At 60.5% G+C, this 42,727-nt stretch carries 31 protein-coding genes and 1 pseudogene; 15 read left to right on the top strand and 17 right to left on the bottom strand.

The window, feature by feature from the left end; genetic code table 11:
- From RMR13_RS15390 to RMR13_RS08875, 6 genes and pseudogenes are all read left to right on the top strand, one after another.
- Positions 1–133 (top strand): annotated as a pseudogene (locus tag RMR13_RS15390) (IS5/IS1182 family transposase); the annotation flags it as partial.
- A gap of 130 nt (positions 134–263) precedes the next feature.
- Positions 264–1,958 (top strand): hydantoinase/oxoprolinase family protein, encoded by a 1,695-nt coding sequence (locus tag RMR13_RS08895; RefSeq protein WP_310600286.1) that lies wholly within the window; start codon positions 264–266, stop codon positions 1,956–1,958.
- Positions 1,959–2,000: 42 nt separating this feature from the next.
- Positions 2,001–3,311, top strand: coding sequence for a histone deacetylase (locus tag RMR13_RS08890; protein WP_310600285.1), 1,311 nt, complete (start codon positions 2,001–2,003; stop codon positions 3,309–3,311).
- Between the two features lie 93 nt (positions 3,312–3,404).
- Entirely contained in the window at positions 3,405–4,964 is a 1,560-nt protein-coding gene (locus tag RMR13_RS08885; RefSeq protein ID WP_310600284.1) for a GGDEF domain-containing protein, read from the top strand.
- Positions 4,965–5,128: 164 nt separating this feature from the next.
- On the top strand, positions 5,129–8,032 hold the full coding sequence (locus RMR13_RS08880; RefSeq protein ID WP_310600283.1) for a DUF2339 domain-containing protein: 2,904 nt from the start codon (positions 5,129–5,131) through the stop codon (positions 8,030–8,032).
- Positions 8,029–9,438 carry a DUF3999 family protein gene (locus tag RMR13_RS08875; protein ID WP_310600282.1) on the top strand — a complete coding sequence of 470 codons (1,410 nt, stop codon included), beginning with the start codon at positions 8,029–8,031 and terminating at the stop codon, positions 9,436–9,438. Before RMR13_RS08880 ends, RMR13_RS08875 begins: the two co-directional genes overlap by 4 nt.
- A 28-nt stretch (positions 9,439–9,466) precedes the next feature.
- Here the strand turns inward: RMR13_RS08875 and RMR13_RS08870 are convergent, their stop codons facing one another.
- The 3 genes from RMR13_RS08870 to RMR13_RS08860 form a co-directional block, all read right to left on the bottom strand.
- A complete protein-coding gene (locus RMR13_RS08870; protein ID WP_310600281.1) occupies positions 9,467–12,217 on the bottom strand; it encodes a PAS domain S-box protein in 2,751 nt (916 codons plus the stop codon).
- Between the two features lie 69 nt (positions 12,218–12,286).
- Positions 12,287–14,212: a methyl-accepting chemotaxis protein gene (locus RMR13_RS08865; RefSeq protein ID WP_310600289.1), complete on the bottom strand. Its 1,926-nt coding sequence runs from the start codon at positions 14,210–14,212 to the stop codon at positions 12,287–12,289.
- Between the two features lie 202 nt (positions 14,213–14,414).
- Positions 14,415–17,297, bottom strand: coding sequence for an EAL domain-containing protein (locus tag RMR13_RS08860; RefSeq protein ID WP_310600280.1), 2,883 nt, complete (start codon positions 17,295–17,297; stop codon positions 14,415–14,417).
- A 1,338-nt stretch (positions 17,298–18,635) separates the two neighbouring features.
- On the opposite strand from RMR13_RS08860, the gene RMR13_RS08855 reads away from it, so the two are divergent.
- Positions 18,636–19,967: a methyl-accepting chemotaxis protein gene (locus tag RMR13_RS08855; protein WP_310600279.1), complete on the top strand. Its 1,332-nt coding sequence runs from the start codon at positions 18,636–18,638 to the stop codon at positions 19,965–19,967.
- Positions 19,968–20,363: 396 nt separating this feature from the next.
- On the opposite strand, the gene RMR13_RS08850 is transcribed toward RMR13_RS08855, so the two are convergent.
- The 11 genes from RMR13_RS08850 to RMR13_RS08800 all read right to left on the bottom strand — a co-directional run bounded on the left by RMR13_RS08850 (position 20,364) and on the right by RMR13_RS08800 (position 29,197).
- Positions 20,364–21,227 carry a glycerophosphodiester phosphodiesterase family protein gene (locus tag RMR13_RS08850; protein WP_310600288.1) on the bottom strand — a complete coding sequence of 288 codons (864 nt, stop codon included), beginning with the start codon at positions 21,225–21,227 and terminating at the stop codon, positions 20,364–20,366.
- A gap of 16 nt (positions 21,228–21,243) precedes the next feature.
- Positions 21,244–21,948 carry a hypothetical protein gene (locus RMR13_RS08845; protein WP_310600278.1) on the bottom strand — a complete coding sequence of 235 codons (705 nt, stop codon included), beginning with the start codon at positions 21,946–21,948 and terminating at the stop codon, positions 21,244–21,246.
- A 2-nt stretch (positions 21,949–21,950) separates the two neighbouring features.
- Positions 21,951–22,847, bottom strand: a complete 897-nt coding sequence (locus tag RMR13_RS08840; protein ID WP_310600277.1) for a TPM domain-containing protein — start codon at positions 22,845–22,847, stop codon at positions 21,951–21,953.
- Positions 22,848–22,852: 5 nt separating this feature from the next.
- On the bottom strand, positions 22,853–23,446 hold the full coding sequence (locus tag RMR13_RS08835) for a LemA family protein (protein WP_310600276.1): 594 nt from the start codon (positions 23,444–23,446) through the stop codon (positions 22,853–22,855).
- Between the two features lie 36 nt (positions 23,447–23,482).
- The gene (locus RMR13_RS08830) at positions 23,483–24,115 is read right to left on the bottom strand and encodes an HAD family hydrolase (RefSeq protein WP_310600275.1); all 633 of its coding nucleotides are present in this window, start codon (positions 24,113–24,115) and stop codon (positions 23,483–23,485) included.
- Positions 24,112–25,179 carry a lipopolysaccharide heptosyltransferase II gene (gene waaF, locus RMR13_RS08825; RefSeq protein ID WP_310600274.1) on the bottom strand — a complete coding sequence of 356 codons (1,068 nt, stop codon included), beginning with the start codon at positions 25,177–25,179 and terminating at the stop codon, positions 24,112–24,114. The genes RMR13_RS08830 and waaF overlap by 4 nt, the downstream gene beginning before the upstream one ends.
- A complete protein-coding gene (locus RMR13_RS08820; RefSeq protein ID WP_310600273.1) occupies positions 25,176–26,948 on the bottom strand; it encodes a YcaO-like family protein in 1,773 nt (590 codons plus the stop codon). The genes waaF and RMR13_RS08820 overlap by 4 nt, the downstream gene beginning before the upstream one ends.
- A 53-nt stretch (positions 26,949–27,001) precedes the next feature.
- On the bottom strand, positions 27,002–27,514 hold the full coding sequence (gene tsaE / locus RMR13_RS08815; RefSeq protein WP_310600272.1) for a tRNA (adenosine(37)-N6)-threonylcarbamoyltransferase complex ATPase subunit type 1 TsaE: 513 nt from the start codon (positions 27,512–27,514) through the stop codon (positions 27,002–27,004).
- 201 nt (positions 27,515–27,715) lie between these two features.
- Positions 27,716–28,183 (bottom strand): 23S rRNA (pseudouridine(1915)-N(3))-methyltransferase RlmH, encoded by a 468-nt coding sequence (locus RMR13_RS08810; RefSeq protein ID WP_310600271.1) that lies wholly within the window; start codon positions 28,181–28,183, stop codon positions 27,716–27,718.
- Positions 28,180–28,614 (bottom strand): YkgJ family cysteine cluster protein, encoded by a 435-nt coding sequence (locus RMR13_RS08805; protein ID WP_310600270.1) that lies wholly within the window; start codon positions 28,612–28,614, stop codon positions 28,180–28,182. The genes RMR13_RS08810 and RMR13_RS08805 overlap by 4 nt, the downstream gene beginning before the upstream one ends.
- Before the next feature lie 73 nt (positions 28,615–28,687).
- On the bottom strand, positions 28,688–29,197 hold the full coding sequence (locus RMR13_RS08800) for a YqgE/AlgH family protein (RefSeq protein ID WP_310600287.1): 510 nt from the start codon (positions 29,195–29,197) through the stop codon (positions 28,688–28,690).
- A 223-nt stretch (positions 29,198–29,420) separates the two neighbouring features.
- Between RMR13_RS08800 and RMR13_RS08795 the strand changes: the two genes are divergently transcribed.
- On the top strand, positions 29,421–29,624 hold the full coding sequence (locus RMR13_RS08795) for a hypothetical protein (protein ID WP_310600269.1): 204 nt from the start codon (positions 29,421–29,423) through the stop codon (positions 29,622–29,624).
- Between the two features lie 24 nt (positions 29,625–29,648).
- Here RMR13_RS08795 and RMR13_RS08790 read toward each other — a convergent pair whose 3' ends face one another.
- Positions 29,649–31,511, bottom strand: coding sequence for an ATP-binding protein (locus tag RMR13_RS08790; protein WP_310600268.1), 1,863 nt, complete (start codon positions 31,509–31,511; stop codon positions 29,649–29,651).
- A gap of 326 nt (positions 31,512–31,837) precedes the next feature.
- Between RMR13_RS08790 and RMR13_RS08785 the strand changes: the two genes are divergently transcribed.
- Entirely contained in the window at positions 31,838–32,299 is a 462-nt protein-coding gene (locus RMR13_RS08785) for a periplasmic heavy metal sensor (protein WP_310600267.1), read from the top strand.
- A 149-nt stretch (positions 32,300–32,448) separates the two neighbouring features.
- On the opposite strand, the gene priA is transcribed toward RMR13_RS08785, so the two are convergent.
- Both priA and galU read right to left on the bottom strand, forming a co-directional pair.
- Positions 32,449–34,752, bottom strand: coding sequence for a primosomal protein N' (gene priA / locus RMR13_RS08780; RefSeq protein ID WP_310600266.1), 2,304 nt, complete (start codon positions 34,750–34,752; stop codon positions 32,449–32,451).
- Positions 34,753–34,789: 37 nt separating this feature from the next.
- A complete protein-coding gene (gene galU, locus RMR13_RS08775) occupies positions 34,790–35,668 on the bottom strand; it encodes a UTP--glucose-1-phosphate uridylyltransferase GalU (RefSeq protein WP_310600265.1) in 879 nt (292 codons plus the stop codon).
- A 132-nt stretch (positions 35,669–35,800) separates the two neighbouring features.
- Here galU and hrpA point away from each other — a divergent pair, with 132 nt between their 5' ends.
- The 6 genes from hrpA to RMR13_RS08745 all read left to right on the top strand — a co-directional run.
- Complete coding sequence (gene hrpA, locus RMR13_RS08770) at positions 35,801–39,547, top strand: ATP-dependent RNA helicase HrpA (RefSeq protein ID WP_310600264.1); 3,747 nt, start codon at positions 35,801–35,803, stop codon at positions 39,545–39,547.
- A gap of 150 nt (positions 39,548–39,697) precedes the next feature.
- On the top strand, positions 39,698–39,982 hold the full coding sequence (locus RMR13_RS08765; RefSeq protein ID WP_310600263.1) for a hypothetical protein: 285 nt from the start codon (positions 39,698–39,700) through the stop codon (positions 39,980–39,982).
- A 55-nt stretch (positions 39,983–40,037) separates the two neighbouring features.
- Positions 40,038–40,979 carry a DUF882 domain-containing protein gene (locus RMR13_RS08760; protein WP_310600262.1) on the top strand — a complete coding sequence of 314 codons (942 nt, stop codon included), beginning with the start codon at positions 40,038–40,040 and terminating at the stop codon, positions 40,977–40,979.
- Positions 40,980–41,029: 50 nt separating this feature from the next.
- Complete coding sequence (locus tag RMR13_RS08755) at positions 41,030–41,758, top strand: Mut7-C RNAse domain-containing protein (RefSeq protein WP_310600261.1); 729 nt, start codon at positions 41,030–41,032, stop codon at positions 41,756–41,758.
- The gene (gene cobO / locus RMR13_RS08750) at positions 41,724–42,329 is read left to right on the top strand and encodes a cob(I)yrinic acid a,c-diamide adenosyltransferase (RefSeq protein WP_310600260.1); all 606 of its coding nucleotides are present in this window, start codon (positions 41,724–41,726) and stop codon (positions 42,327–42,329) included. Before RMR13_RS08755 ends, cobO begins: the two co-directional genes overlap by 35 nt.
- 94 nt (positions 42,330–42,423) lie before the next feature.
- Positions 42,424–42,727 (top strand): transposase (locus RMR13_RS08745; protein ID WP_310600259.1); only part of this gene is annotated, 304 nt, incomplete at its 3' end.

The raw sequence follows: 42,727 nt of genomic DNA, 5'->3' as shown, positions 1-42,727 counted from the left end.
GGCGCATTCATGGTTCAATCGATTTCGCAAATTGATACCACGATACGAGAAGACGGACCTCTCGTACATTGCACTCAACACCTTGGCGGCCGCTATGATTGTCTTGAACAAAATCATGGCTATTTATAGATAAGCACTAAGATTGATACGATTGACGCCTCGATGATTGCATCGCCGTTTCAAGGCGATCGGCCAATCGGTCGACAGGCCGGGGGATTCACCCAACCTGATCGCGGCTTTTTTCATCCAAGCAAGGAGTTGCCATGCGCATAGGAATCGACATCGGCGGCACCCACACCGACGGGGTGCTCATCGACGGCAACCGGCTGGTGGCTGCGGCCAAGGTCCCAACCCATCACGACAACCTGCTGGAATCGATCAGCCGGGTTCTGCAGGCGGTCCTCGCCGGCCAGGATCCGGTCCGGGTGCAGACCCTCAACCTGAGCACCACCCTGACCACCAACGCCATCGTCACCGGCCAAACCGAACCGGTGGGCATGCTGGTGTCGGCCGGGCCGGGCATCGCCCCGACTCACTACCGCATCGGTGACCATTACCACCTCGTGTACGGCAGCCTCGACCATCTGGGCACCGAAACCTCGGCGCTGGACGAACAGGACCTGGAAGAAGCCGTTGCCGCCTGCCGCGACGAAGGGGTGAAATGCTTTGGCGTGGCCTCCAAGTTCTCGCCGCGTAATCCGGCCCATGAAAATCTGATGGTCGAGGCCCTGGCCGGCCACGCGGACTTCATTTCCTGCGGCCATCTGCTTTCCGGCCAGCTCAACTTCGGCCGCCGGATCCATACCCTGTACTACAACTCCGCGGTCTGGCGCACCTTCCGCGCCTTTGCCTCCGCCCTGACCGCCAGCCTCAAGGGGTTCCAACTCCAGGTCGAGGTCAACATCCTCAAGGCCGACGGCGGCACCATGCCGCTGGCCCGAGCCCTGGAAATGCCGGTTCAATCGATTTTCTCCGGTCCCGCGGCCTCGGTCATGGGCATCCTCGCCACCACCCGGACGGAACAGGATCTGATCGTGCTCGACATCGGCGGCACCACCACCGATATCGCCGTCTTTGCCGGTGGCCAGCCATTGCTGGAGCGGGAAGGCATTGCCATCGAGGAACGTCCGACCCTGGTACGCGCCATCCGGGTAGAGTCGATCGGCATCGGCGGCGATTCCCTCATCCAGGTCGCCGAGGGACAGGTCACTGTCGGCCCGCAGCGGATCGGGCCCTGCATGGCGACCGGCGGTCCGGTTCCGAGCCTGATGGACGCATTCAATGTCGCGGGCATGGCCGCTTTCGGCGATGTCGACCGCTCCCGCCAGGGGCTGGCTGCCCTGGCAGCCGAGCATCGACTGGCACCGGAACCGTTGGCCCAGGCCGCGATCGAGGCGGCGCTCGACACCCTGGCCACGAAAATCAAGGCCCTGGTCCGGGAGATCAACACCAAGCCGGTCTACACCATCCACGAAATCCTGACCGATCGCGAGATCGTCCCGGACCGGCTGATCGCCATCGGCGGACCGGCAGCGGTATTCAAGCAGTTGCTGGCCGACCGTCTGGGCCTGGAAGTGAGCGTGCCGCCGCTGTACGAGGTGGCCAACGCCATTGGCGCGGCCCTGACCCGGACCACCAGCCACCTCACCCTGACCGCCGATACCGCCCGCGGCCGCCTGTCCGTGCCGATGCTCGGCATCTTTCGGCCGATCGCCCGGGGATACGGCCTGCAAGAGGCCACCGCCGAAGCCCAAAAGCTGCTGGCCGCCGATCTGGACCAGGCCGGCGTGGGCATGCCGGCCGACGAGATCCAGATCACCCAGGCCGACGCCTTCAACATGGTGGATGGCGGCTACACCAGCGGCAAGAACATCCGAGTCGAGGTCCAGGTGCGGCCGGCCGTGGTCGGGCGGCTGGAAGAAGGCGACGCGGCCATCCGGATCGCCGGCCCGGCCTGAATTCGTCCTTGCCTCGCATTTCCCTAGCACACAGGTCACTCCATGCTGAAAGCCACCACGCCACTTGGCGTTATCTTCTTCCCGGCCTTTGACTGGGCCATCTCGCCCACCCACCCCGAACGGGAGGAACGGCTACTCTACACTCAGGACCAATTCCGGGAAGAAGGCCTGTTCGATATCGAGGGTATCAGCGAGCACCGTCCCTTGCTCGCCACCGATCAGGACATCATGCGCGCCCATTTCTGCTTTCCGTCCGTGGAGGCGGTCTGCACCGAGTCGCACCGCATTTCAGCCGGCGGCGCCATCCAGGCCGCCCGGCTGGTCCTCGAACGCGAAACCCGGTGCGCCTTCGCCCTGGTCCGCCCGCCCGGCCACCACGCCATGAAGGTGGTGCACGGCAACCGGGGTTTTTGCAACATCAACATCGAGGCGGTGATGATCGAGTGGATTCGCGAGCACTACGGCCGCAAGCGGATCGCCATCGTCGACACCGACTGCCACCACGGCGACGGCACCCAGGACGTCTATTGGCACGATCCGGACATACTGTTCATCTCCCTCCACCAGGACGGCCGCACCCTCTATCCCGGCTCCGGCTTTCCCTACGAAAACGGCGGCCCCCGCGCCCTGGGCAAGACCGTCAACCTGCCCCTGCCGCCGCGCACCTCGGACGACGGCTACCTCTATGCCATCGAGCAGGTGGTGCTGCCGATCCTGGCCGATTTCAAGCCGGACCTGATCATCAATTCGGCCGGGCAAGACAACCATTATTCCGACCCGATCACCAACATGCAGTTTTCGGCCCTCGGATACGCCCGGCTCAACGAACTGCTCAAACCGGACATCGCGGTGCTGGAAGGCGGCTATTCGATCAAGGGCGCCCTGCCCTACGTCAACCTGGGCATCTGCCTGGCCATGGCCGGCTGCGACTACTCGAGGATCCGCGAACCGGATTACAACCGCGCCGCCCTGCGCGAATCGCCCGAGATCATGGAAACCATCAAGCAGACCTGCGCCTACGTGCTGGACAGCTACTTCCATCCTCCCATGGGCGATTTCGAAAAACAGGGCGAGTATTTCATCCGCGAACGCAAGATTTATTACGATACCGACGGCATTCTGGAAAAGCAGCGGGAAGAATTGAAAGACTGCGGCCAGTGCCGCGGCCTGCGGCTGATCAAAACCGGTTCCAGCCACCTTCTGCCCTGCCTTGGGGTCGAATTGCCCATCGACTGCTGTCCGGCCTGCGAGCGCGAAGGGCACGAAGCCTTTGCCCGCTCCGGCAAGGAATTCCTGGTCTCCCAGTTGCTCGACCAGAAAAACAAGCAATTCCGCTATCTCGCCAAAAAGTGAAGCACGACGGATCGTGTCGCCCATTGCTGTGTGCCATTTTTCGCTCCATTGGCGACAACGCCATAAACCCGATTGAACGCTGAATTATCCACCATGTCGAAACCCCAGGACGAAGCCCTTCACCACATTCTCACCTCGGCCCAACTGCCGACCCTGCCGACCATGGCGATCCGGCTGTTGGAGCTGACCAGCCAGGAAGACGTCGCCCTGGCCGACATTGTCGACTGTATCGCCCAGGACATGGCGCTTTCCGCCAAGATCCTCAAGGTCGCCAATTCCTCCTTCTATAGCTTCCAGCAACAGATCACCACGGTCGGCCAGGCCGTGACCCTGCTCGGCATCAATGCGGTGCGGAGCCTGGTGCTGAACTTCACCTTTCTCTCCCTCGGCAAACAGGCCGAAAACAGCCTGTTCAACCTCGAGATGTTCTGGGAACGTTCCCTGGTGGGCGCCACCGCGGCCAAAATGCTTGCCACCCATGTCCCCGAGGTCGATCCCGACACCCTGTTCACCATCGGCCTGCTCCAGAACATCGGCCAGTTGATTTTCGCCCTCACCATGCCGGTCCGCTACAACACCGTCCTCGAACAACTGGCGGTCGGCGGTCGGGATGTCGGTGAGGCGGAACTGGAGGAGGAGGTGCTGGCCCTGTCCCACACCGACCTGGGAGCAGAGGTGGCCAAGGCATGGGGCCTGCCGTCCGCCATCATGGCGGCAATCCGCCACCACCATGCCCCTGAGACCTATGCCGGCGGCGATCCGCATGAGCAGAAGATCATCAACATCGTCTTCTTGTCCGATCTGGTCACCAGGATCTTCTACGCCTACGACCCGCAACGGCATTATCAGCGGCTCCAGGACCAGGCCGACCGGCTGTTCGGACTGGACGATCCGGCGCTCAAGAATTTTCTCGCCATCATCCACAGCGAGATCGCCCGCTCGGCCCATTTTCTCGAAGTGCCCATCAACTCGGTGCGGCCGGTTCCGGAAATCATCCAGGAAGCTAACATCCGGCTCAGCATGCTCCAGCACAGCTACGAGGAGATGCACCGGGAATTGATCCGGGCCAAGCAGGAACTGGAGGTCATCCGCAAGCAACTGATCGAGAAAAACCTGCTGTTGGAGCGGCTGGTCAATATCGACGGGCTCACCGAAATCTACAACCACAGATACTTCCAGACCTTTCTCAGCTCGGAAATTAACCGGGCCATGAGCAAGCACGGTTCCCTGTCGATCATCCTGGCCGATATCGATTATTTCAAGCAATTCAACGACGACTACGGCCATCAAACCGGCGATTTCATTCTCAAGGAATTATGCGTGGTGGCCAAGAAGGCCATCCGCCAATACGATCTGATGGCCCGTTACGGTGGCGAGGAGTTTGTTTTCGTCCTGCCGGAAACCTCGCGCGACACGGCCATGATCGTGGCGAACCGTCTCTGCCATGCCATCGCCGATAACGATTTTAACGACGGATATCGGCATTTCCGGGTCACGGTCAGTCTGGGGGTGGCCAGTGCCGCGCCGGTGAGCACCGGATTCGACCAGAACGAATTCATAGCCCAGGCCGATCGAGCCCTGTACAAAGCCAAGCATTTGGGCAGGAACCAAGCGGTGCTGTACCAACTCGTTTCGGATGCCCCTGCTCCATGACCGTCAGGACGGCTCAAGCAGATTGGCCGCTTGCGCCTGCAGGTTGCGGGCGTGGGCTCCGCCACCCGTCGTAACCAAACCGGCTTTTTGGCCGTTTCCTCCGCCTCCGACCAGCGGCAGCCTTTGATCGCCCCTTTCTTCCAAACCGCCTTATGCTTTCAACAATGCGAATTGTATTGATCCTCGCGGCTGTTTTTTTAGTCACCTATGGCATCGGTTTCCCCTACCGCGGCTATGTACCCGGATTGCTGGCCGGCCTGGTGACCTATCTCCTGATCGAGGTGGCTGTCCTGCGCGGCCGAATCGGCAAGTTGGAAGCCTCGATCGCCCAGTCCGCCTTGCGGGAGACGACAAGACGAACACCCCCTGCGCCGCGCCCGGAGATGGCCTGCGACCTGAAAGGAGAAGAAAAGAGGGCGCAGGTAGCCGAGCCCCTGGAAATCCCCGCGCATCTCACCCAACCCACGAGTACGGCGCCGGTGTCGACCAAGGCCGGGACGACCTTGTCGTCCGATACGGCCCGCCAAGCCGCGCAGGACTCCCGCCGGGAAACAAACCGGGCGGGCTTGCCACCGCAGCCGGACGCGACCTATGACCTGGAAGAGATGGAATGGCTCGAACAGACGCTTGATCCGCCGAAACCCCCCGTGCAGCCCATGGTTGCGCCCCAGAGGCCGGCTGCGACCGCTCCCGCCCGTACTGCCGGTGCCGCCCCAGAGCCTCCACCCCAGGCCGCCAGCCCGTTCCCCGAGCTGTTCGCCCAGCTGTGGCGCTGGTTGACCGGCGGCAATCCGATTCTCAAGGCCGGGATCGTGGTACTGTTTTTCGGCGTCGCCTTTCTCCTGAGTTACGCGGCCCAGCGCAACATGTTCCCCATCGAACTGCGGCTGGCCGGCGTGGCCGCCGGCGCCCTTGCCCTGCTACTGCTCGGCTGGCGGCTCCGGCAACGGCATACCCTCTATGGCCTGAGCCTGGAGGGTGCAGGCATCGGCATCCTCTACCTGGTGGTCTTTGCCGCGGCCAAGCTCTACCATCTGCTGCCCCTGCCGCTGGCCCTGGCGGTGATGATCGGCCTGGTCGGCTTGTCCTGCGCCTTGGCCATCCTCCAGGATGCCAGGGGACTGGCCGTGGCCGGTTCGGTGGGCGGTTTTCTCGCCCCGGTGCTGATGTCGTCCGGCGGAGGTAGCCATGTGCTTTTATTTTCGTACTACGCGCTCCTCAACAGCGGCATTCTGGCCATCGCCTGGTACAGGTCCTGGCGGGAGCTGAACCTCACCGGCTTTGTCTTCACCTTCGGCATTGCCGGCCTTTGGGGCGCCTCATCCTATACCCCTGTCCATTTCGCCACCACCGAACCCTTTCTCGTCCTGTTTTTTGCGATGTACTGCCTGATCTCGGTGCTGTTCGCCCATCGCCAGCCCCTGCACCTGCGCGGCTACATCGACGGGCCTCTGGTCTTTGGCCTGCCGGTTGTGGCCGGAGGCTTCCAGGCTGCCCTGGTCGCCGATTTCCGTTATGGTCTCGCGTTCAGTGCCCTGGCACTGGGCGGCTGGTACATCGGCCTGGCGCGGTTGCTGTGGAACCGGGTAGGCCAGGGGATGCGGCTGCTGACCGAGGCCTTTCTCGCTCTGGGCATTGTCTTTGCCAGCCTCGCCATCCCGTTCGGGTTCGATCCCCATTGGACCAGCGCGGCCTGGGCCATCGAGGGTGCGGCCATGGTTTGGGTCGGAATCCGGCAAAACCGCGTCTCGGCCCGGATATTCGGGATGCTGCTCCAGCTCGGGGCGGCAATCTCCTTTGCCACGTCATCGCCGATCGACGCCACGGCCATGCTTTTTGCCAACCGGTTTTTTCTCGGCTGCGGCCTGATCGCTACCGCCGCCCTGCTTTCCGCCGATTGGCTGGAGCAAGACCAGGACAACCGACCCGAGAACGACTGGGAATCCTTCTTGTCCTGGATTCTGCTGGTTTGGGGAGTGATCTGGTGGTACGGGGGCGGTATCGCCGACTTGGCGCGCCATGTGCATGGCCAGGATTTCTTTGCCGGCCTGCTCCTGTTTACCGTGGTCTCCACCGCGGGATTCGCTGCGGTGGCCCATTGGTGCGGACGGCAGCGGCTGGTGTTCGCGCTTCTGCTCCTGTTGCCGTGCATGTTGCTGGTCTGGGGCTTCCAGTTTCTGGACAACGACCACATCCCGCTGTTGAGCGGTGGGAGCTTGCTAGCCTGGCCGCTGGCCATGGTGCTCCAGTATGGCCTGCTCTTTCGCTTTGAGGATGAACTGCCCGAAAAAATTCTTTTCGCCTGGCACCGGCTGACCCTGTGGCTACTGCTTGCCGCCGTGACCCTCGAAATCGCACGGCGCGTCGACCAACTGCCCGGTCTGGCCGGGACCTGGGAACTGGCATGCTGGGGAGCCGTTCCGGCGGTGCTGCTGATCCTGCTCGAATGGCGGGGAGACCGCCTGGCCTGGCCGGTGGAACGCTTTGCCCCAATCTACCACGGCACCGGCACCGACGTGCCGCTGGCGGTTTTGCTGCTATGGACCGTGATCTCCCTGGCCGCCAACGGCAATCCGGCTCCTTTGCCTTATCTGCCTCTGTGCAATCCGCTGGAGCTGGCCGAAGCGGCGGTCCTGTTGCTGGCCGGTTACCGGATCGTCCGTAAGTCTCCGGCTCGGCATGCGCCGGGGCTGCCGCTTTACCTGGTGGTGATCCTGACGTTTTTGTGGCTGAACACGATGGTTGGCCGCAGCATCCATGTTTTTGCCGAGGTGCCCTACCGACCCGGTGCCTTGTTCGCCTCCTCGATCATGCAAGCAGCCCTGGCCGCGCTATGGTCGACGATCGCCCTGGCCCTGACCGTTTGGAGCGCCCGCAACAACCACCGGCAAGTCTGGCTGGCCGGGGCCGGACTGCTTGGCCTGACCGTGGTCAAGCTCTTTTTCGTCGATCTCGCCGGAACCGGCGCCATCGGCCGCATCGTTTCCTTTTTAGTGGTGGGCATGCTGATGATGGCCATCGGCTTCTTCGCCCCTTTGCCCCCGAAAAACGAGGATTCAACGCCATGACCCGCCTCGCGTTCGCCTGCCTATGGCTTGTTGCCCTTGTTGCAGTGGCGTGTCCGACACCGGCCGCCGCCTCGCTCGCCCCCGGCGACTTTGCCTCCGGCTTGGCCCTGCCCGAGGCCGACGGCACCGGCATTCAGGTGTTCGAAGTTCCTTCCGTCGTTTACGAAAAGGCCGTGCGCCCGGACCTGGCTGACGTGCGGGTATTCAACGCTTCCGGCGAAGCGGTGCCCCATGTCATCCGCGCGGTGGCCCAAAGCCGCGAGGAGATTCGCCAGCCCGTTCCGTTTTTCCCCCTGCCCGGTAAACAATCGCAGCAACCCGGCGATCTTTCGCTGCGAGTGGCTCTGCAAGCGGACGGCAAAGTGCTCTCGGTGGATGCCGGCTCCCACGCCCCATCGACTCAGACGAGTTCCTATCTACTCGATGCCACCCGATGGCAGGCGGCCGGTCCTTTCACCGATCCTTTGGCACTCGAACTGCACTGGCGCAGTCCGGCCTCCGGCCTGATGACCGTCTCCCTGATGCACAGCAACGATCTGGTGCATTGGCAGCCTCTGGTCGACCGGGCGGTACTGGCCGACCTCAGCTATCAGGGCAGCCAGGTGCTTGCCCGCCGCATCTCGCTTCCCAACCGGGTGCTGTCGTATATTCGTCTGGATTGCATCGATTGCCGGGAGCCCTTGCTCCTGGATGAGGTCGTTGCCCTGGCCGGACAGCCCGTTACCAACGAGCCCTGGCAATGGACGCGATTGTCGGCCGGACAGATCTCGGCAGACAAAGGCCAACGCTTGATCGCCTATCGCCTGGGGACCAAGGTGGGGGTGAGTGCGGTACAGTTGCGTTTTCCCAAGGCCAATTCCCTGCTCCGGGCCGTGATCGATGCCCGGGAGCAGGATAGCGGGATCTGGCGGCAGATCGTCCGCTCCGACTTTTACCGCCTTGACTTGGAAGGCACGCCGCTGGTCAATCCGGTGGCCACCTTCCCTCCGGTTTCAGCTGCGGAATGGCGCATCCGGGTCGTTGCCGATCATGCCGGCCTGGAAAACAACAATTCCTTGCCGGAGCTCGAACTCGGCTGGCAACGGCAGGAGATCCTTTTCCTCGGTCGCGGCCAGGCCCCGTACCTCCTGGCCTTTGGCAGCGCCAAGGCCGCCGCCGAAACCGTTTCCGGCCAGGACAACTTGGTGCTGGCTGCAGTGCGGGACACCGGCAGCGAATCCCACATCCGCCGGATCAAAACGGGCGCGCCGATCGCTCTCGCCGGCGACCAGGCCCTGCAGCAACCGAAACTTGCCGCTGTTTCCTGGCAGAAAATCGTGCTGTGGCTGGTTTTGGTCGCCGCCGTGGCCCTGCTGGCCGCCATGGCCCGGAAACTCTTAAGGGAACTGCACGCAAAAACCGATTAAACGTTGGTAACGGCCGACGGCGCATCCCTCATGCCGCCAGCGCTTTCCGAATCGCCTTTGCCAGCTCATCGGTGGCAAAAGGCTTTTCCAGAAACCCTGAGCCCTTGTCCAGCGCGTACTGCTGCGTGATCTCATGGGCCGCGTAGCCCGACACATACAGCACCTTGGCAGCCGGACAGATGAGCCGAACCTCCCTGGCCAGCTCGCAGCCGTTCATTTCCGGCATGACGAAATCGGTAATCAGAAGCCGGATCTCCTGGGCATGTCGTCGGGCCATTTGCAAGGCCTGCTTCGGAGAAGCGGCGGTCAGCACGGTATACCCCAGATATTCCAGCATGATTTGGTTGAGTCTCAAAATGGTTTTGTCGTCCTCCACCACCAGAACCGTTTCCTTGTGGCCAGGCCGCCGCGGCTTTTGCTCCGGCTCCACCGTGGCGGCCGCCTGTTCCGGTCGGCCTTCGGCCCGCGGCAGATAGAGACGAAAAGTCGTCCCCTTGCCCGGCTCGCTGTACACATTGATAAAGCCGTTGTTTTGCCTGACGATCCCGTACACGGTGGACAGGCCGAGACCGGTTCCTTCGCCCACGGCCTTGGTGGTGAAGAACGGTTCGAAAATCTTGTCGAGCATGTCCTTTTCCATGCCGCAACCATCGTCGCCGACCACCAGCATCACGAAGTCGCCGGGAAGAAAGCCGGCGTGCTCGCTGCAGTAGACGGCGTTGAAGGTTGCCTGGCCGGTTTCGATGACGATCTTCCCCCCCTGGCCCTTCATGGCGTCGCGGGCATTGACGCACAGGTTCACCAGCACCTGATTCACCTGCGACGGGTCCATGAACACCGGCCACAAATCCTTTCCAGGCAGCCACTGTAGACTGATGTGCTCCCCGATGAGCCGCTGCAGCATTTTCAACATCCCGTCCATGGTCTCGTTCAGGCCGAGTATTTGGGGAGCGATGGCCTGCTTGCGGGCAAAGGTGAGCAACTGCCGGATAATCGCCGCCGAGCGCTTGGCCGCGATAACGATTTCCCTGAGATTGGCACGCACCGAATCCGATGGCGCCGCTTTCCGGGAAGCCAATTCGGCATAGCCGAGGATCACGCTGAGCATATTGTTGAAATCGTGGGCAATACCGCCTGCCAACTGACCCACGGATTCCATTTTCTGCGATTGGTTCAACTGCTCGCGCAGCCGTTCCCGTTCCTCCTGGGCCAGCCTGCGTTCGGTAATGTCGCGCACCACCGCCGACATGCCCTCCGACGCGCCCTCGCTGTCGCCGATAAGGAAGGTGCGCAGTTCGACGGGAAAGATCGTCCCGTCCTTGCGGCGGTATTCCTTTTCGTAGAGGGCCGAGCACCCCTGGTGGACGAGCTGTTTTTTGATATGCTCGTTTTCAAAATCCAGCCACTGCGGCGGGGTGATGTCGACCACGTTCAGACGTTTGAGTTCGTCGATCGAGTAGCCCAGCATGTTGCTGTAGGCCTCGTTGCATTCCCGGATGTAGCCGCCCGAATCAATGACCACGAAGGCATCCATCATGCTGCGAAACAGGGTCCGGTAGCGGCGCTCGCTGGCCAGCAGGGCCTTCTCGACCTTTTTTTGTTCGACAAGACGCCAGATGTCCTCGGCAATCTGCACGATGCTGTCGAGGTCTCCATCCTTGTACGATTCCGGTTTGCCGCCCGCGCCGAGAACCGCCACCACCTTGTTGTTCCGAAGTACCGGTGCCAGAATGTGGCAACCGTCCCCCAACTGCTGCCGGTAAATCTCAGGTACCGGTCCTTGCTCCGGCGCGAATCGATTGCCGACGGTCGGCCGGTCGTAGCGCAGAAAATCCGGCCAGTGTTCCTCGGAATCGCTGATTATTTCAAATTCCGCCTGGGGCACGGCACGCTCCCCAATATTTTTTTGCTGGGAAATAATGCGCCTTATGGCCAGTGTCTTCCGTTCCGAACCCGCACTCTGGAGAAAAACGAACGAACTGGTCGTCAACAACACCGTTTCGTGCAGAGCCTTGAGCAACAGTTCATCCAAACTGTGCGTTTCGGCATATTTTCGCAGATGCAGCCGGGTATCGACCAGCCGCTGGCGCAATTGGGCCTCGGTGCTCCGCAAGTTTTTTTTGGCCGTCCTCTGTTGCGATTGCCAGACAAAGGTAATCAGGCCGCCACCACCCATGGTCAGGATGACGAATGCCAGCATGAGCAAGGCGGCGCGGAAGCGCCAGAGCGAAAAAATTTCGGCGGCATCGTCCTTGACGATCACGACGCAATTGGTACCGGGAACTGGCCGGATGACCGCCAGCGATTCAACGCCGCGGTCGTCCGCCCCCTCGATCATCCCGACCCGGCCGGCAGCGGCCATGGCCGCCAAAGAACCGGACGCGGCCTGGGCTGACGGCTGCGCCTGTTCCTGGCCGTCGCCGCTTTCCCGCCGCATCAGCAACACTTCCATGGTCCGGGTCGGCCTGGTCCAGGAAGTGGAGGTGGAGATGGCAAGCGAATCCATGAAGTCCGCTTCCATCTCGTCGGCATATTCACCCCCGAAACCTTCGGGATCGCCCCCCGGCCGGTAGGCTTGCGCGGCCAGGAAGTGGTCCGTCTGAACATTTTCGGCCAGCAGAATCGCATCGGGCCGGGTGGCGGCCTGCCATTGCGCCAACCGCTTCACCGCGACATGGGCCACGGCGTCCAACTGCCGCCCCGCCCGAACCTTGGCGGCCTGCCGTTCCGCCTGATAGAACCCCCAGCCGCCACCCACTAACGCCACCAGCGCAAACATGATCAACGCCGTCCGCCAGAGGGGAACCGTATCGTGTGTCCACCTCGCCATCATCTATTCGTCGCTCCTCTATATCTTGAATCCTTCGACGATTTCCTTCAAGGTCGCGGCCAGCCGTTGCAAGTCGGCCGAGCTGTTTCGGACAATCTGGCTACCCGTGGATATTTCGCTGGAAGCCGTGTTAACCGTCACAATATCCCTGGTAATCGTCGCCGCCACCGTGGAACTTTGGCTGACGTTTTCGTTGACTTCGCTCATACCCAGCGAAGCCTGGGCGATATTGTTGGCAATTTCCTGGGTAGCCGCGTTCTGTTCGGCCACCGACGATGAGATTATCGCCACGATTTCGTTGATGCTGTGGATAACCTGAGAGATCTGATTGATTTCCTCGACCGTGGTGCCGGTGGTCGACTGCATCTCCCCGATCTGGTTTTTGATATCCAGAGTGGCGGAGGCGGTTTGCTTGGCCAACTCTTTGATTTCGTTGGCAACCACGGCAAACCCTTTGCCGGCATCGCCAGCCCGGGCGGCCTCGATGGTGGCATTGAGCGCCAGCAGATTGGTTTGTTCGGAAATTTCGGTAATGGCCTCGGTGACTTTGCCGATCGCCTGGGCGGCCTTGCCCAACTCCGCCATCTTGGCCGATGTCGAGTTGGCCTGTTCCACGGCCGCCAGGGAGATGGCATGCGCTTTCTGGGCGTTGTTGGCAATTTCGCCGATGGTTGCCGTCATCTCCTCGGCGGCGCTCGCCACCATGGAGGTGTTGGTGGTCGACTGTTCCATGGCAGCGGCCACATTGTTGAGATTGACGGTCATTTCCTCGGCGGCGGCGGCCACGTTATCGGCACGCCGGGAGGTATCCTCGGAGTTGCCGGAAAGATCGCCCGACACCTTGGCCAGATCGTTGGCAGAGGTATCGATGGAGTTGGTGTTTTCGGCAATCCTCTTGACGATACCCTGGAGCTTTTCGATGAACAGGTTGAACCAATGCGCCAGCTCGCCAATCTCATCCTTGGAGTTGACCCGGAGCCGCATGGTCAAGTCCCCTTCCCCCTGGGCAATGTCGGTCAACCCGGCCACCGCTCGCTTCAACGGCACGGTGATGCTGCGGGAGAACAAGAGCACGCTGCCACAAACCAGCAGCACCGCGACCAGGGTGACCATGGCGATGGAATTGCGGATGGAATGGGTCGATGCCAAAAACTCGGCCTCATCCTGGGTCACGGCGATGCTCCAATGCTTGACGGGAACCGAGGCATATCCCGCGATTTTCGGCACGCCCTTGAACACATAATCCTGCGCACCCCGCCCGCCGGCCAGCATTTCCTTGGTAATGGCCTCCATGCCGGCCATGGTTTTGAGATCCAGCTTCATCTCCAAATCCTGATTGGGATGGGCGACGATCAGGCCGTTGCGGTCGCACATGAAGGCGTAGCCGGTGGAGCCCACCTTGACCGTGGAAACGTGGCCAAGCAGCGGCTGAGCCTTGAGCGAAAGGCCGAAAACCCCGAGGAATTGGCCGGAATAGGAAAGAATGGGGGCACAGAGGACATAAATGACGTCACCGGTCACCTTGGAGGGCGCGATGTCGCCAACCACCGCCTTGCCGCTGACCTTCGCTTCCTGAAAATAGCCCATGTCCGCCAAGTTGACCCCTTTGTATTCCTCGCCGCTCGCCAGCTCGCCGGTGTACATGTAGCCCTTGTCGTCGGTGACGAAGATGCCGAGATAGCTGTTGTCCAGCTGCTTGAATTTATCTTTCATCTGCTGCCGCAGGGTTGCGATGTCCGCAGTCGCGCCGTTGACCCCCAATTCCTTCACCTTTTGCCCGATCAGGCGGACATTGGTGTCGACCGCATGGGCGGCAGCGGTTTTTGCCTGGGCGTCGAGCGTGGAGCCGATGGCCATGGCCAATTTTTCCGCCTGGGACGCCGCATTGTCACGGGCGATGTCGGAAAGAGCGGTGGAAGATTTGGAAACCGCCAAGATCCCCACCACCACGAGCGGAATCGCAACCGCTAAGCACCCACCGGCAATCAGTCGAAAACCTATTGATCGAATGTTCATTGTTCCTCCGTGTTCATGTGTGAATCATTACAAACTTCGCCAGTACGAGTCTTCTCTATCTCTTCGTTCCCTTTTGCCCATTCGTCGCGCAGCCCCGAAATCTCGACTGTCGCGTCACGTCCCGGGAAGCTTAACGCAAACGGCCGGCCTCGCGTTTTCCCACGACCGCATTGATGTCGAGGAACGCGATAAAGTCATCGATTGCCAGCGGCTTGCTGTATATAAATCCTTGGATTTGCTCACAGTGGTAGCGCTTGAGCCATTCGACCTGCGCCTCGGTTTCGACGCCTTCTGCCACCACGCTGATGCCCAGATTGTGCGCCATGAGCATGATTGTTTCCACCAACTGGGCATCGCTGGCGTCATCCGGCAGATCGCGAATGAAGGAACGGTCAATCTTCAGAGTTCGAACCGGGAATTGCTTGAGGTAGGAAAGCGAGGAATAACCGGTGCCGAAATCGTCGATGGCGACGGCGATACCAAGCTGTACCAGCCTGTCGAGGGTCGTCATCGTATTCGCCAGGTTGGTCATGATGGTGGTTTCGGTGATTTCCAGTTCAAGCCGCGACCCGGCAATATTGTATTTCGCCAACAGGTTGGCGATCTGCTCCACCAGATTTTCCTGGGTAAATTGCAGGGGTGACAAATTGACCGCGATCGTCAGGTCCGGATAGCCGCGATACTCAAGCGTGCAGAGAACCTGGCAGACATATTCCAAAATCTGTTCCCCCAGCGGCACGATCAGGTTGGTTTCTTCCGCCAGGGAAATGAATTCGCTGAGGTTGACATCACTGTTGTCCTTGTTCAGACACCGCACCAGAGCCTCGGCACCGACGACAGTGTTGGTAACGGGATCGAACTTCGGCTGGAAGAACACGGTGAATTCACTGTCAAACACGGCCTGACGAAGTTGGATTTCCAACTGCTGCCGCATTGAGATGCGTTCGCTCATCTCGGAGGTGAACAGGCAGTAGTTGTTTTTCCCTTTGGCCTTGGCATGATACATGGCGATATCGGCATGTTTGGTCAGGGTGCCGGCATCACCACCATCAGAGGGATAAAAGGCCACGCCGATGCTGGCCGTGATGTAGAGTTCGTTATCGGCCACGCTGAACGGCTCGTCAAAGCAATGCAACAGCCTCTCGACCATCTCGATCAGCAGCGATTCCGTGGTGATCGCCGTTACCAGAATAAGGAACTCGTCTCCGCCTTGACGGGCCACGGTATCCTCCTCCCTCAGTGTCGCCACCAGTCGCTTGGCCACCTGCAGCAGCAGCATGTCGCCGTATTCGTGTCCCAGCGTGTCATTGATGTTCTTGAAATTGTCGAGATCGAGCAAAATGACTGCCAATGGGTTGCCCCGCCGCTTGACATGGGCGATGGAAACCTTGATTCGGTCAAGGGCCAAACAGCGGTTGGGCAGTCCGGTGAGGACATCATGATAGGCCTGATGAACGATTCGCTCCTCTTGATGTTTCAACGCGCTGATATCGTGAAAAAGTCCCACATAATGAGTGAGCGTGCGCTCAGAGTCGTTGATCGCGCTGATACTCAGAGTTTGAGGATAGATCTCGCCGGATTTGCGTCGATTCCAAATCTCTCCGGACCAGCGGCCGTTCTCCTGCAACGCACGCCAGAGGCGCTCGTAAAACTCCCTTCCATGCCGGCCCGATTGCAGCATCCGGCAATTGCAGCCTCGCATCTCGTCAGCGGTATAGCCGGTGATTTCGGTAACGGCGCGATTGACGGCCAGGATATTGCCGGAAGAGTCGGTGATGACGATGCCTTCCAGGGCGGATTCGACTGCTTGCTGATAAATGAGCAGTTGTTGTTCGGCTTGTGCCTGCTCGTTAGATTCGATGTGGGCGATTTGGGGCGACCGGTGGAATAGGTCAACGTAGGCGTTGACGTGCAGCCCCAGGAGACCGATTTCACCGGGAGCCCTTTCGTCGGCGCGGCCCCCGTAGTCGCCTTCGATGGCGCGCTGCATCTGCCCGGCCAGGCGGATAAGTGGGCCGGTAATCATTGAACCGAAAAACAAAACGAGCAATACCGTAACTCCCAGCGCGCCAACAACGATCAGGCCGATGATCTGTCCCAGATTGGCCAGTGGGGCGAAAATTTCATCTTCGTAAATTGTTGACGCGACGATCCATTGCAGGTCGGGGATATAATCGAAGGAGATGATTTTTTGTTTGAGCTCGCCGCCTTCCTTGTCCTGCCATTCATAACCAAACGTCCCTTTTTTCATCATGAGTATGCGATGAAACACCGACTTGACCGAGGTGTTGTCATGCAAAAATACATTGCCCTGCAGCCAAGGGTGCAGAAGCAAATCCCCCTCGGTATTGACCACGAAGGTATAGCCCATCTGGCCGAAATGGTACGATTTCAGCCCTCGACGGAGATCGTTGGTCAAAAAACTCATGTCCCGGCGATCACATGACACCGTAACGATCCAATCCCATGGGGCGAAATACAACATATACAGGGCCTTGGGACGAGCTTGATCATCGTCGGGATTCTGCCACTCGTATTCGAGGTATCCGTTTTTGCTGAACATCTGCTGCTGGATAATTCGATGTTCCGACAGATCGGCATGCCGAAGGGCCGGATTGGAGTGCACAAGCGCGATCCCCTGGCTCGACAACGCATAGACAGAGCCATTGGCGCCAACGGGTTGCCTCAGGAGTAGCTCCTCGCCTCTGAATCGCGCCTCGGCGGCATCCATCTGTCCTGATCGCACCTGCCGATCCAGTCCTTCCAGTTGAGCAATATTTGCTTTGACGAGTGTACGCAGATGATTGTGTACGGCCATATCGACGTTATATTCCACCGCATTCTTGATTGAGGTGGTGGTGATGGTCAGCCGCTCCACAGTGGTGTGTCGCACCTTTTCGTAAACGACGGCATAGATACCCATGCCGGAGACGATCAGGATCACGGCGATAGCCGCGGAAAAAGAAGCAGCCATATGATACTTGATGGAAAGACGCCGGGGCAGGATGGACATAGGCGAACCTCCTACCGCCACCTGGCGAGAATAGAGGCGGCAGTGCCAGCCAACGGTCGGCGGTATTTCGGGCCAAGTGCTCCTAAAGATGAGCAGGCAGCGACAACAGGGGCAATGGACAGCCGCTGTTCGCAAGACGGCCCGCCGTGGTCAACGATAGCAAAATCACCTGTGGACCAGACAGACGCCAACGAACACGCTGAAACAGTTCTCTTGCAGGGAATAACAACAAAGGAGATTGCGCCACAGCCAAGAATTCCACCAAAAACAACATACCTGCCCTCTGCCCCTTCGAATTGCCCCTGCCACTCTTTTTTCATGTCCCTCTCCCACTTGAACTTCCCTGCCCTGTACTGCTGGAGCAGAATCGACCTCTTCTAGCTAGTAAAAAGTATATAGCCACGCCGGAAAAAAGATAATAAAAATTACTCATTCATAAAAATACCGATATACACCGAGATAAATATAAAAATTACAGCAAATTACAGTATGGAAAAATTGAGAAAAAGAGGAGGTTGAACCATTTTTTTCCTCAAAACATCTTGGCCAACGAAAGAGAAAACTGCAGCGCGTCACCGGAGCAGTTTTCGACACCTCGCCATCTCGTTTTACAACCCATCCATTCGGACGTGGCTTTGCCACCATCACGCTACCGCCACCATTGTTCCGTTCACTTCTGGCTGACCGCATCGATGTTTTACGCAGAAAAGAGATACCCAAAAGGCCTAGGTCCTCTTTCACCCCGCCCCTTGCATGCAATAGAAAAGGAGTTAGGCGGACGGCTCCCAGAATCTTTCTCGTTGCCCAGTTCTTCGGTTCGCCTGTCTCATCATTGCCGTGAACACTCATTTGTAACAGTAACGCCGACCAACAGATCAATATGCTGAATTCATTGAAAATAAAATTTCATTCTCCCGCTTGACATAATTACTTTTTTGTAGTTTAAGTAGTTATTTTTAACTATTGAAAAATAAAAATCGTCCAGTCCTCCTCAGCGGCCATCGACCTTGCGGTAATAAAAACGCTTGAGCAGCACAGGCTCAAAAAACACCATGCGTCTCAAGGCCGAACATGCTCCCTCAGTTTCACAGGGTTGCCCTCAATCAACATGCAATTTGACCACGACGTGCGGCTGAACGCCGAATCGATTGACCGACAGCTCTTCGACAGCGCGGCGGAAGAGATCTTCCCGACCACCCCTGCTGATGATCGTCGGATTCCGCCCTCAATCGACAGTTATTTCATTCTGATTTTCAATCACTTGCAGAGGATAGACATATGTTGAGCATGCTACGCTTGGTCGGGAAAAAAAGTCTGGCCACAGGCACCCCAGCCGTTATGCACGATCTTGCCGACCAACGAAATCTGGGCCGGTTCTCCAGCCAGCCGACGGCCGCGCTCAAGCGGGTGTTCACCCGGTTGAATGCCTTGATGCTCGATCGCAGGAGCAGTATCGAAACAGCCGCCATGGCACCGGTCGCCCATACCATCGCCGATCAGGCCGCGCAGTGTTCGGAGGATCTCTTCGCCGGTGTCGACCGAAATCAGCGTACCCGCCGTTACCTGGCCGGTGGTCACTCCGTCTCGTCAGGAAGCGCCGGCCATGCCTGTCATCATTCTGCCACAGTTATTGACGAAATCGGCCGGAGCGGTGTGCTCACCGACCACGCTCTGCAGCGGATGCACGCCATGGAACAGGACATCGACCGGTTGACCGGGACCATGGCCCAGCTGGACCATCAGTCGCGGACCATTGATTCGATCATCGAAAACATTTCCGACATTGCCGTTCATACCGGCCTGCTCTCCCTCAATGCATCCATCGAGTCGGCAAGGGCTGGAGCACAGGGTGCCGGTTTCGGGATCATCGCCCAGGAAATCCGTCACCTCTCCCGGGAAACCTCCATGGAGGCCATGGAAGTCAAGGATTCGCTCCTGGAGGTCAGCGAGTTGATCCGGGAAACCATCGATGCGGTGGAACAGGTGCAGGAAGGAGTCGCATTGGGTGTGCAGGGCAGCCACGAGGCTTCTGCTCTACGGCAGGTTGACCATCAGAATCACCAGCAATTCCACGCTCAACTGGAATCGGTGATCAACTCGGTGGGCAATCAATTGCAGGCGGTGGGTCGGCTTGCCGACGATCTGACCAAGCTCGCCAATATCGGCAAGGATGGAAAGAGCGACCGCAACGACCTGGCGGAGCTGGCGGAAAACATCAAAACCCTGACCGAGCAACAGCTGTTGGCCACGGGCCTGTTCATTCTGCCCCAGTATCGCCAGGTCGAGGAGGCGGTGACCACGGTGGCCAAGGATCCGGATCTGTTCGCGCCCACCGGTCGCACCGACAAGGCCCTGCAGCAGCATCTGCAGCGGCTGCCCTACTTCGAGCTGATGTATGTAACCGATACCGAGGGTGTGCAGATCTCGAGCAGCATTCATCGCCAGGGCATGGCCACGGTGTGCAATCCGGCATCTAAAGGCAGGGACTGGAGCCACAAGGAGTGGTTCCGCAACGTTCGGGACAAGCAAAGATCCTACATTTCCGACATGTACAAATCGGAAGCCACCGACACCTTCTGCCTCACCATCTCGGTTCCGGTGTACTGCAACGGCGACTGGGCCGGCGTTCTGGGCGCGGATATCAGCTTCGCGGACCTGTTCGCCATCTAGCTTCATTCCGTTCTCTTTTTCCGACAAGGCTGCGCCATGGCGCGGCCTTTTTCATTTCTGAGCGCCACTCAAATTCAGCCGATTTCATCCTGGACGGTATTCAGCTGAAATTTCTTGAGATTTCTCCCCACTGCGTTCGTCGAAACGATAAACTGAGGACGTCGAAACAAGGATAACGCTGGCCGCATTGTCTCTCGAACGCAGAGAGAGATCTTGTTTGATCAATCGGCTTTTCGGAGCGTGAAGAACACCGCCACGACCGGCGAAGGTGCCTGGCTGAAGTTCGATGGGAATCAGTTTTTCATTTGTCCTGTCGTCTGGGAAACGCATTCCCAACGGCAAGCAACCGAAAACGATTTGGGGCGCGGATTGAGCGGGCGGCCTGTCTTTCCCCGCCTACTCCAAATGGGAAGCGGCTTGTTTTTCCGGCAGGAAATCGGTGAAGATGCCGGTTACGCCCACTCCGAACAGCTGCCGCTGCCGGACCGGATCGTTGACCGTGAAGACATTGACATGGATTCCGGCCGATCTTGCGGCCCGGAGAATGGCAGTATCGACAAGCGTATCCGCAAGGTGGTAGGCACAGGCCCCCAAAGCACGGAGATAGCCGATCGGGTCGGGTGGATATTCCTCCTCCTGCAGGACGGCAAGAGCGATTGTCGGCGCAAGGCTGCGGCAGAGGCGGAGCATGGGGTGGTTGAAGGAAGAAAGGAGGACAAGGGCATCGGCCCGCGCAGCGGCCACCTCGCGGACCACCGTAATCGCCAGCCGCTCGTTGGCCAGGGGCTGCTCCATGTCCTTCAGTTCGATGTTCAGCGGCATCCGGTGCGAGACGGCCCATGCCAGGATTTCCCGCAAGGTGGGTATCCGCTGGGGCAGGGAGGCGAGCACCTGTCCACGGTCGGCGATGCCGCTGGCAAGGGTGCCAAAAGGGTCGTGCCGCAGAAACCACGACCCCGCATCAAGCCGGCGCAATTGGTCGAGCCGCCAATCGACGACGGCCAGACCGATCAGTCCCAATTCGGCGGCCACCAGGTCGGCGTCGGTGGTTCTGGTCAGCACATGATCGTGGTAGACCACGGCCACCCCGTCCTTGCTGAGCCGGACATCGAGCTCGATCATGCCGCAGCGGCCCAGGCTGTCCGCAAACGCGGCCGGGGTGTTTTCCGGAAAGCAGGCACGGTGGCCGCGATGGGCCACCAGAAGCGGGCCTGGGGCGAATCGATCGAAAAAACAGGAAAGCCGCTGGTCTTGTCCCATCACCGATGGCTACCGTTCAGGCCGAGGGCGGCTCTTCCGCCGGCGGGGCGCAATGGGCCAGGACGCCATCCTCATCGGCAATCAGCAGATTGTCCAATTCGTTGCGGTCATCGGTCGCGGGCGGGAAATGGATGTGGAGCATGACGCCGACTTTTTCGATGGTCGCACACAGGGTTTCGCCGGCACGGCCTTCCTTGATTCCGGTCACCAAGGTGTCGATCAGTCCTTGCCAGACATGCGGGCCGATCCGCTCGTTGATCCCCCGGTCGCCCAAAATCCAGACCCGGCGCTCCAAGACAGAGATATAGATCAGCACCCCGGTCGCATCCTTGGTGGCATGCAACCCTTCCCCGTAGAAACGGTTCAAGGCGGCCCGCTTCACCTCCTCCTCGGCCCGCCGCTCGCCGATAAACAATCGCAGCAGGCATGGCAGGCGCAGCAGCAGCCGGGCCAAGGGAAAAAGCAGCAGCAGAAAGGTGAGAAAGAGCCAGAGCAGCTGATCGTGCCACCACAACAGGGAACCGGTGGCCAGAGCGGCGATCAGGGCCGTCGGCACCGACAGCCAGGCCGCGCCGGTCAAAGCCGCCTCGGGGTAGGAATGGCTGGCCGAAACCACCATAGGCACGATCTCGCCGGTGGTGCACCGCTCCATATCCGCGACCATCCCGGCAACGCGCTGCTGCTCGTCTTTGCTCAGAAACCGTTGAGCCAACATCCGCATGGTCACCATCCTCCCGAAGCGCCTCCCCCGCCAAAACCGCCGCCACCACCACTGAAAGAACCGCCGCCACCGAAGGAGCCACCTCCGAAACCGCCACCACCGCCTATGAATCCGCCCGGATAGGAGCCACGCCTTCCGCCTCCTGCGGTCAGCAGGCTGGCCAGCAGGGCGCCCAGCATTCCGAGCGGCACCAGCGCCAGCAGGATCAGCCAGCCGAAGAGCCCGGCAAACAAGGTTGCCGCCAGGGCGGGCGCAAACACCCCGCCCAGGCCGATTGCCAGCGGCTTGACCCGGCGAAAAAGCTTGCCGATCAGGATCAAGCCGAACATCAGCACGATGAAATAAGGCCCATAGTCCTGGTCGCGGCGCTGCCGCTCCAGACCGCCCTTGCCCGCGTATTCGCCCTTGACGGCGGCCACCATGGCCGATACCCCGTCGATCACGCCCTGATCAAAGGCACCCCGCTTGAAGGCGGGTACGATTTTCTCCCGGATGATCCGCCCGGCCACCAAATCGGTCAACTTGCCTTCCAGGCCATAGCCCGCCTCGATGCGGATCTTGCGGTCGGCCACGGCCACCAGGAGCAAAGCGCCGTTATCCAAGCCCTTTTGGCCTATTTTCCAGGTCTCGGCCACCTTGAGCGAGTACTGCTCCAGCGACTCTCCTTCCAGGCTGGGGACGGTCAGCACCACGATCTGGGTCGACTCGCTACGCGCCAGTTCCGCCAGCGACCGGTCGAGCAGATCGATCGTTGCCCTGGAAAGCACATGGGCGGTGTCGTTGACCCTGCCGGTCAGCGGCGGAACTTCAAGGGCCCAGGCCGGAACGGTCAAGCCGTCCAGCAACAGCACGAGCAGCCAAAGGGCCAAAAACGGACCATGCAAACGAAAGGCGGCCATTTCGTTCACTTGGTCCGAAAGTCGACCTTGGGCACTTCGCGCGCCTCTTGGGTGGCCTTGAAATACTCCTTGCGCTCCAAATGGAGCAGCAGGCTGTTGGTCAGGCTCTCGGGAAAGGCCCGGATGGAGCTGTTGAAGGTCTCGACCGCCTGATTGTAGCGCTGGCGAGCCACGTTGATCCGGTTCTCCGTGCCTTCGAGCTGGTTCTGCAAATCAAGGAAATTCTGGTTGGCCTTGAGGTCCGGATACCGTTCCGCCACCACCATCAGCCGGGACAGGGCAGAGCCCAGCTCGCCCTGGGTCTGCTGCAGTTGCTGCATGGCCGTGGCGTTGCCCAGATCGTTGGTGGACAGATGCACGGCCGTGGCCTTGGCGCGGGCATTGATCACCGCCTCCAGGGTTTCCTTTTCATGGCCGGCATACCCCTTGACAGTTTCCACCAGATTGGGAATCAGATCGGCGCGCCGCTGCAGGTTGGCCTCGATATCGCCCCAGGCCTTGAACACCGCCTCCTCCTTGCCCTGCAAGGAGTTGTAGCCGCACCCGGATACCAGCAGCAGCACGATGAGGGCCGTCAGTTGTCGCAGTCGCGTTTTCATGTCGTCTCCTTGAACAAAATCAAAAGGTTGTCCGGTTCATTGGGCCAATGCTTCGCGCCGTCGCTCTTGCTCGAGAATCCATTGCACCGCCGCGACGAGATCCTCGGACACATGGGCGGGCTGCACCGCCTGGTTCGGGCCGATGTAGCACAGATCGCCCCGGCCGTAGCCGGTCAACACCAGCAACGAGGTTGCCCCGGCCGCGGCACCGCAGCGCAAGTCCGACCAACGGTCGCCAACCATGTAGGAACGGGCGAGATCAAGCCCCATGTCGCGGGCCGCCTGTTCGAGCAGCCCGGTCTTGGGTTTGCGGCAAGAACAGGCTTGGCGGTAGCGCTCTTCCTTGGCCTCGGGGTGGTGCGGGCACACGTACAAGCCGTCGATCCGGGCGCTGTCCAGGGCAAGGAGCCGGACCATCTCGGCGTGGACCGCGTCGAGCAAGGCGGCGGGAAAATAGCCCCGGGCTAGCCCGGACTGGTTGGTCACCACCACCACCGGCAGGCCGTGCCGATTGAGGAGCCGGATGGCCTCGCCGACCTTGGGCAGCAGGTGAAAGCGGCTTAAATGGTTGATGTATCCCATCTGCTCGTTGATGGTACCGTCCCGGTCGAGAAAAACCGCAGGCCGCAGCGGGGCACGTTCGTTTTGTTCCTGGCCGTGACCGCTCATCGCGTCTCCTTAAGAATGCGCAGGACGGCCTGCCCGACCTCGTCGCTGTCGATCAGTTTCATGCAGCGGAAATGCTTTTCCGGGCAATGGCTTTTTTTACAGGGACTGCAGGGCAGCGGCTTGCGGATGATCACCGCGTTATCCGAAAAGGGACCGGTGGCGACATGGTCGGTGGAACCGAAAATGGCCACCAGCGGCGTGTGCAGGGCCGCGGCCACGTGCATCAAACCGGAATCGTTGGTGACAAAGACATCGCATTCCCCGATCAGGGCCATGGCTTCGATCAGGCTGGTGGCACCGGTGAGGTCGATCATCCGCGAAGCAGCCTCGGGCCCGGCAAAGTTTTTGACGGCCACGGCGGTATCACGGTCGGCCATGCTGCCGAAAAGCAGAATGCGGCAGTCGGTATGGCGGCACAGCATGCGGGCCAGTTCGGCGAATTTGTCCGTGGGCCAGCGCTTGGCCGGGCCAAAGGCGGCACCGGGATTGAAGCCGATCACCGGCGCATCGTCCGGATGGGGGCCGATCAGTTCGCCGAGCCGGCGCTTGGCCGCATCGACCTGATCGCCGGGGATGAACAGTTCCAGCTCGTTGATTGCGGTTTTAAGCCCCAGCCCGCGCATGATCCGCTGGTAATAATTAACCTCATGTTTTTTGTTCAACTCGTTGATTTTTTGGACCCCATGGGTCAGGAGCAAGCCCCGGCCATCGGTGGTATAGCCGCCCCGCACCGGAATGCCGGCCAGCACCGCGAGCAGAGCCGCCTCAAAGGCGTTCTGCAGCAGGATGGCGCAGTCGAATTGCTCCTGGCGCAGTTCGCCGGCCAGCCGCCACATCCCGGCCAGCCCCTTGTGGCGCCCTTTTTTCTCATACATGATCAGCCGGTCCACCCGGGGGCTGTAGCGGAACACATCGCTCACCCAGGGGTGCACCAGCAGCACGATTTCACTCTCGGGAAAATTCTCCCGGATGGTGCGGACCGCCGGCGTGGTCATGACCGCATCGCCGATCCAATTGGTCGACCGAACCAGAATTTTCTGCGGATGCTGCGGCCAGGGTTTCACGGCATCCTGCCTCCGGCATCCGTTCCCCTTTCGGCCAGCAGCCCGGCCAGCCGCTCGACCGCAAACCCGATGGCCGCATCCTGGGACAGGGCGATTTCATAGTTGGCGATGGCCGCTTCTCGTTCGCCCAGCCGTTCCAGATTGAGCGCCAGGTTGGCATAGTCGATGGCCGAGACCGGATTGAGTTCCACTGCCCGGCGGAAATGCCCGACCGCCTCGCCGTGGCGGCCGATCTTGTAGCAACAAACCCCCAGGGTGTTGTAGATGTCCGGCCGCTCCTCGTCGTATTCCAATCCCTGAGTAAGCACTTCGATCGCCTCTTCGTACCGGGCCAGGTCGCGCAGGCACGAGCCTTGGTAGGAACACAGGTAGGGCAGGTCTTCCGTTGCCGGTTCCAGGGTGAGGGCCTGGCCGAAGCAGGTCAAGGCCTCGTCGGCCCTTCCCTGTTCGTAGAGATGGCGCCCCCGGTAGAAGTGCAGGTAGTAGGCACCGGGAAGCACCCGTTGCATATCGGCCAGCTTGGCGTCCAGCGCCTCGCCCGCCAACAGGTCGGCCGCCAGTTTGGCCGCGAACAGGGCGGCGTTGCCGCCCATGGCCCGTTCGCGGAAATGGGCGCCCGGAATGATGGTGTAGACTGCCGGGATGCCCAATTCCGGATGGGTGGTGTCGATCACCAGCACTTCCAGTTCTTGCCGTTTGAGCGCGGCCACGCAGTTGTTCACCTCTTGGAAGATGTCCGTGGCTTGCAGGTCGGCCATCTCATCCAGGCGAACGGTGCGGTCGCCGTGAATCACGTAGTCGACCTCGTCCAGGCTGAGCGGCTTGGGCAGGCCGCTGGCTACATAGTTGGAGCCGCTGTTGAAATCGCCGGCCAGCTGCGCCACCTCGGTGAGGGCGCGAATCAGGGCCTTGGTGGCGTCGGGGGTGGTGCCGGCGGTGTAGACGATCTCGCTCAATTGGGGAAAGGTGGACGGGTCCCAGGCCAGAGCGCCGACGGTGGGGATGCCGGTATCGAGCGAAAAATCGCGCAGGTGAACCTCGATGCCATTGTGATTGAACTTGGCCAGTAACGTCTTGGCCACCGGATCGACGATCGAGGCGGGATCGATGGCCGGGGTGACGATCCGGTCGCGGGTAATCAGGGCGCAGACATGGCGTTCCACCACCTCGCTGATGCCCTGGAGCACCGCCTCTTCATAGGTGTTGCCCGCGGACGGCCCGTTGAATTCGTTGATAGCGTAAAACCAGGAAAACGGCACCAACAGCGGGGTTTGGTCGCCCAGGCGCAGCGCCCATGTCCAGCGCAACGGCAGGCCGGCCAGCAGTTGTCGCAGCAACGCGGGCGGCAGGGCGGTGTCATGGACCGATTGCAACAGGGCCTCGATCGGCAGGACCGGGTATCCCGAAGCTTCCATGGCGGCATAGTCGCCGTAGAGAAAGTTGTCTTCGTCGCGGAGGAAGCTGAAAAAACTGAACCGTTCCCCTAGTTCCATGCAGGCGCTGGCCCGCGACTGCTCCGGGGTCGACCCCTTGCCCATCTGCTTCTTGTTGCCGATGATCCGCAGTGCATCCTCGCCGCACATCGAAAAATAAACCGGGATGTCGAGGCGGCCGTTGTCGATGCGGCGGATTTCCTTGAGCACGTCCAGGCGGGTGGCGCGCAGCCGCTCCTGGAAACGGGCCACGGTTTCCTCGGGCGTGCAGGCCTTGTCCTGGTCGTAGGTATAGTGTTTCGGGCAAGGCCCCAACGTGACGATTTTTTTCTTCATAGTTCCTGTTTCATGCCGGTCGAACGCCGGGAAAATTCTTGTTCCGCCTGCTGCTACCGCATGCCCTCCCCCGGCGTATCCGTCTCCGGAGGACATGCGCTACATCGTGTCAAGTGTGCGGCCAGGCGCTTCAGCCGTTGTTGCCACGAACTCCCCCGCGGCACGAGGAGCAGGCGTCTTGCCGCGGGCGGATTTTGTTCGATCAGGATCTCCAACCGCTCTTCCGGGGCAAGCCCGCCCAGCTGGTCCGGCCATTCGACCACGCACACGGCCGAGCGTTCGAAAAAATCGGCCAATCCGGCCGCCTCGACATCCTCTTCATTGTCAAGCCGGTACAGATCCATGTGCACCACCGGCAGGCGGCCGGTGTATTCATGCACCAGGGCAAAAGACGGGCTGGACACGTATTGGTCGTCGCCGATCTCCAGGGCCCTGGCAAGCGCCTGGGTCAAAGTGGTTTTGCCCGCACCCAGGCCCCCGGACAGCAGGAGCACATCGCCGGCAACCAGCAGCTCGGCCAGGGCAGCGGCGAGAGGAGTTAGGTCTTCGGCACAGGCGCAGGTCATTGCCAGCGTCCCGGCTTGATCCTGCACTTGTCGATGCGGTCTGTCGTTTTGGAGCATTTCGATGGTTTTATCCGCTGTTGTCTCGGAAAGCGCCCCGGCTTGCACTCCCGGGCCGGGCTTGCCGCCGCTGAAGAGGCCGGGAGCCTCGGACAACGCCTTGCCGCATCAGTGATATCTCGGGAACAGGCCGGATCGCAACGATTATTTGTGATATTTCTGCCCGGCCTTGATGGTGCAGGCCCTGTACAACTGTTCCAGCAGGATCAGCCGGGTCATTTCGTGGGTGAAGGTCAAACGGGAAAGCGACATGACCACGTTCGCCCTGGCCAGCACCGAACGGTGCAATCCCAGATGGCCGCCGATCAGAAAGCAGACGGTACCGATGCCCCGCTCTTCCCATTGGGTCAACAGGCCGGCCAGTTCATGGGAATCGGGCGAGATGCCGCCGGGATCGAGTGCCACGCACAGGCCGGCGGCGGCGGCCTGCTCCAACAGGGGCGCCGCTTCGGCGGCCTTGATCGCTTCGTCCGGCTCCCGGCGTCCATACCGCTCCCTGAGCACCGGCAGGGCCACCGGGACAAAGTGGCTGAGCCGATTGGTATAGTCGCGGATGCCGGCATCGAGGTACGGCTCCCTGGTTTTACCGACCAGGGGAATGAGCAACCTCATGCCGCAAACTTGCCGGCATCGCCCTGGGCGAGCAAGGCACGGAATATCCGACAAAACTCCTCGTATTCCATCCCTTGTACAAACCCGGGGCAGGAGGTGGTGATTGTCCGGAAGTTCGCCTCTTCGGCCAGCATGCTCGGATGGAGCGGCCACTGCCGGCATCGCCAGGGACGTCCTTGATGGACCGTGCATCCCTGTTCCGGATGATAGAAAATGCAGTGCCCGTCACGGATTTGCATTTGCACCACCGAGCCGGTGATCCGCCAATATTTCGCGGCCACCTCCTCGCGGCTCATGCGGAGCGCCGCGACCATCCGATCCTGGTCGTGCTGGTCGAGCGACACCGTGGTCTCGCCCTGGCAGCAAAAACCACAACGGGCACAGGCGAAAATATCGCTTACTTGGTATGATGGTTGTGATTCGTCGTTCATGGCAAAAAAAAATCGCCGGTCCACAGGGGCCGGCGCTGGTATTGTCAAGTGGGGCCGAAGGGACGTGGCCGTTTTACGCAGAGCCGATAACATCACCGAACGCAGCGATGTCTATACCGTATACCTTGGCTGATTTGCGCCATTTTTCTCCATCTGGCGTGTGAAAAAGGATATCGATGTCGCCGGGGACGGTCAACCAGCTGTTATCCATCAACTCGCCTTCCAACTGGCCGGCGCCCCAGCCGGCATATCCCAGCATGAAGAGAAAATGCTGCGGCCCCTGCCCGAGGGAAATATCCTCGAGCAAACGGGAATCCCGGCTCAGATAGATGCCGGGTTTCACTTCGACGGCATAGCGGTCCGGGGTTTCGGTGGTATAGAGGATGAACCCGGCATCGACATCCACCGGCCCGCCGATGTACACGGGAGGCAGGGGACCCTCGGGAATATTCAGGTTGGAACCGTGGAGGACATCGAACAGGGTGATTTCCGGGTTGGGATTGTTGATCACCAAGCCCATGGCTCCCTCTTCATTGTGCGCACAGATATATATCACCTGCTCCTGAAACCGGGGATCAGGCATCTGTGGCGTGGAAATGAGAAAGTTGCCCGTCAAACTCTCCATGGCTACCGTATTGTTTCCTGTTTTAGTAGTCTAGTGTACCATCTTGTTTCAGCGACGGTCAAGACTCGCTCCCGGCGCGCCGGCGGAACCCAATCGCTGGTGCCACTTTGTTGCCGGTTAGCTACAATGTAACAGTACAATCACCAACAAGCAACCGCTATCAAGGAAAAACAGGAGAGATATGAGCGCCCAATCACCTGTGCAGACCAAGTCGGACAAACTGAAAAAAGCATTGATCTGGATGGGGGAAACGCTTCGGGATCATCCGGAAAAACAGCGGCAGGCCGTGGTGCGGGAGGCGGCATTCCGTTTTGACCTGACCCCGGCCGAATGCGAATTTCTCGATCAGCAGTTCAGCGCCCCCGAAGCCGGCTCGCCGTCCTGACCCGCCGCCGCATCCACCCTGCCATCACCTTTCGTGCCGATAGGCGGGAAGGGTGATGGTCACCGAGGTTCCCCGGCCGGGTTCGCTCTCCAGCTCGATGGTGCCGTCGTGCTCGGCAATGATTTTCTGCGATATTGCCAGGCCGATACCGGTACCCTTCTGCTTGGTCGTGAAGTAGGGAAAAAAGACCTGCGCCATCAGATCGGGGGCGATACCGACTCCGGTGTCCCGAATCCTTGCTTCCACCGACTGGCCATCGACACCGTTGGCAAGCGTCACCGACAGGACTCCCCCCTGCTCCATGGCCTGCAAGCCGTTGAGCAGCACATTCATGATCACCTGCTGCAACCGGTCGGCATCGCCCAGCACCGGCAACAGTTCCGCTTGCTCATCCAGAAATGCCACCACACCGTTTTCCGCGGCCTCCGCCTTGATCAATTCCAGACCGCGCCGCATCAACCGGGTCAAATCCACCCGCCCCAAATGCAAGGCCGCCGGACGGGTAAAGCTGAGCATTTCGGTGATGGTTCGATTCATTCTCTCGGTTTCATGAATCAGCAGATCGGCGGTATCCTGTTCCTTGCTGCCGGCCGCGAACTTGTTTTTCAGCAGCAGCGCCAACCCCTTGATGGAACTCAAGGGGTTGCGCACTTCATGGGCAACGCCGCCCGCCATCCTTCCCACCGCCGCCAAACGTTCGCTTTCCCGCATCCGCTGTTCCAGCGACTTGATTTCAGTCACGTCGGAAACCAGCAAGACGTTTCCCATGTACAGCTGTTCGCTGTCGATGATGGTCAACGGATGGCAAAGCAACTCGCAGCGCCGCCCGCCGACAACCAGCCGCACCCCATATTCGGCCGATTCCTCCTGCCGATCGCCAACCAGCTCCTCCGAAGAGAAAAAAGCGGCCAGTTGTTCGGGCAGGATGCCCCGCGGCCGCCTGCCGACCGTATCGGCCTGATCGAGACCGGTCAGCCGGGTCATGGCCTTGTTCCAGGTGGTGATTCGGCCGGTGGTATCCGTGGCGATGACGCCGACCGGCAGCTTGGCGATCAACAGCGAGGTAAAGGCCTGCATGTCTTCCAAGGTCTTCTGGGAGACCCGATACCCTTGCACCGCCAGCAGGGAAAACCAACCGCCGAACCCGACCAGCAGCATGGCAAGGGAAAGCATGAAAATCTGCATTCGCAACCGCCCGAGGGTGCGGTCAAACTCCTTCATGTCCAGACCGACGACGACATAATACTGTTCGCCCAGGGACAGCCCTTCGGGAAACATGCGCAACGGCGGCCGCTGGTTGTCGGGATCGCGAAACTTCTGGCCCATGAATTCTTTGTGGTGCTCGAACATCGGCCGGGTAAGCATCGGCGCCATGGCGGGAAACGCCGGCGGAAAATGCCGGACCGTTGTGAAAACACGTCCAAAATCGGGAATGTTCTCGATGCGGTAAAACAATCGCGGATGGTCCTCGGTCTCGACTTCTTCTTTGTCGGCAACAAGATAAGATGCGGTGGAACCAATTTGGGCATGGTCGCTGTGCGCGATGACCTTGCCCTTGGCATTAATCAAGGCGATGAAACTGAGTTCCGGATCCTCGACAAGGTGGTCGATGACCCGCTGAATATGAACGTACCATGGTTCATTGTTCCAGAAATCTTTTCTGAGATCGGTAAAGTACGATGCCCTCGACCCGGAATGGATCACCCGCATCAAGGTTGCCGCCTTCTGCAGCATGGAGTTGGTCATCAGTCGTTCTTCCAACCGAAGGTTATGGAAGGCAAAGGTGACCACAATCATGAGCAACAAGCCGGCGGCGGCAGCGAGCAGCCACGGCGAGGAGGCCAAGGACGATTGCGAGTTGAAACGTTGCCAAAATCCCGTCTTCATGCGCCGTTCTTTTGCAAGGTCCGCACCAGGGATAAAAAGGCGCGACAGGCGGCTGCACTCATTTATCTCGGCCTGCCCAGATTTTATCTGCGGGTCCTCTTGTTCTGAATACATTTTACCCACGACGGACCTCGACATCTGGATAGGATGGATACAGCCACCCGGACGGTAACCCGGATGGATCGTTGGGTGGCAAGAGACGAATCGGCATAAAAAAATCCGCTATTTCAACAAACAAAAAAATAACTACACTGTCTGGCATGATTGTCGCTTTGTAACGGTAAATTCTGTACCACTCAACCTCACATCTCAGGAGTTGAATGACCATGGCAATGACCACTTCCAAGAAAAAACTGATGCTGGCCGCAATTCTCACCAGTGGTTTGACCTTGGCAATCAGCCAAGCCGGGCTTGCCGAGTCCCCCAAGCATGTTTCCACGGACAAACAGAGCGAGGCAGTTCCTCAGGCTCAAATGAGCTTAGACATGCGGAAAGCGCATGATAAATTTCTAGACGACACGATTGCAATCAGAAAAGAGTTGGCCGAAAAACGCGCGGTCATGCGGGCCTTGATGAAGGCCGGCACCCCGGACACGGTCAAGGCCTCGCAGGTGGCCGGCGAACTCTTCGAATTGCGTGAAAAGCTGCGAGCCAAGGCCCGGGAAGCTGGCCTGTCCTTGCCGATGGGCATGGGTAGAGGCATGGGCATGGGCGACGATGATTTTGGCTGCCAGGGCATGATGGGCCACGGCATAATGGAAAAACACTACCGCTCGCACAACTACTGAATCGACGACATGACAGCATAACGAGGTTGTACTCCCCTCCCTCCTCCCCCCTCAGCCCTCCTCAGTCCTCCTCCCCTGATGCCCCGGCGGTTCTCCCTCCTTGCCGCCGGGGCATCCCCCCCTGCCCTTCTTTCGATCCGGCTTTTTTCTCACATCATGTTTTCCGGATCCACGTCGAACCCCAGGGTCACGTCGTGGGGGCAAAGCTGTTTCCGTTCCGTCGACACCGCCTCGCAGAGTGCGTGCAGGACCGCGGGCGAATTGCTTTTGATCAGCAATTGCCACCGAACCTTGTCCTTCAATTTGCCAAGCGGCGACGGAGTCGGTCCCAGGATGTCGCTTCTGCTTGCCTGAGAATGACTGCGGAGAAAGCGTCCGACCCGGCTTGCCGCCTGTTCCACCCGCTCTTCTTTCCTGCCGCTGAACCGGACGATCACCAGCCGGGAGAACGGCGGGTATGCCAAAGGCCGGCGCACCGCGATCTCCTGCTCGTAAAAGCCCCGATAATCGTGCCGCCGGGCCAGGGCGATGCTGTAATGGTGCGGTTGATAGGTCTGGATGATCACCCGGCCGGGATCGCTGCCCCGTCCCGCCCGGCCGGTCACCTGGGAAAGCAGGGCGAAGGTGCGTTCCGAGGCCTTGTAATCGGGCATGCCTAGCCCGGTATCGGCCCAAACCACTCCCACCAGGGTGATCCGGGGAAAATGCAGCCCCTTGGCAATCATCTGGGTACCGACCAGGATATCGACCTGGCCCGAGCGCACCGCCTTGAGCGTGGCCTGATAATGCTTGCGATTGCCGGTGGTGTCGCTGTCCAGCCGGGCCACCCGGGCCTCGGGAAAGAGTTGCCGAACCTCCTCCTCGATCCGTTCGGAGCCGATCCCGCCACCGCTGATCCGGGCGGAGCCGCAGGCCGGGCACAGGGTGGCTGGATGCTGCCTGAAACCGCAGTAATGACAGAGTAAGGTGTGCTGTCCCCGGTGCAGGGTCATGGAAACCAGACAATGCCTGCATTGCAGGATGGCACCGCAGTCGCGGCAGGCCATGTAGGAGGAAAAACCGCGCCGGTTGACGAAAAGCAGGCTCTGCCGCCCCTGTTCCAGGGTGTCGGCCAAGGCGCTGATCAGCTGGTCGGAAAAGGCAAGCTCGGGTCGGGAACGCCTGGTCGCGGCCAAATCGACAATCTCGACCGTTGGCAGGGGTTGTTCGGCCACTCGCTTGCGCATGGTCAGCAGCGTGTACTTTCCCTGCATGCAGTGGTGATAGCTGACCATCGAGGGCGTGGCCGAGCCGAGCACCACCGGGCAGCCCGCCATCTGCGCCCGCAAGACCGCCAGATCGCGGCCGTTGTAGCGCAAACCGTCTTCCTGTTTGTACGCCGGTTCGTGTTCCTCGTCGACAATGATGATGCCGAGACGTTCCAGAGGGGCGAAAACCGCCGACCGCGCCCCCAGCACCACCTGGGCTTCCCCGGACAGGACATTTTGCCATTGGTCGAACCGTTCGCCGTCGCCGAGACCACTGTGCAGCAGTGCCAGCCGGGAACCGAACCGGGCGTGAAAATGGGCCTCCAACTGGCTGGCCAGGGCGATTTCCGGCACCAGCACCAGAGCGGTTTTGTGCGCCTCCAGGACGTGCTGGACGGCACGGAGATAAACCTCGGTCTTGCCGCAGCCGGTCACCCCGAACAAAAGAAAGGGGGAAAAGGACTGCGCATCGATGGCAGGCAGCAGGCCATCCAGCACCTGCCGTTGTTCGGTTGTCAGGTGCTCGGGCGGCGTTTGCGGTTCCGTCGGCTCGCCAAAAGGATCGCGGAACACCCGTTGGTCGGATTGTTCGAGGACGCCCAGTGCCTGCAAACGTTTCAGCATGGGGCCGGCACTGGGATAGCGCGCCAGCAACTGAGTCCGGGGCACCGGCTGATAGTTCGAGCGGATCAAATCTTCGCAAAAAAAAGACAGGGCCTTTCGATCCGACTTTTTCAGGGAAACTTGGATCGATGCATCGACAACATCAACCAATTCATCAACCCCGACCCCTTGCCGCACCTTGATCAAGGGCGCCATCAACGGACCCGGCAGCATTATCGGCCGCGTCTTGGCCTTGAGCTGGCGGTTGCCGCGGGAAGTGGGAGCCAGCGGCAGGCCGGTGCGCAGCACCTCACCGATGGGATGCAGGTAGTAGTTAGCTATCCAGCGATAGAAACCGATGAGGTCGGGCGGGAAAAGCGGGGTTTCGGCCAGCACCTCGGCGATCGGCTTGATCACAAAGGACTGTTCCCCCGCAGGCAGCGGCTCGGCGGGCCCCAAGACGTAGCCGATGGCAAGGCGTCCGCCCAGAGGCACCCGAACGCAACAGCCCGTCGGGATTTTTTTTGTTTCCGTTCTCCCGACGGGCTGGCGATAGGTCAGCGTGGTGGCCAGCGGTGCGTCGACCGCGACTTCGTACAGCACATCCACCGGACACACCAAGGCATAAAACAATGAAAAATCAGCTCATTTCGGAACAAACCTTACGTAAATACTCACGAAAAGGCTTTCCCAAACTGTTGTGGCTCACGGCAAAATCGACGATCGCCTTGAGGTAGCCGAGTTTATCGCCGGCATCGTAGCGCTTGCCGTTGAATTCGTAGGCATACATGCCACGCTTGTTGGCAAGGGCCAACAGCGCGTCGGTCAATTGGATTTCGCCGCCGTGACCGGGAGTGGTTTTTTCGAGGTATTCGAATATTTCCGGCATCAGCAGGTAGCGGCCGATGATGGCCATGTCCGAATTGCAGGTACCGGGCGCCGGCTTTTCCACCATGCGGTCGATCTTGAAGGTCCGCTCGTGCTCGGTCGCCGCGCCCTCGACAATACCGTACTGGTGGGTTTCCTCCATGGGCACGCGCTGCACGGCCACGATCGATTCGCCCACTTGCTCGTACAGCTGGATCATCTGCTTGCAGCAGGCCACCTTGCTCATCACCAGGTCGTCGCCCAACAGCACCATGAACGGCTCGTCGCCGACGACATTGCGCGCCATCCAGATCGCATGGCCCAGGCCGAGCGGCTCCTTCTGACGCACCGAGATGATGTCGATCAGGTTGGAGATGTTGGTCAACTCCTCCCGCATCTGGACCTTGTTGCGGTCGCGCAGCACGGTGTCCAGTTGGAAGTCGTAGTCGAAATGGTTCTCGATCGCCGACTTGCCGGCGCTGGTGACCAGAATGATCTCCTCGATGCCCGAAGCCACCGCCTCCTCGACGATGTACTGGATGGTGGGCCGGTCGACAATGGTGAGCATTTCCTTGGGGATGGCCTTGGTGGCCGGCAAAAACCGCGTTCCCAATCCCGCCACCGGAATGACGGCCTTTCTGATCGCTTTCATGTGCCCTCGCGTGCGATAAGATGATTTCGGATGTGTTGGCCGCGAAATTCAAGTATAGAGGCCTGAACCGGCGGCAGATTGTCGATTGTACCCCGAACGTTGCGGCATCCTCAAGAAAATTTCCATAATTTCATGCAGCTTTCTTATCCCCCCGAACTGCCGGTCAGCGAACGGCGGGACGCCCTTGTTGCCGCCATCCGCGACCACCGGGTGCTGATTGTGGTCGGCGACACCGGCAGCGGCAAAACCACCCAATTACCCAAAATGTGCATCGAGGCGGGCCGGGGTGCGAACGGCATGATCGGCTGCACCCAGCCACGCCGCATCGCCGCCCTGTCCGTGGCCGACCGGGTGGCGGAGGAGGTCGGGGCCCCGGACAAGGTCGGGGTCAAGATCCGCTTTCACGACCGCACCACCGAGGCGACCCTGATCAAGTTCATGACCGACGGGGTACTGCTGGCCGAAACCCGACAAGATCCGCACCTGCGGCAATACGATACCTTGATTGTCGACGAGGCCCACGAGCGCAGCCTCAATATCGATTTCCTGCTCGGCTATCTCAAGAACCTGCTGCCGACCCGGCCCGATCTCCACCTGATCATCAGCTCGGCCACCATCGATGTCGAACACTTCAGCCGCCATTTCGACAACGCGCCGATCATTTCGGTCTCGGGCCGCACCCACCCGATTACCACCCTGTACCGCGAGGCGGCCGACGAGGACGAACCCGACCAATCCTACGTCGATCAGGCCATTGCCGCGGTCGAGGAGCTGGCCCGGCAGCCGCTCGGGGGCGACATTCTGGTGTTCATGCCCACCGAGCGCGACATCGCCGACACCCTCGACGGCCTGCAGCGCCTGGCCGATACCCACCTGCTGCTGCCGCTGTTCGGCCGCCTGCCCGCCGCCGACCAGCGCCGGGTCTTCCATCCCTCCGGCCGGCGCAAGGTCATTGTCGCCACCAACGTGGCCGAAACCTCGCTGACCGTTCCGGGCATCGGTTTCGTGGTCGATACCGGCCTGGCCAGGATTTCCCGCTACAATCCCCGGACCGGCACCACCAGCCTCAAGGTGGGCCGCATTTCCCGCGCCAGTTGCGAGCAGCGGCGCGGACGCTGCGGCCGGACCGGACCGGGCACCTGCATCCGCCTGTACAGCGAGGAGGATTTCAACAGCCGCGAGCCCTACACCCTGCCGGAAATCCGGCGGGCCAACCTGGCGGAGGTCATCCTGCAGATGATCGACCTAAAGCTGGGCGATCCGGCCCGTTTTCCGTTCCTCAACCCGCCGCCCGACACGGCCATCCGCGAAGGATACCGGCTGCTCAGGGAACTGGGGGCCATCACCGGAGAAAACCGGCTCACCGTCAACGGCCGCCTGATGGCCGGCCTGCCGCTCGATCCGCGCATCTCCCGGATCATCATCGAATCCATGGCCCTGGGCGCCAGCCGCGAGATCACCATCCTGGCCGCGGCACTCTCGATCCAGGACCCGCGCGTGCGCCCGCCGGACAAGGAGCACAAGGCCGACGAGGTGCATCGCCAATTTGTCGACAAGTCCTCGGATTTTCTTACCCTGCTCAATATCTGGCGCGCCTTTTTCGTGCCCGGCGGGGAATTGCCGTCGAAATCGCGGCTCGCCCGCTTCTGCAAGAGCAATTTCCTTTCCTGGCAGCGGATGCGCGAGTGGATCGACGTACACGAGCAGATCAACCGGCTGCTCCGGACGCAAAAAAGATGGAAAGCCGACCCGGCCGCCGAGCCGGCCGGCTACGATGCCGTCCACATGGCCCTGGCCAGCGGTTTTTTGCGCAATATCTGCCTGAAAAAGGAAAAAAATACCTATCTTGCCGCCGGCAATCGGGAGGTGATCCTCTTTCCCGGATCCGGCCTCTACCACAAGGGGCCGCAATGGGCGGTGGCGGCCGAGTTCGTCGAGACCACCCAGCTGTTCGCCCGCACCGCGGCTGCCATCGAGGTCGACTGGCTGGAACGGCTGGGCGGCCCGCTGTGCAAGCGCTCCTGGGCCGAGCCGCACTGGGAGAAACGCAGCGGCAAGGTACTGGCCCTGGAGCGGGTCAGCCTGTTCGGACTGCCCATCGTTGCCGGCCGCAAGGTCGAGTACGGCCGCATCAACGACAAAACCATGCGGGAGGCCCGGGACATCTTCATCCGCTCGGCCCTGGTCGACAACCAGTTGGGCGGCCGGTATCCCTTTCTCGAGCACAACACGGCCCTGGTGGCCCGGTTCGAGGAGATGGAGGAACGGTTCCGTCGCCGCGACATCGTGGTCGATCCGGAGGTTCTCTATCAATTTTACGACGCCCGCCTGGGCAAGGTGTACGACCGCTTTACCTTGAACCGCCTGCTGAGGGGCAAGAAAAACGATTCGTTTTTACGCATGGCCGAAGAGGATATCTGCCTGGCCGTGCCCGATGCCGAGGAATTGTACCGGTTCCCGGCCACGCTCCGGGCCGGCGAATTCGAGCTGGAGTTGAGCTATCTTTTCGCCCCCGGCGACGATGCGGACGGGGTCACGGTCCGCCTGCCCCGCCAGCTCCTGCCCCACCTCAATCCCCAGGTCTTCGAGTGGCTGGTGCCCGGCCTGCTGCCGGAAAAACTGCTGCTGCTGTGCCGCCGGCTGCCCAAGCAGATCCGTCGCCGATTGGTGCCCCTGCCCGACGCGGTCGACCGGATCATGGACGGATTATCCCTGTACAAGGGCTCCCTTTATCAAGAGCTGGAACGAGTCATCCTGCGGATCCACCAGACGACCGTGCCGCGCGGCGACTGGCAGGCCGACACCCTGCCCCCCCATCTGCGGATGCGATTTCTCGTGATCGACGACCAGGGAAACGCTCTTACCACCGGACGATCGTTTGCCGGGCTGCACGAGGCCTTGCGGACCGAAACGGTTCGCCGTGACAGCGCCGCCACCCCTGCCCTGCCACCGGCTCGGGAGATCACCCAGGACGATCTCGACTCCTTTCCCCGCAAGCTGGCCCTGGCCGATCCGGATGGCCGAACCGCCGGACTCGTGTTCGCGGCCCTGTTTCCCGACCTCCAACACCAGACCGTGAGCCTCCGCTACCTGGACGACGAATCCCAGGCCAAAAGGCAGAACAGGCTGGGCATGCATGCCCTGTACGCCCGCCACTTCGCCAAGGAAATAACCGCGCTCCGCAAGTTGTGCAAGGAGGCGGTCTCCAACCATTCCGCCTCCTGGCTCAGCCTGGGCCGCACCGGCTCGGCGGCCGAGCTGCGATCCGATCTCGAGGCCTTTCTGCTTGACCACCTCTTTGCCACCGAAACCGGCGGAGTGCCCACTCTCGCCCATTTCTCGGAGACAGTGCATCGGGTCGGCGAGCAGGGGCTGCTCCGCACCGCGGGTGCGATGCTCGCCTCGATCGTCGAAATGCTGCGGCAACGACGGGCGGTGAGCGCCCGCATCATGGCCTGGGCCACCCGGGCACAGGCGGCCAAAAGCTATCAGGAAAAACGGTACGACGACTATATCGCGGCCTTGGAACAGATCGTGCCGGCCGACTTTCTTCGTCGCTGGCAGGCCGGCAGCCTGCGCCACAAACTCCGTTACCTCCAAGCGCTGGCCCTGCGGGTCGAACGGGCGGAACACGCACCGGCCAAGGACGACAAAAAGGCCGAACGGCTGCGAGCGCCCGAGGCCAGGTTGGCCCAGATGGCCCGGTTCAACAATTCCACCCCGATTTGCCTGGCCTGCCAGGAGGCGTACCGGGAGTTGCTGGAGGAGTTCCGGGTGTCACTTTTTGCCCCGGAACTGGGGACGGCCCAACCGGTTTCCGAGCAGCGGCTGCTGCATAAATGGCAGGAAGTCGAAAGCGTCTGCCGACAGGTCGAGTGACCGTCTTCCGCTTTCATGGAACGCTGCCGGCAATATTCGGAAAAATACCCCCGTAAACAGTCGGTAACCTCACCTTGCCAGTTGCTTTTTTTTCCCCCATGCCCTACTTTCCCTGCACGGAACCAATCGGCCAACAAAAATGGTGAAAACATGGCACAGACGACCGGGAACCCCATCCTTACCATCGACTACGCCACCATCAGCGAATTGGCGGCGTTTCGGGAGCAATACGACCGGCTGAGCGGAGAAATCCAGCAGGCCAGGGTGCAGTTGGACAACAGTCCGCCCCTGGAACCCGGTTCGCCGGATGCCGAACGGCGGGACGAATGGCGCTCCTGGCTGCAACTGCAAATCAAGAGCAGGCTGCGGGCTCGCGACGACTTGGTCGCCGCCATCCGCGCCCGCAACATCGCGGTCGAACATCTGCCCGAATAAGCACCGAAACCAAACAGCCCTTTCCTTCACATTCAAGTTGAACCGGCGCAGCGCTATGCACATTTTTTCCCGTTTTTTCCAATCGGCATGCATCTTTGTCTCCTGTACCCTCCTGCTTGCCGGTTCCCTGCATGCCGCTGCCCAGCAGCCGGACCGCTTTTTTCTCATGGGCAGCGGCTCCCTGCATCTGAAGAATCTGCGCAACAACCGCGAGGCCCAGGTCAACCTGCTCAACAAGGACGGCTCGTTCAACGAAGAGGCCTTCAACAAGGTGGATTGGGTCTTTGATTTCCCCACCAAGGAAAAGGGCGAGCACATCTCGCCCCGCCTGCTGTTCATGCTCAGCTATTTCGTCGACCGGCTGGCCCCCGGCAAGGTCGTCAATATCGAATCCGCCTACCGCAGCCCGGAATACAACCAGCGCATCCGCGACAACGGCAACAATGTCGCCCGCACCAGCACCCACCAGGACGGCATCGCCCTTGACTTCTGGCTGCCGAAAGTGAGCGGCAAACGGCTCTGGAACACGATCAAGGCCAAGAATTGCGGCGGGATCGGCCATTACGGCGGCAAGGTCGTGCATCTCGACGCCGGCAAACCCCGCTTCTGGGAGGCGGCCACTTCCGGCACCCGCGCCAAGGAACCGGATTATAACCGCCACTTGTATCTTTCCACCGAGTTCGACCGCTATCGCCCCAAGGAAAAGGTTAAGCTGTCCTTTTCCGGCTTGAGCGATTTCGATTTCGGCGTCCATCCGGTCATCCAGATCTTTCGCGCCGACAACCTTTCCAACCCGGTCACCGGCATCCGCCTCAACCACGTCGACGAGAACGATTGTCTCCGGATCGGCGACCGCAAGACGGCCCGTTCGCTGACCACCCTGATGCCGGCTTATCTGTCTCCGGGAAAATACGTCATCAAGATGGAATTCTGCGAAAAACCGTTTGAACAAATGCCGGCGGAAGCCGTTTCCAACCCGATCGAGCTTATGCAATAGGCCGGGACGGAAGCGCACCGACCACCCGGATGACCGCAAAGGGGGACGGGATGCAGGCCTGTTTTTGCTTTCATGGCGACCTGAGTTTCCTGCTCCGCCCCCGGTGGCGGACGACGCGACAGATTGTCCTGCCAATGACCCGTGCCGCCTCGATCAAGGATGCCATCGAGGCTTTCGGCCCACCCCACACCGAAATCGGCGATATTGTCTGCAACGGCCGACCAGTCGATTTCTCCTGGCCGGTCCAGGCCGGCCAGCAATTCGACCTGTACCCCGTCACCTCGCCCTGGGACGTGACCCGGCCCTCGTTCCTCCGGCCCGTGCCCCTGCCTGCTCTCGCCTTTCTCGCCGACGGCAGCGTTGGCCGTCTGGCCCGCCTGCTGCGGATGGCCGGCTTCGACACCCGGTACCATCCTTCCTGGCAGGCTTCGGATCTTCTCGATATTGTGATTCGCGAGCCGCGGGTGCTGCTCAGCCGCAATCTGGATTTGCTCAAGCGCAAACAGGTGATTTTCGGACGCGCCATCCGGGCGGAGACCGGGCTGGCGCAACTGCGCGAGGTATTGGCTTTGTTCGGCATAACCGAGCTGGCGCAGGCCCTCAGCCGTTGCCTCGACTGCAACGCCCCGCTTGAGCCGGTGGAAAAAACGCGGATTCTCCATCGACTTGAACCGCTCACCCGACGCTATTTCGAGGCATTCCGCCTATGCCGAAGCTGCGACCGGATCTATTGGGCCGGCAGCCATGTCGACGGCATGCGCCGGCTTCTTTTCGCATGAACAGCGGCAACGGTGGCAGCCACCCCATACCCCACACCAGGAGGAACTGATGGCCAAGGGCTTGTTGATCGTGTTCACCGGCAACGGCAAGGGCAAGACCACCGCCGCCCTCGGCATGGCCGTGCGAGCGGCCGGCCACGGGCTTCGGGTTTGCTTCATTCAATTCATCAAGGGCGGCTGGCACTACGGCGAACTCGACGCGGTCAAACGGTTTGAGGGCTTGATCGATTTCCATGTGATGGGCAAGGGCTTCACCTGGAAATCAGACAATATTGAGGAAGACGCCCGCCTGGCCCGCGAGGCCTGGGATTTCGCCCGCAGCATGATCGACTCCGGGATCTATCACACCGTGGTACTCGACGAATTCACCTACCTGCTCCATTATCGCATGTTGGCGCTCGATCCCTGCCTGGACGTCCTGAACGCCCGGCCGGCGGCACAGCATGTGGTGGTGACCGGACGCTATGCCCCGGAACCTTTGCTGGCAGCGGCCGACCTCGTCACCGAGATGCAGGCAATCAAACATCCCCTGGCCAGTGGCATCAAGGCGCAAAAAGGGATCGAATTCTAGCCCGGATTATTCATAAAGAGCTGTGAACAAGAATGAGAACATGTGGTAATATGTTGTAATCGCTAAAGAACAACGCATCACCCCAGAGGTCCTCATGAACGCAGTGTGCCACGAACAGTTTGAGTTGGAAAGTCTTTTCGGCAAGAAGCTGACCGGTGGGTTTGATGGTGGCTCGATCAGTTCCGATGGTGGCAGTCTTGTACTCAGGGAACTTGATCTTCGGTATGGTGTCACAAAGTTAATGGCTCGTTCTCTGTTGGACAGACGGGCCGCCAATCGGGTCCATCATGGGTTGGAGACGCTGCTCAAACAACGGGTCTACGGCATAGCCCTGGGTTGCGAAGATGCTAATGACCATGACCGGCTCCGTTATGACCCTGCGCTGAAAGCAGCCTGCG

Origin of the sequence: Desulfobulbus sp. (genome assembly GCF_031547805.1) — a bacterium.
Taxonomy (GTDB): Bacteria; Desulfobacterota; Desulfobulbia; order Desulfobulbales; family Desulfobulbaceae; genus Desulfobulbus.
The sequence above is the reverse complement of the archived record's forward strand: the minus strand, read 5'-3'. Positions and strand labels throughout refer to the sequence as shown.

Coding starts and splice junctions, on each gene's coding strand:
- RMR13_RS08760 (WP_310600262.1), top strand. CDS start 40,038: ATGCACATTTTTTCCCGTTTTTTCCAATCGGCATGCATCTTTGTCTCC.
- RMR13_RS08795 (WP_310600269.1), top strand. CDS start 29,421: ATGAGCGCCCAATCACCTGTGCAGACCAAGTCGGACAAACTGAAAAAA.
- cobO (WP_310600260.1), top strand. CDS start 41,724: ATGTCGACGGCATGCGCCGGCTTCTTTTCGCATGAACAGCGGCAACGG.
- RMR13_RS08820 (WP_310600273.1), bottom strand. CDS start 26,948: ATGAAGAAAAAAATCGTCACGTTGGGGCCTTGCCCGAAACACTATACC.
- RMR13_RS08790 (WP_310600268.1), bottom strand. CDS start 31,511: ATGAAGACGGGATTTTGGCAACGTTTCAACTCGCAATCGTCCTTGGCC.
- RMR13_RS08855 (WP_310600279.1), top strand. CDS start 18,636: ATGCACGATCTTGCCGACCAACGAAATCTGGGCCGGTTCTCCAGCCAG.
- RMR13_RS08785 (WP_310600267.1), top strand. CDS start 31,838: ATGGCAATGACCACTTCCAAGAAAAAACTGATGCTGGCCGCAATTCTC.
- RMR13_RS08880 (WP_310600283.1), top strand. CDS start 5,129: ATGCGAATTGTATTGATCCTCGCGGCTGTTTTTTTAGTCACCTATGGC.
- tsaE (WP_310600272.1), bottom strand. CDS start 27,514: ATGACCTGCGCCTGTGCCGAAGACCTAACTCCTCTCGCCGCTGCCCTG.
- RMR13_RS08840 (WP_310600277.1), bottom strand. CDS start 22,847: ATGGCCGCCTTTCGTTTGCATGGTCCGTTTTTGGCCCTTTGGCTGCTC.
- RMR13_RS08845 (WP_310600278.1), bottom strand. CDS start 21,948: ATGCGGATGTTGGCTCAACGGTTTCTGAGCAAAGACGAGCAGCAGCGC.
- RMR13_RS08755 (WP_310600261.1), top strand. CDS start 41,030: ATGCAGGCCTGTTTTTGCTTTCATGGCGACCTGAGTTTCCTGCTCCGC.
- RMR13_RS08800 (WP_310600287.1), bottom strand. CDS start 29,197: ATGCCTGATCCCCGGTTTCAGGAGCAGGTGATATATATCTGTGCGCAC.
- RMR13_RS08850 (WP_310600288.1), bottom strand. CDS start 21,227: ATGGGACAAGACCAGCGGCTTTCCTGTTTTTTCGATCGATTCGCCCCA.
- RMR13_RS08895 (WP_310600286.1), top strand. CDS start 264: ATGCGCATAGGAATCGACATCGGCGGCACCCACACCGACGGGGTGCTC.
- hrpA (WP_310600264.1), top strand. CDS start 35,801: ATGCAGCTTTCTTATCCCCCCGAACTGCCGGTCAGCGAACGGCGGGAC.
- RMR13_RS08765 (WP_310600263.1), top strand. CDS start 39,698: ATGGCACAGACGACCGGGAACCCCATCCTTACCATCGACTACGCCACC.
- RMR13_RS08885 (WP_310600284.1), top strand. CDS start 3,405: ATGTCGAAACCCCAGGACGAAGCCCTTCACCACATTCTCACCTCGGCC.
- RMR13_RS08890 (WP_310600285.1), top strand. CDS start 2,001: ATGCTGAAAGCCACCACGCCACTTGGCGTTATCTTCTTCCCGGCCTTT.
- RMR13_RS08835 (WP_310600276.1), bottom strand. CDS start 23,446: ATGAAAACGCGACTGCGACAACTGACGGCCCTCATCGTGCTGCTGCTG.
- RMR13_RS08860 (WP_310600280.1), bottom strand. CDS start 17,297: ATGTCCATCCTGCCCCGGCGTCTTTCCATCAAGTATCATATGGCTGCT.
- RMR13_RS08805 (WP_310600270.1), bottom strand. CDS start 28,614: ATGAACGACGAATCACAACCATCATACCAAGTAAGCGATATTTTCGCC.
- galU (WP_310600265.1), bottom strand. CDS start 35,668: ATGAAAGCGATCAGAAAGGCCGTCATTCCGGTGGCGGGATTGGGAACG.
- RMR13_RS08810 (WP_310600271.1), bottom strand. CDS start 28,183: ATGAGGTTGCTCATTCCCCTGGTCGGTAAAACCAGGGAGCCGTACCTC.
- RMR13_RS08870 (WP_310600281.1), bottom strand. CDS start 12,217: ATGTTTGCGCTGGTGGCGTTAGTGGGTGGCGGCTGGGGGTTCTATCAG.
- RMR13_RS08830 (WP_310600275.1), bottom strand. CDS start 24,115: ATGAGCGGTCACGGCCAGGAACAAAACGAACGTGCCCCGCTGCGGCCT.
- RMR13_RS08875 (WP_310600282.1), top strand. CDS start 8,029: ATGACCCGCCTCGCGTTCGCCTGCCTATGGCTTGTTGCCCTTGTTGCA.